At 63.8% G+C, this 57,671-nt stretch carries 50 protein-coding genes and 1 tRNA gene (1 of these 51 running past the window's edge); 38 read left to right on the top strand and 13 right to left on the bottom strand.

Annotated elements, in window-relative coordinates:
- The first annotated feature begins 338 nt into the window (after positions 1 to 338).
- The 11 genes from B0G38_RS11885 to B0G38_RS11935 all read left to right on the top strand — a co-directional run bounded on the left by B0G38_RS11885 (position 339) and on the right by B0G38_RS11935 (position 11,244).
- Positions 339 to 1,430, top strand: coding sequence for a hypothetical protein (locus B0G38_RS11885; protein WP_264669659.1), 1,092 nt, complete (start codon positions 339 to 341; stop codon positions 1,428 to 1,430).
- 158 nt (positions 1,431 to 1,588) lie between these two features.
- Positions 1,589 to 2,386 (top strand): tetratricopeptide repeat protein, encoded by a 798-nt coding sequence (locus B0G38_RS11890; RefSeq protein ID WP_264669660.1) that lies wholly within the window; start codon positions 1,589 to 1,591, stop codon positions 2,384 to 2,386.
- A 4-nt stretch (positions 2,387 to 2,390) separates the two neighbouring features.
- Positions 2,391 to 3,374 carry an HAD-IIA family hydrolase gene (locus B0G38_RS11895; RefSeq protein WP_264669661.1) on the top strand — a complete coding sequence of 328 codons (984 nt, stop codon included), beginning with the start codon at positions 2,391 to 2,393 and terminating at the stop codon, positions 3,372 to 3,374.
- Between the two features lie 44 nt (positions 3,375 to 3,418).
- Entirely contained in the window at positions 3,419 to 3,640 is a 222-nt protein-coding gene (locus B0G38_RS11900) for a hypothetical protein (RefSeq protein WP_264669662.1), read from the top strand.
- A 7-nt stretch (positions 3,641 to 3,647) separates the two neighbouring features.
- A complete protein-coding gene (locus B0G38_RS11905) occupies positions 3,648 to 4,502 on the top strand; it encodes a TlyA family RNA methyltransferase (protein WP_264669663.1) in 855 nt (284 codons plus the stop codon).
- Entirely contained in the window at positions 4,499 to 5,491 is a 993-nt protein-coding gene (locus B0G38_RS11910; protein ID WP_169994472.1) for an NAD kinase, read from the top strand. Before B0G38_RS11905 ends, B0G38_RS11910 begins: the two co-directional genes overlap by 4 nt.
- On the top strand, positions 5,488 to 7,212 hold the full coding sequence (gene recN / locus B0G38_RS11915) for a DNA repair protein RecN (protein WP_264669664.1): 1,725 nt from the start codon (positions 5,488 to 5,490) through the stop codon (positions 7,210 to 7,212). The genes B0G38_RS11910 and recN overlap by 4 nt, the downstream gene beginning before the upstream one ends.
- 124 nt (positions 7,213 to 7,336) lie before the next feature.
- A complete protein-coding gene (locus B0G38_RS11920) occupies positions 7,337 to 9,043 on the top strand; it encodes a CTP synthase (RefSeq protein WP_319801244.1) in 1,707 nt (568 codons plus the stop codon).
- Positions 9,044 to 9,045: 2 nt separating this feature from the next.
- Entirely contained in the window at positions 9,046 to 9,729 is a 684-nt protein-coding gene (locus B0G38_RS11925; protein WP_264669666.1) for an NUDIX domain-containing protein, read from the top strand.
- A 6-nt stretch (positions 9,730 to 9,735) separates the two neighbouring features.
- On the top strand, positions 9,736 to 10,716 hold the full coding sequence (gene xerD, locus B0G38_RS11930) for a site-specific tyrosine recombinase XerD (protein WP_264669667.1): 981 nt from the start codon (positions 9,736 to 9,738) through the stop codon (positions 10,714 to 10,716).
- Between the two features lie 39 nt (positions 10,717 to 10,755).
- On the top strand, positions 10,756 to 11,244 hold the full coding sequence (locus B0G38_RS11935; RefSeq protein WP_264669668.1) for an 8-oxo-dGTP diphosphatase: 489 nt from the start codon (positions 10,756 to 10,758) through the stop codon (positions 11,242 to 11,244).
- Positions 11,245 to 11,338: 94 nt separating this feature from the next.
- On the opposite strand, the gene B0G38_RS11940 is transcribed toward B0G38_RS11935, so the two are convergent.
- Genes B0G38_RS11940 through B0G38_RS11955 form a run of 4 tightly spaced genes read right to left on the bottom strand, consistent with a single transcriptional unit; the run spans position 11,339 to position 15,606 of the window.
- Positions 11,339 to 12,481 (bottom strand): bifunctional 2-methylcitrate synthase/citrate synthase, encoded by a 1,143-nt coding sequence (locus B0G38_RS11940; RefSeq protein WP_169994484.1) that lies wholly within the window; start codon positions 12,479 to 12,481, stop codon positions 11,339 to 11,341.
- A 30-nt stretch (positions 12,482 to 12,511) separates the two neighbouring features.
- Positions 12,512 to 13,417, bottom strand: coding sequence for a methylisocitrate lyase (gene prpB / locus B0G38_RS11945; RefSeq protein ID WP_264669669.1), 906 nt, complete (start codon positions 13,415 to 13,417; stop codon positions 12,512 to 12,514).
- A complete protein-coding gene (locus tag B0G38_RS11950) occupies positions 13,418 to 14,953 on the bottom strand; it encodes an MmgE/PrpD family protein (RefSeq protein WP_264669670.1) in 1,536 nt (511 codons plus the stop codon).
- The gene (locus B0G38_RS11955; protein ID WP_264669671.1) at positions 14,950 to 15,606 is read right to left on the bottom strand and encodes a GntR family transcriptional regulator; all 657 of its coding nucleotides are present in this window, start codon (positions 15,604 to 15,606) and stop codon (positions 14,950 to 14,952) included. Before B0G38_RS11955 ends, B0G38_RS11950 begins: the two co-directional genes overlap by 4 nt.
- A gap of 209 nt (positions 15,607 to 15,815) precedes the next feature.
- On the opposite strand from B0G38_RS11955, the gene B0G38_RS11960 reads away from it, so the two are divergent.
- The gene (locus B0G38_RS11960) at positions 15,816 to 17,690 is read left to right on the top strand and encodes an acetate--CoA ligase (protein ID WP_413542063.1); all 1,875 of its coding nucleotides are present in this window, start codon (positions 15,816 to 15,818) and stop codon (positions 17,688 to 17,690) included.
- A gap of 16 nt (positions 17,691 to 17,706) precedes the next feature.
- On the opposite strand, the gene B0G38_RS11965 is transcribed toward B0G38_RS11960, so the two are convergent.
- A complete protein-coding gene (locus B0G38_RS11965; RefSeq protein WP_264669672.1) occupies positions 17,707 to 18,420 on the bottom strand; it encodes a response regulator in 714 nt (237 codons plus the stop codon).
- Positions 18,413 to 20,107: a sensor histidine kinase gene (locus B0G38_RS11970; RefSeq protein ID WP_264669673.1), complete on the bottom strand. Its 1,695-nt coding sequence runs from the start codon at positions 20,105 to 20,107 to the stop codon at positions 18,413 to 18,415. Before B0G38_RS11970 ends, B0G38_RS11965 begins: the two co-directional genes overlap by 8 nt.
- Before the next feature lie 124 nt (positions 20,108 to 20,231).
- On the opposite strand from B0G38_RS11970, the gene B0G38_RS11975 reads away from it, so the two are divergent.
- From B0G38_RS11975 to B0G38_RS12040, 14 genes are all read left to right on the top strand, one after another.
- Complete coding sequence (locus B0G38_RS11975; RefSeq protein WP_264669674.1) at positions 20,232 to 21,632, top strand: cation:dicarboxylate symporter family transporter; 1,401 nt, start codon at positions 20,232 to 20,234, stop codon at positions 21,630 to 21,632.
- Positions 21,633 to 21,896: 264 nt separating this feature from the next.
- Complete coding sequence (locus tag B0G38_RS11980; protein WP_264669675.1) at positions 21,897 to 22,784, top strand: ParA family protein; 888 nt, start codon at positions 21,897 to 21,899, stop codon at positions 22,782 to 22,784.
- On the top strand, positions 22,784 to 23,704 hold the full coding sequence (locus B0G38_RS11985; RefSeq protein ID WP_264669676.1) for a segregation and condensation protein A: 921 nt from the start codon (positions 22,784 to 22,786) through the stop codon (positions 23,702 to 23,704). The genes B0G38_RS11980 and B0G38_RS11985 overlap by 1 nt, the downstream gene beginning before the upstream one ends.
- The gene (gene scpB / locus B0G38_RS11990; protein ID WP_264669677.1) at positions 23,697 to 24,329 is read left to right on the top strand and encodes an SMC-Scp complex subunit ScpB; all 633 of its coding nucleotides are present in this window, start codon (positions 23,697 to 23,699) and stop codon (positions 24,327 to 24,329) included. Before B0G38_RS11985 ends, scpB begins: the two co-directional genes overlap by 8 nt.
- Before the next feature lie 31 nt (positions 24,330 to 24,360).
- Positions 24,361 to 25,449, top strand: a complete 1,089-nt coding sequence (locus B0G38_RS11995) for a pseudouridine synthase (RefSeq protein WP_264669678.1) — start codon at positions 24,361 to 24,363, stop codon at positions 25,447 to 25,449.
- A 3-nt stretch (positions 25,450 to 25,452) separates the two neighbouring features.
- Complete coding sequence (locus B0G38_RS12000) at positions 25,453 to 26,571, top strand: prephenate dehydrogenase (protein WP_264669679.1); 1,119 nt, start codon at positions 25,453 to 25,455, stop codon at positions 26,569 to 26,571.
- On the top strand, positions 26,568 to 27,272 hold the full coding sequence (cmk, locus tag B0G38_RS12005; RefSeq protein WP_264669680.1) for a (d)CMP kinase: 705 nt from the start codon (positions 26,568 to 26,570) through the stop codon (positions 27,270 to 27,272). Before B0G38_RS12000 ends, cmk begins: the two co-directional genes overlap by 4 nt.
- A 126-nt stretch (positions 27,273 to 27,398) precedes the next feature.
- A complete protein-coding gene (gene der, locus B0G38_RS12010; RefSeq protein WP_264669681.1) occupies positions 27,399 to 28,955 on the top strand; it encodes a ribosome biogenesis GTPase Der in 1,557 nt (518 codons plus the stop codon).
- 88 nt (positions 28,956 to 29,043) lie between these two features.
- A tRNA-Pro gene (locus B0G38_RS12015) sits at positions 29,044 to 29,117 on the top strand.
- A 205-nt stretch (positions 29,118 to 29,322) separates the two neighbouring features.
- A complete protein-coding gene (gene gcvH, locus B0G38_RS12020; protein ID WP_264669682.1) occupies positions 29,323 to 29,709 on the top strand; it encodes a glycine cleavage system protein GcvH in 387 nt (128 codons plus the stop codon).
- An 80-nt stretch (positions 29,710 to 29,789) separates the two neighbouring features.
- On the top strand, positions 29,790 to 30,272 hold the full coding sequence (locus B0G38_RS12025) for an FHA domain-containing protein (protein WP_264669683.1): 483 nt from the start codon (positions 29,790 to 29,792) through the stop codon (positions 30,270 to 30,272).
- A gap of 21 nt (positions 30,273 to 30,293) precedes the next feature.
- Entirely contained in the window at positions 30,294 to 31,025 is a 732-nt protein-coding gene (ftsR, locus tag B0G38_RS12030) for a transcriptional regulator FtsR (protein WP_264669780.1), read from the top strand.
- Positions 31,026 to 31,036: 11 nt separating this feature from the next.
- On the top strand, positions 31,037 to 31,543 hold the full coding sequence (locus tag B0G38_RS12035; RefSeq protein WP_169994510.1) for a bifunctional nuclease family protein: 507 nt from the start codon (positions 31,037 to 31,039) through the stop codon (positions 31,541 to 31,543).
- 221 nt (positions 31,544 to 31,764) lie between these two features.
- Positions 31,765 to 32,355 (top strand): MerR family transcriptional regulator, encoded by a 591-nt coding sequence (locus B0G38_RS12040; protein WP_074702627.1) that lies wholly within the window; start codon positions 31,765 to 31,767, stop codon positions 32,353 to 32,355.
- A gap of 101 nt (positions 32,356 to 32,456) precedes the next feature.
- On the opposite strand, the gene B0G38_RS12045 is transcribed toward B0G38_RS12040, so the two are convergent.
- Positions 32,457 to 33,296: a ParA family protein gene (locus tag B0G38_RS12045; RefSeq protein ID WP_264669684.1), complete on the bottom strand. Its 840-nt coding sequence runs from the start codon at positions 33,294 to 33,296 to the stop codon at positions 32,457 to 32,459.
- 305 nt (positions 33,297 to 33,601) lie between these two features.
- On the opposite strand from B0G38_RS12045, the gene B0G38_RS12050 reads away from it, so the two are divergent.
- The gene (locus B0G38_RS12050) at positions 33,602 to 37,027 is read left to right on the top strand and encodes a pyruvate carboxylase (protein WP_264669685.1); all 3,426 of its coding nucleotides are present in this window, start codon (positions 33,602 to 33,604) and stop codon (positions 37,025 to 37,027) included.
- A gap of 18 nt (positions 37,028 to 37,045) precedes the next feature.
- Positions 37,046 to 38,461, top strand: coding sequence for a mycothione reductase (locus B0G38_RS12055; RefSeq protein WP_264669686.1), 1,416 nt, complete (start codon positions 37,046 to 37,048; stop codon positions 38,459 to 38,461).
- A gap of 26 nt (positions 38,462 to 38,487) precedes the next feature.
- On the opposite strand, the gene B0G38_RS12060 is transcribed toward B0G38_RS12055, so the two are convergent.
- The 3 genes from B0G38_RS12060 to B0G38_RS12070 form a co-directional block, all read right to left on the bottom strand.
- Positions 38,488 to 40,302, bottom strand: a complete 1,815-nt coding sequence (locus B0G38_RS12060) for an AMP-dependent synthetase/ligase (RefSeq protein WP_264669687.1) — start codon at positions 40,300 to 40,302, stop codon at positions 38,488 to 38,490.
- 174 nt (positions 40,303 to 40,476) lie between these two features.
- Positions 40,477 to 40,962, bottom strand: a complete 486-nt coding sequence (locus tag B0G38_RS12065) for a hypothetical protein (protein ID WP_264669688.1) — start codon at positions 40,960 to 40,962, stop codon at positions 40,477 to 40,479.
- Positions 40,955 to 41,728: an alpha/beta hydrolase gene (locus tag B0G38_RS12070; RefSeq protein WP_264669689.1), complete on the bottom strand. Its 774-nt coding sequence runs from the start codon at positions 41,726 to 41,728 to the stop codon at positions 40,955 to 40,957. Before B0G38_RS12070 ends, B0G38_RS12065 begins: the two co-directional genes overlap by 8 nt.
- Before the next feature lie 157 nt (positions 41,729 to 41,885).
- Here B0G38_RS12070 and B0G38_RS12075 point away from each other — a divergent pair, with 157 nt between their 5' ends.
- Complete coding sequence (locus B0G38_RS12075; RefSeq protein WP_264669690.1) at positions 41,886 to 42,842, top strand: lysophospholipid acyltransferase family protein; 957 nt, start codon at positions 41,886 to 41,888, stop codon at positions 42,840 to 42,842.
- 102 nt (positions 42,843 to 42,944) lie between these two features.
- Positions 42,945 to 44,330, top strand: coding sequence for a class II 3-deoxy-7-phosphoheptulonate synthase (locus B0G38_RS12080; RefSeq protein WP_264669691.1), 1,386 nt, complete (start codon positions 42,945 to 42,947; stop codon positions 44,328 to 44,330).
- A 31-nt stretch (positions 44,331 to 44,361) separates the two neighbouring features.
- Here the strand turns inward: B0G38_RS12080 and pknB are convergent, their stop codons facing one another.
- Entirely contained in the window at positions 44,362 to 46,416 is a 2,055-nt protein-coding gene (gene pknB, locus B0G38_RS12085) for a Stk1 family PASTA domain-containing Ser/Thr kinase (RefSeq protein ID WP_264669692.1), read from the bottom strand.
- 99 nt (positions 46,417 to 46,515) lie between these two features.
- Positions 46,516 to 48,072 (bottom strand): LysM peptidoglycan-binding domain-containing protein, encoded by a 1,557-nt coding sequence (locus tag B0G38_RS12090; protein WP_264669693.1) that lies wholly within the window; start codon positions 48,070 to 48,072, stop codon positions 46,516 to 46,518.
- Between the two features lie 218 nt (positions 48,073 to 48,290).
- Between B0G38_RS12090 and B0G38_RS12095 the strand changes: the two genes are divergently transcribed.
- A complete protein-coding gene (locus B0G38_RS12095; protein WP_169994529.1) occupies positions 48,291 to 48,644 on the top strand; it encodes an Rv2175c family DNA-binding protein in 354 nt (117 codons plus the stop codon).
- A gap of 69 nt (positions 48,645 to 48,713) precedes the next feature.
- Here B0G38_RS12095 and B0G38_RS12100 read toward each other — a convergent pair whose 3' ends face one another.
- Positions 48,714 to 49,817: a polyprenyl synthetase family protein gene (locus B0G38_RS12100; RefSeq protein ID WP_264669694.1), complete on the bottom strand. Its 1,104-nt coding sequence runs from the start codon at positions 49,815 to 49,817 to the stop codon at positions 48,714 to 48,716.
- 173 nt (positions 49,818 to 49,990) lie between these two features.
- Here B0G38_RS12100 and dinB point away from each other — a divergent pair, with 173 nt between their 5' ends.
- The 7 genes from dinB to B0G38_RS12135 form a co-directional block, all read left to right on the top strand.
- Positions 49,991 to 51,259: a DNA polymerase IV gene (gene dinB / locus B0G38_RS12105; protein ID WP_413542064.1), complete on the top strand. Its 1,269-nt coding sequence runs from the start codon at positions 49,991 to 49,993 to the stop codon at positions 51,257 to 51,259.
- A gap of 179 nt (positions 51,260 to 51,438) precedes the next feature.
- Complete coding sequence (locus tag B0G38_RS12110) at positions 51,439 to 51,819, top strand: DUF3040 domain-containing protein (RefSeq protein WP_264669696.1); 381 nt, start codon at positions 51,439 to 51,441, stop codon at positions 51,817 to 51,819.
- 335 nt (positions 51,820 to 52,154) lie between these two features.
- Positions 52,155 to 52,586 (top strand): division/cell wall cluster transcriptional repressor MraZ, encoded by a 432-nt coding sequence (gene mraZ / locus B0G38_RS12115; RefSeq protein ID WP_264669781.1) that lies wholly within the window; start codon positions 52,155 to 52,157, stop codon positions 52,584 to 52,586.
- Between the two features lie 200 nt (positions 52,587 to 52,786).
- Positions 52,787 to 53,776 carry a 16S rRNA (cytosine(1402)-N(4))-methyltransferase RsmH gene (gene rsmH, locus B0G38_RS12120; protein WP_264669697.1) on the top strand — a complete coding sequence of 330 codons (990 nt, stop codon included), beginning with the start codon at positions 52,787 to 52,789 and terminating at the stop codon, positions 53,774 to 53,776.
- Positions 53,773 to 54,501: a hypothetical protein gene (locus B0G38_RS12125; RefSeq protein ID WP_264669698.1), complete on the top strand. Its 729-nt coding sequence runs from the start codon at positions 53,773 to 53,775 to the stop codon at positions 54,499 to 54,501. The genes rsmH and B0G38_RS12125 overlap by 4 nt, the downstream gene beginning before the upstream one ends.
- A gap of 36 nt (positions 54,502 to 54,537) precedes the next feature.
- On the top strand, positions 54,538 to 56,316 hold the full coding sequence (locus B0G38_RS12130) for a peptidoglycan D,D-transpeptidase FtsI family protein (RefSeq protein ID WP_264669699.1): 1,779 nt from the start codon (positions 54,538 to 54,540) through the stop codon (positions 56,314 to 56,316).
- A protein-coding gene (locus tag B0G38_RS12135; RefSeq protein ID WP_264669700.1) for a UDP-N-acetylmuramoyl-L-alanyl-D-glutamate--2,6-diaminopimelate ligase crosses the window boundary here: on the top strand, positions 56,316 to 57,671 show its 5' portion. It continues 291 nt past the right edge of the window; the window shows 1,356 of its 1,647 coding nt (coding positions 1–1,356); it begins with the start codon at positions 56,316 to 56,318; its stop codon lies off the right edge, out of view. The genes B0G38_RS12130 and B0G38_RS12135 overlap by 1 nt, the downstream gene beginning before the upstream one ends.

Here is a 57,671-nt window from a genome sequence, read left to right on the forward strand (position 1 = left end):
TGCACCCGGGAGGGTGTGGGAGAGTAGGTCACCGCCGGACATCTTTTGAAAGTGAAGGGCTCCACCATGACGGTGGAGCCCTTCACCCATTTAAGCGGCGAACGAGGTAGGTCGACCCCGTCCGATGGCCGGAGCGGTGATCCGCCGTCGTTAGTGGTATCACAGCCCAGTCAGCCGGCGGCGTTGGCGGTCTGCACTAGACTGGTCTGGTGGCACATGACGTGTTGCATCCTGATCAATAGATCAACAAACCACCAGATAAATAGAGATGGCGGCTGAAGGCTCCTTTGAGGGGTGCCAGGCCCGCACTGAGAGGAGCTCCGGCATGGCTGATTTCCGTGGTCGTGGGGAACGAGACGACAAGGGCGGTGCCGGACGAGGCAACTTCGGCGGCCGCTCAGGATCCGACAAACCTGCTGGACGTGGCGAGGGCCCACGCCGGGACAGCGAAGCACGCCGCCAAAGCGGCGCCCATCGCGGCACAAGCAACTCCGGTGGCGACCCGCGCGGCTTCCGGGCACGCGACGATCGCCGTGGCAGCAGCGGTGAAGGCGCAGCAGGCCGGGATCGATCCGGTTCTCGTCGTGAGTACACGGATCGTCCGCGTGAGGATCGCACTGATGGTCCTCGTCGCGAGTACGGTGATCGTCCTCGTCAGGACCGCACCGACGGACCGCGCCGGGAGTACACGGATCGTCCTCGTCAGGACCGCACTGACGGCCCCCGTCGTGAGTACACGGATCGTCCTCGTCAGGACCGCACTGACGGCCCCCGTCGTGAGTACACGGATCGTCCTCGTCAGGACCGCACTGACGGCCCCCGTCGTGAGTACACGGATCGTCCACGTCAGGACCGCGATGGCTCTCGTGGGGCTGAAGGTTATAAGCCGCGCCGCGAGTACGGTGACCGTCCGCGTCAGGACCGTACTGATGGTCCGCGTCGTGAGTACACGGATCGTCCACGTCAGGACCGCGATGGCTCTCGTGGGGCTGAAGGTTATAAGCCGCGCCGCGAGTACGGTGACCGTCCGCGTCAGGACCGTACTGATGGTCCTCGTCGTGAGTACACGGATCGTCCACGTCAGGACCGCGATGGCTCTCGTGGGGCTGAAGGTTATAAGCCGCGCCGCGAGTACGGTGACCGTCCGCGTCAGGACCGTACTGATGGTCCTCGTCGTGAGTACACGGATCGTCCACGTCAGGACCGCGATGGCTCTCGTGGGGCTGAAGGTTATAAGCCGCGCCGCGAGTACGGTGACCGTCCGCGTCAGGACCGCACTGATGGTCCTCGTCGTGAGTACACGGATCGTCCACGCCAAGACCGTGGCGGTTCCCGCGGCGCTGAGGGGTTCAAGCCGCGCGGCGATGGGGAAGAGCGCTTCGGCGAACGGAAGTATGGTTCTGACCGAGGCGATGGCCAGCCTCCGCTGAAGAATGCGCAGGATCTGCGCAGCTCTAACAGGGCTGATCGTCCCCGCTCACCCCAGATCGACGAGGACGTTACCGGACAGGAACTGGACCGCGTCATCCGTGCACAGCTGCGAACGCTGGAATCAAAGAGCGCAGAGTGGGTTGCCAAGCACCTGGTGATGGCCGCGCGGCTGATGGACGAGGATCCCGAGCTTGCATTCCAGCACGCCCTGGCTGCCAGCCGCCGTGGCGGCCGGATGGCGCCGGTCCGCGAAGCTGTTGGATTGACTGCCTATGCTGCCGGCCATTACGGTGAGGCCCTGCGGGAGTTCCGTACCTACCGGCGCATCAGCGGCTCCAATGCGCACCTGCCCGTGATGGCGGACTGTGAGCGCGGGCTTGGCCGCCCTGACCGCGCCCTCGAGATGATCCGTTCCGAGGACGCCACGGACCTGGACGCTGCCGGCAAGGTGGAACTGGCGATCGTGGCGTCGGGCGCACGGATGGATCTGGAGCAGCATGACGCTGCTGTAGCCGCGCTCGAGATTCCGCAGCTCGACAAGAACCGGGCATTCTCATACAGCCCCAGATTGTTCCGGGCCTACGCCGACGCACTTGAGTCCGTGGACCGTGCCGAAGAAGCCGAGCAGTGGCGTCGCCAGGCGCGACTGGCGGAGAGCGCGTTGGGTGTAGGGGAGTTTGCCGAGCCTGAAATCTTTGATCTCGTTGATGAAGATGAGGAGCCGGAAGCCCGGCGTCCGCGCGACGTGTCCGACGGATACGAAGCGGTTCCGAACGAGGCAACAGGCGTCGCCGGACCAGCTGAAGAGGCTTCAGGCCTTGTGGAAGCCGATACTGCGGGCAGCGACGTAGGACAGCGGGTTTCCGAGGCAGCGCTTGAGGACGAAGACCTCCATGAAATCGAGGACCCGGCTACAGCGGAACAGGACGTCAAGCACCCCGGAGACGAAGACTGAACCGATGTTGATTGACGGTTATGACGCTCTGCTCTGCGACTTGGACGGGGTGGTTTACGCTGGTGCCGGTGCCATAGAAGGAGCGACTGAGGCTCTCGACAGGTTGCCGGCTGCCGGCGTCAAACTGGGCTACATCACCAACAACGCGTCCCGTTCCTCCGAACAGGTCGCGGCCCACCTTCGCGAACTGGGCGCGCCGGCGCGGGCCGACCAAGTATTTGGCTCCGCGCGTGCCGGCGCCGCTCTGCTGGCAAAGCATGTGCCGCCGGGAGCCAAGGTTCTGGTGACCGGGAGCCGTACATTGGTCCAGGAAGTCGAAGCTCTGGGTTTTGTCCTGGTGGACTCTGCCGACCAGCGGCCCGACGCTGTCATCCAGGGGTTTGATCCTGCGGTGAGCTGGCTGGATCTGGCCGAGGCATCGTACGCGATAGCAGCTGGTGCCTTCTGGGTAGCCACCAATACGGACCTGACGATTCCCCGCGCCGAGGGGATAGCACCGGGAAACGGTTCGTTGGTGGCTGCTGTCCAAACAGCCACTGGGGCGACGCCGCTGGTGGCAGGTAAGCCTGAGGCGGCTCTCTTTACGACGGCGGCGCAAAGCCTCCAGGCGGAGACACCGCTTGTCGTCGGAGACCGTCTGGACACCGACATCCTTGGCGGCAACAACGCAGGCATGGATACGGCCGCGGTACTGACCGGCGTCGATACCCTGGAAACGATCCTCGCCGCACGGACAGCCGAAAGGCCGCGGTACCTGCTGGCCAACCTGGGCGATCTGTACCAGCCGTATCCGCAGGTAACTTCTGCCGATGGAATTTTCACCTGCGGCAGCTCGAGCGCTACGGTCGAGAACGGCGTTGTCCGCTATAGCGGTGACCGCAACGACCTCGACACTTGGCGGGCCGCCTGCTCCGCATGGTGGAACGCCCACCCCGAAGCGGCAGTCCCGTTCATGCCGGAGCTGGCCGCGCACGCGTCGATAGACTGAAGCAGGCCCGGCGAACAACCCTTGATGGTGGAAGGAACTGACCGATGGATCCGATGACTGACCCGATCACTTCCGCTGGACAGCCGTCGCAGGGATCAGCCGTTACACAGTGGCCGGTCTCCGTTGCGTCCACCGAGGACGAGAGCGTGGATGAAATCATCGAGCCGTTGACTTCGCTGCCGCAAGTTCCGGTAACCGAACATGCTGCCGTCTTTACCTACATGCATGACGGCCTGCTGGCTGATCTGGATGCTGGAGCGGACTGAGGCAGGAATGAAGAGACTGGATCAGGAGCTGGTAGCCCGCGGACTGGCAAGGTCCCGGACCCATGCCGCAAAGCTGATCTCCGCCGGCTTGGTGAGCCGCGAGGGGACTGTTGTACGGAAGGTCTCCGCCGCTGTGGGAGCCGATGACAAGCTGGAGGTGGAGACCGGGGGCGAACCCGAATACGTCAGCCGGGCCGGACATAAACTGGCCGGCGCGCTCCGTGCCTTCCCGACGATAGACCCCGAAGGCCGCCGCTGCCTGGACGCCGGGGCGTCCACCGGCGGCTTCACCCAAGTGCTCCTTGAAGCCGGCGCGCGGGAGGTAGCCGCTGTCGACGTCGGCCATGGCCAGATGGTGCCACAACTGAGCGCCGATGAGCGGGTTCATCTCTTCGAGGGTGTGAACGCCCGGTATCTGGACAGTGCCGATATCGGCGGGCCGGCCTCACTGACGGTTGCGGATCTGTCCTTTATCTCGCTGAGCTTGGTGATGGCGGCCCTTAGCGCGGCCACTGAGCCCGACGGCGACATGGTCCTGATGGTGAAGCCCCAATTCGAGGTGGGACGTGAGTCGTTGGCGAGCACCGGCGTCGTCAGTTCGGAAGCCGAACGGCGGCGGGCCGTGGCAAAGGTGGTGCGCAGCGGGCTGGAGCACGGACTGCACTTCAAGGGGCTGGCCCGCAGTCCGCTGCCCGGCCAGGACGGTAATGTTGAATTCTTCCTGTGGATGAAGGTGCCCGCTATGCGCGCCCCGGCTAGGATCGGAACGGAGCTTGATGCCGCCGTCCGCAACGCGATGGAACAGTATCCGGAACCGCCGGATGCGGAACAGCCCAACGAACTACCGGGAGTAAACGCATGAGCAGACGGATTCTGGTTTTGGCCCACACCGGGCGCCACGACGCTCTGGCCGCCGCCCAGGAAACGTGTGCCCAGCTCCACGCCTCCGGGCTGGTTCCGGTGATGCGGCGCAAAGAGGCGGAGCACATCCGCCAGGTCTATTCCCACCTGGCGGCTCCCCTCGAGATCCTGGACGAGGACGTGAAGCTCAAGGACGTGGACCTTGGCATGGTGCTCGGTGGGGACGGTACCATCCTCCGCTCCGCCGAACTGGTCCGGGACTCGGATGTGCCCCTGCTGGGCGTCAACCTGGGCCACGTGGGCTTCCTGGCTGAAAGCGAACGCGCGGACCTTGCCCAGACCGTCCATTGGGTGGTGGAGCGCCAGTACACCGTTGAAGAACGGATGACCATCGACGTGCAGGTCTGGCTGGACAAGCGCAAGATCGGCCACACCTGGGCGCTGAACGAGGCCACCGTGGAAAAGGGGGACCGCCAGCGGATGGTTGAGGTCGTCGTCGAAGTCGACGCGCTGCCCATCAGCTCCTTCGGCTGTGACGGGGTGGTGATGGCCACGCCCACCGGTTCGACGGCGTATGCTTTCTCGGCCGGGGGACCGGTGGTCTGGCCCGAGGTGGAGGCCCTGCTGATGGTCCCGATCAGTGCGCATGCACTGTTTGCCAAGCCGCTGGTGGTGGCCCCGGACTCGGTCATGGCCGTGGAATTGCTGAACCGCACGGATGCCAATGGCGTGCTCTGGTGCGACGGCAGGCGCAGCCTCGATCTGCCGCCCGGTTCACGCGTCGAGGTTACCCGCTCGGACAAGCCGGTCCGGTTGGCCCGGACCAGGCGCACGCCCTTTGCCGAACGGCTGGTGCGCAAGTTCGAGTTGCCGACCAAGGGCTGGCGCGGTCCGATCAGCGCGGACGAGGCGCAGCCGCAGACGACGCCGCTGGATACCATCCGGACGGTCGAACCGCACCACACCCCGCCCGAGGAGGAGCGTCGATGATTGAGGAAATCAGAATCAGCAACCTCGGTGTCATTACCGATGCCGTGCTGCCGCTGGGCCCTGGGCTTTCCGTGGTCACGGGTGAAACCGGCGCCGGAAAGACCATGGTGGTGACCGCGCTGGGGTTGCTGCTGGGTGCACGTTCGGACGCCGGGGCGGTGCGCACCGGTGCTTCCTCCGCAGTCGCCGAAGCGGTGGTCCGGCTTGCCCCGGACAGTCCCGCCATCGCCCGCGCGCAGGATGCCGGTGCGGATATTGAAGAGTACGACGGCGAAGCAGAACTGATGCTGGCCCGTACCGTTAACGCTGACGGCCGCAGCCGGGCGCACGTCGGCGGCCGTTCGGCTCCGGTGGGTACCCTGGCTGAAATCGGTGAACAGCTGGTGGCGGTCCACGGCCAGTCGGAACAGCTGCGGCTGAAGAGCCAGAGCGCCCAGCGGGAAGCCCTGGACAAGTTCGGCGGGCCCAAGCTGGCCAAGGCGCTGGCGGCGTTCCGCCAGTCCTATGACCGTTGGCGGCAGGCGGCCGGGGAACTGCAGTCGCTGCGGACCGAGACCCGTGAACGGCTGCGCGAAGCGGAATCATTGCAGCTGGCCTTGGAAGAGATCGACGGCGTCGACCCTCAGCCCGGTGAAGACCTGGCGCTCAAGGCGGAGGCCACCAAGCTGGCCAACGTAGAGCAACTGCGCGCTGCGGCGCAGCTGGCGCACCAAGCGTTGATCGCGGAGGAATTCGCGGACGCCGGCGATGCCACATCGCTGGTGGACGCGGCCAAACGCTCGCTGGAGCAGGTCCAGGCGGATGACCCGGAACTGGGCAAGGCCGCGGGCCGGCTCGCAGAAGTCGGCTACATCCTGGCCGACGTTGCTGCCGATCTGGCCAGCTACTCCGCATCACTGGACAACGAAGGCCCCGAACGGCTGGCGGAGCTTGAGGCGCGCCGGGCCAGCCTCGCCGGACTCGTGCGCAAGTATGCGCCAAGCATCGACGAGGTGTTGGACTGGAGCGCAACCGCCCGCCAGCGCCTGGACGAGCTGACTGATGATTCCAGCCGCATAGAGGCGCTGGAAACGGAAATTGCGGCGCTCGAAACGGAACTCGCCGAAACCGCCGGCAAGATCACCGCCATGCGCGGCAAGGCCGGCGGCGAGCTCGGCCGCAAGGTGGGCAAGGAGCTGGCGGCACTGGCCATGCCGGACGCCGAACTGCACATCCAGCTCGAACCTGCCGAGGAGCTGGGACCACACGGGGCAGACAACATCGCCTTCCTGCTGAAACCGCACCCCGGAGCACCGCCGCGGCCGCTGGGCAAGGGTGCCTCCGGCGGCGAGCTCTCCCGGGTCATGCTTGCCATCGAAGTGGTGCTGGCCGCGGTTGATCCGGTACCGACGTTTGTCTTCGACGAAGTCGATTCCGGCGTCGGCGGCAAGGCGGCGGTGGAGATCGGGCGCCGGCTTGCGATGCTGGCCAAGTACGTCCAGGTCATTGTGGTTACGCACCTGCCGCAGGTTGCGGCCTTCGCCGACCAGCACATCCGCGTCTACAAAACCTCGGCCGCCGCGGCCAAGAATTCCGAAGGCGTTACGGCCAGCGACGTCACCTTGCTCACGGATGAAGAACGGGTGACGGAGTTGGCCCGGATGCTGGCCGGCCAGGAAGAATCCGAACTCGCCCGTGCCCATGCACAGGAACTGATCGAAGGGGCCAAAGGAAGCCGCTAAGCTGTACGATCGGCTGGAGGAAAAGACTCCCGGCGCCGCGGTATTGGCGGCGGGAAGCTGAGGCTGTGTCATCCAACACGAAAGGGTGGCCGTAACGGTTCTGGCAGTCGGAGCCGTTGGAAAGGTGATAGGCTCGAATTCCGTGGTGCAGCGAACTAATTCCCGGTTTTCCAAGTCGTCCAAGACGACCAAACATATCTTCGTCACCGGTGGCGTGGCGTCTTCTCTCGGGAAGGGTCTGACAGCTTCCAGCCTCGGACACCTGCTCCGGGCGCGTGGACTCTCCGTGACCATGCAGAAGCTGGATCCCTATCTGAACGTGGATCCAGGCACGATGAACCCATTCCAGCACGGCGAAGTCTTCGTGACCGACGACGGCGCCGAAACGGACCTGGACATCGGACACTACGAGCGCTTCCTGGACGAGAACCTGGACGGGCTGGCCAACGTGACAACAGGCCAGATCTACTCCACGGTCATCGCGAAGGAACGCCGCGGCGAGTACCTCGGGGACACCGTACAGGTCATTCCCCACATCACCGATGAAATCAAACGCCGGATGCGTCTGCCCGCCGAGGGCAAGAAGGCGCCGGACGTCATCATCACCGAAATCGGCGGCACCGTCGGCGACATCGAGTCCCAACCGTTCCTCGAATCCGCGCGCCAGGTCCGGCAGGACGTTGGGCGCAACAACGTCTTCTTCCTGCACGTCTCACTGGTGCCCTATATCGGCCCGTCCCAGGAACTGAAGACCAAGCCGACGCAGCACTCCGTGGCGGCGTTGCGCTCCATCGGCATCCAGCCGGATGCCATCGTGATCCGTTCGGACCGTGAAGTACCGGAGGCCATGCGGGAGAAGATCGGCCGCATGTGCGATGTTGACGTGGACGCCGTGATCGGCTGCCCGGACGCCCCGAGCATTTACGATATCCCGAAAACCCTGCATGCCCAGATGCTGGACGCATACATCGTCCAGCACCTGGACCTGAAGTTCAAGGACGTGAACTGGACCAAGTGGGACCGGTTGCTGGAGGCCGTCCACCATCCCAAGCACGAGATCGAGATCGCGCTGGTCGGGAAGTACATCGACCTGCCGGACGCCTACCTCTCCGTGACGGAGGCGCTGCGTGCCGGCGGCTTCGCCAACCAAACCAAGGTCAAGATCCGCTGGGTTCCCTCGGATGACTGTGCCACTGCGGAAGGTGCGGCCAGGTCGTTGGCCGGCGTCCACGCCATCTGCGTTCCCGGAGGCTTCGGCATCCGCGGCCTGGAGGGGAAACTGGGCGCGCTGAAATACGCCCGCGAACGCAAGCTGCCGACGCTGGGCCTGTGCCTGGGCCTGCAGTCCATGGTGATGGAATACGCCCGTAACGTGGTCGGGCTGGAGGACGCCTCGTCCACCGAATTCGACCCCGATACCAAGCATCCGGTGATCGCGACCATGGAAGAACAGCTGGACATCGTCGAGGGCAAGGGCGATCTTGGCGGCACCATGCGGCTGGGACTTTACGAGGCCGCGCTCAAGAGCGGCTCCGTGGTTGCCGAAACCTACGGCTCAACCAAGGTCAGCGAACGCCACCGCCACCGCTATGAGGTGAACAACAAGTACCGGGAGCAGCTGGAAGCGGCGGGCCTCGTGTTCTCCGGAACGTCGCCGGACGGCAAGCTGGTGGAATTCGTCGAGCTGCCCAAGAAGGTGCACCCGTACTACGTGTCGACCCAGGCGCACCCGGAACTGAGCTCCCGTCCGACCCGGCCGCATCCGCTGTTCGCCGGCCTGGTTGCCGCGGCGCTCAACCACGGCAAGCCGGTCCCGAAAGCCGGAGCATAGCCATGTCCGCTGCCGGTCCGAAGGTGTTTGCCGACCAGCCTGATCCTCGCACGCTTGTTGCTTCCGAGACGCTGTACGAGGGCCGGATCTGGAATGTCGTCAGCGATACCTTCAGCCTCACCGGCGATGCCGAGGATGTCCTGGTCCGCGACTACATTGCCCACCCGGGTGCGGTAGCCGTTGTGGCCATGGACAACCGCGGCCGCATCCTGCTTCTGAAGCAGTACCGGCAGCCGGTCCGGATGTCCCTGTGGGAGATCCCGGCCGGCCTGCTGGACGTCGAGGGCGAGGACTTTGTGGTTGCGGCTGCCCGGGAGCTGGCTGAGGAAGCGGATCTCGCTGCCGGACGTTGGGACGTGCTGGTGGATTTCTTCAACTCGCCGGGCTCGTCAAGCGAAGCCATCCGCATCTACCTGGCCAGAAACCTGACGGAAGTTCCCGAAGCGGATCTGCACACGCGGACGGACGAAGAAGCAGAAATCGAGCACCTGTGGGTGGACCTTGACGAGGCCGTCCAGGCTGTCATGGCAGGCCGTCTGCACAACCCATCGGCCGTGGCCGGCGTGCTGGCCGCCGCCGAAGCGTCCCGGCACGGGTTTGAAGGACTGCGTCCGGCCGACGCACCTTGGCCGGAACATCCCTCACAGCGGAACCACCCGGCGCCGGCCGCCGGAACGGGGCAGTGAGCTTGCATGGCCGGAAGCGTGCAGGCCGCCACCACGGCCGGTGATCTAGGGGCGACGGCGCTGGGCAGGGCTATATCGGACTACCTGCAGCACATGGCTGTCGAACGCGGGATGGCGGCCAATACCGTGGCAGCCTACCGTCGGGACCTGAAGCGGTACCAGCACTTCCTGGAACAGCGGCTGGTCGATGACCCGGCGAAAATCACCCGGCATGACGTCACCGCGTTCGCGCAGGTTCTCTCCGACGGATCGGATGGTGCGTCGGCACTGAGCGTCCGTTCCGCGGCACGGACCATCGTCGCGGTGCGTGGCCTGCACAAGTTCTGGAGCCTGGAGGGGATCAGCGCCACGGACCCGGCCACCGACGTCCACCCGCCAATGCCGGGCAAACGCCTCCCCAAAGCCATCTCGGTCGGCGAAGTCACCCGGATCCTGGAAGCGGTCAGCACCGAAACCCCCACCGGCCAGCGAGACCGCGCGCTGCTCGAATTCCTCTACTCAACCGGGGCTCGGATCAGCGAGGCCGTCGGGCTCGACGTCGATGACGTGAGTGTCGAAACCATCGACGAGGGACCCGCCGTCGTACGTCTGCTGGGCAAGGGGTCGAAGGAGCGGCTGGTCCCGCTGGGGTCCTTCGCTGCCAAAGCCATTGACGACTATCTGGTCCGCGCCCGGCCGGGCATTGCCGCCAAAGGCCGCGGCACGCCTGCGCTCTTCCTGAACGCCCGTGGCGGACGGCTGAGCCGCCAGAGCGCCTGGACCATCCTGAAGACGGCGGCCGAGAAGGCCGCCATTGGCCGGGACGTCTCACCGCACACGCTGCGGCATTCGTTTGCGACCCACCTGCTTGAAGGCGGCGCGGACGTGCGCGTGGTGCAGGAGCTGCTGGGGCATGCTTCGGTCACCACCACACAGGTGTACACCCTGGTCAGTGCAGACACATTGCGCGAAGTCTATGCTGCGGCCCATCCCCGCGCCCTGGGCTAGCAAGTTCGGGCTGCACTGGAGGGAGGATAGACTCGGCTCATGACTGAAGTGGCCGTGGCTCTGTGCTTCCTAGTGCAGGAAAAGGACGGCGGACTTGCGGTCCTGCTGGGCCACAAGAAGTCCGGCTTCGGTACCGGAAAGGTCGTCGGTGTCGGCGGAAAACTCGAGCCGGGGGAGACAGCACCGGAGGCTGCCTGCCGCGAAGTCATGGAAGAGACGGGCGTGACGGTCCGGCAGGAGGACCTGGAACCTGCAGGACGGATCCTGTTCGACTTTCCGTCACAGCCGCTCTGGAACATGGATGCAGCGCTTTTTGTCGCGCGCCGCTGGTCCGGCGAACCGGCAGAGTCCGAGGAGATAGCGCCGGAATGGTTCGGGCTGGACGCGCTGCCGCTGGGACTCATGTGGCACGACGCCGGCACGTGGCTGCCCATGGCACTCACTGGCGGGATGCCCAACTTCCGCATCGTGCTCAACGACGACAATGAAACCGCGGCCAGATTCGACCCCCTGGAACCCCTTCCTTAAAGCTCAGCGCTCTGCCGTAGACGCCGCTCAGAGGCCCGCAACGCAGGATGCCCGCCGGAAGTACGGCGGGCATCCTCCTTGCGGGTGTTATCGGTCAGAGCGAACGCTGGTCCGGTCCGTTGTACTCGCTCAGCGGACGGATCAGTGAGTTTGCTTCGCGCTGTTCCATGATGTGTGCTGTCCAGCCGGTGATGCGGGCGGCGACGAACAGCGGAGTGAACGTCTGCGTGTCGAAGCCCATCAGGTGGTACGTCGGTCCGGCCGGATAGTCCAGGTTCGGCTTGATGTTCTTCTTCTCGGCCATGGCCGATTCCAGCGCCGTGTACAGTTCGGCCAGGTCCGGCCGGTCGTAGTAGGCGATCATCTTGTCCAGGGCGGCCTTCATGGTCGGGACGCGGGAATCGCCCTTCTTGTAGACACGGTGTCCGAACCCCATGATCTTCTTCTTGGTGGCCAGGGCATCCTCCAGCCACGCCTGCGCGCGCCGGGTGATGTCGCCGCCTTCGGTGCCGATCTCTTCAAAGGTGTCCATGACGGCCTCATTGGCGCCGCCGTGGAGCGGGCCCTTGAGGGCCCCGATGGCCCCGGTAACCGCGGAATGAAGATCAGCCAGGGTCGAGGTGATGACGCGCGCCGTGAAGGTCGAGGCGTTGAACGAGTGCTCGGCGTAGAGAATCATCGAGACGTTGAAGGCTTCGATCACCTCGGGGGCGGCTTCCTCGCCGAAGGTCATGTAGAGGAAGTTGGCCGAGTAGTCCAGATCCTCGCGGGGCTCGACGACGTCCTGGCCGCGCCGGCGGCGCTGGTCGTAGGCGACAACGGCGGGGAACGCGGCGAAGAGGTCCTTGGCCTTGGCCAGGTTCGCTTCCGGCGACGAGTCCTCCGAGCGCGGATGCCTTGCCCCGATGACGCTCGCCGCAGTCCGGCACACGTCCATGGGGTGGGACGATGTCGGCAGCGTATCGATGACGGACTTGACCACCGGGTCCAGCGCCCGCCCGGAGCGCTCGTGGGCGGTAAATTCAGCCAGCTCCGCGTTGGTAGGAAGTTCGCCGTGCCAGAGCAGATAGGCAACCTGCTCGAAACTGCACTGGGCTGCCAGATCCTGGACCGGGTAACCGCGGTAGAGGAGGGAATTTGTGTCCGCGTTGACTTTGGAAATGCGGGTGGTGTCGGCGACCACGCCGGCAAGTCCCTTATGTATCTGCGGTGCTTCTGTGGTTGCTTCGCTGGTCATAGCGACTCCTTTATCAAGACAGCGATGCCGTCAGTGTTGTCCGGGTACCTGGAAGTTGAAGACCGAGGTGTCGAAGTGGTTATAAGCTTCATAATCCACCAATTCGTACAAACGTGCACGGGTCAGCATGTTTTCCACGTCGGTTTGCTGCGAACCCTTGGCCTTGATGGTGTCCAAAGTACGTTCCGCGGCACCCATGGCGCTGCGCAGCAGCGTTACCGGATAGATGACAATGTTGACGCCGGCAGAGGCCAGTTGCTCGGTGGTGAACAGCTCGCTCTTGCCGAACTCGGTCATATTTGCCAGCACCGGTACGTCCACCGCGTCGCGGATAGCCTGGAACTCCTCCAGGCTGCGCATTGCTTCCGGGAAGATGGCGTCGGCACCCGCATCCACCAGCGCCTTGGCACGATCCTGCGCTGCCTCGATGCCGTCCACGGCCCGGATATCGGTCCGGGCCATGATCAGGAAGTTGGGATCGCGGCGGGCATCGGCGGCGGCCCGGATGCGCTTGGTGGCCGTGTCCAGATCCACCACGTTCTTGCCGTCCAGGTGGCCGCAGCGCTTCGGATTGAACTGGTCCTCGATATGGCAGCCGGCCAGCCCGGCGTTTTCGAGTTCCTGGATGCTGCGGGCCACGTTCATGGGCTCGCCGAAGCCGGTGTCGGCGTCGACGATGGCAGGCAACTCGGTCATCCGCGCGATCTGACCTGCCCGGGTAGCCACTTCGGTCAGCGTGGTCAGCCCGATGTCCGGCAGGCCCAGGTCATTGGCCAGCACGGCGCCCGAAATATAGACACCGTTGAAGCCCTTCTCTTCGATCAGGCGAGCCGACAGCGGGTTGAAGGCACCCGGAAACTGCTGGATGGTGCCTGAGGCCAGGCCTTCGCGCAGCGCTACGCGCTTCTGCTCGGGGGTGGTTTTGGCGTAGAGCATTTAGAAAATCCCCTTCGGTCCGGCGCTCAGGTCGATCACGCCGTCGGCCGCAGCAATGTTGAGCTGGTCCAGCTCGCCCGCGCCAAGTTCAGGCAGACGTTCGACGGCGGCGAGGAACCTATCGATCTCGGCCTCCTCGACCAGGCGGTTGCCGTTCTGACCGGCAGCCAGTGTGCGCAGTTTATTGATGTACTGCTCGCGGGCGAACGGGCGGGCACCCAACGGGTGGGCGTCGGCAACGGCAATCTCATCCACAATGGTGCTGCCGTCCTTGAGCGTGATCTCCACGCGGCCACCGAAGGCCTTTTCGCTGATGTCCAGCGAATGGTAGCGGCGGGTCCATTCCTGGTCTTCTTCCGTAGTCACCTTGTGCCAGAGGTCCACGGTGTCGGAACGGCCGGCGCGTTCCGGGCTGTAGGAATCGACGTGATGCCAATTTCCGTCCTGCAGGGCGACGGTGAAGATGTACGGGATGGAGTGGTCCAGCGTTTCCCGCGAGGCGCTCGGATCGTACTTCTGCGGGTCGTTCGCACCGGAGCCAATGACATAGTGCGTGTGGTGCGAGGTGTGGATGACGATCTTGTCCACGTTCGCCGGGTCCGTGGCTTCCGGGTGCTCAGTGTGCAGCTTGCGGGCCAGGTCGATCAAGGCCTGCGCCTGGTATTCGGCCGAGTGCTCCTTGGTGTAGGTATCGAGGATGGCTCGCTTGGCTTCCCCGTCGGCGGGCAGCGGCACCTCGTAGGCGGCCTCCGGACCGTCGAGCATCCAGGCAATCACACCGTCTTCGCCTTCGTAGATCGGCACCGGCGAGGTCTGCCCGCGCATGGCCCGGTCAACGGCTTCCACTGCCATCTTGCCGGCGAAGGCCGGTGCGTGGGCCTTCCACGTGGAAATCTCGCCCTTGCGGGACTGGCGGGTCGCCGTCGTCGTATGCAGTGCCTGGCCCACAGCCTGGAAGATGGTTTCGACGTCGAGACCCAGCAGGGTGCCGATGCCGGCTGCGGCGGACGGGCCGAGATGGGCGACGTGGTCTATCTTGTGCTTGTGCAGGCAGATGGCCTTCACCAGATCCACCTGGATTTCGTAGCCGGTGGCGATCCCGCGCACGAGGTCGCGTCCGTTGGCACCGGTGTGCTGTGCGACGGCGAGAATGGGCGGAATGTTATCGCCCGGGTGGGAGTACTCGGCGGCGAGGAAGGTGTCGTGGTAGTCCAGTTCGCGCACGGCGACGCCGTTGGCCCAGGCTGCCCACTCCGGCGAGGTCTTGCCGGCCACGCCGTAGATCCCTGCTCCGTTGCCGTTCACCGAGACCGGATGGCTCAGGGCCTGGGAACGGGCAGCAACGATCGGGCCGCGGTTCAGCGAGGCAACAGCCACGGAGGCGTTGTCGATGATGCGGTTGATGACCATATCGGTCACGTCGTCGCTGACTTCCACCGGATCGACGGCGACCTTGGCGATCTTGTAGGCAAGCTGGTCTTGCCGCGGAAGGTTCTCTTCACTGCGGTGGACACGGACTTTATGGTTGACGGTCATGAGGCTGTCCTCTCGGCTGACGGTTGGGTGGTTTTGAGATGTTCAAGGCTTTGGTACAGATGTACTGCGGTGGCCGCGGCAGCGAGCTGCCCGTCCCCGGCGGCGATGGCCCCGGCGATGTTGGCGTGCTCAGTGGCTGCTGCCAGCAGGCGTTCGGGATTGTCCTTGGCCAGCCGGCGGATCCGAACCAGATGCACCCGCAGGTTTTTCAGGGCCTGCAGCAGGTAGGCGTTGCCGATGGCTTCGTCAATGGCCCGGTCCAGCCGGCCCACGAGTGCGTAGTAGTCATGGCGGGCCGGATCATCCCCGCGCAGCAGCTGGGCCGCCGAGGCGAACTCCTGCTGCAGGCGATTGAAGACGGCAGGATCCCCACGCCGTGCCGCCAGGGACGCGGCCTGGCACTCCAGTGCGGTGCGGAGTTCGAAGAGTTCGGCAGCGGTATCCAGCGAGATGGCTGTGACGACGACGCCGCGGCCGCTGTGCGGGGCAGCCAGGCCTTCGGCAGTCAGCCGTCCCAGCGCTTCACGCAGGGGAGTGCGGGAGACCCCGAGCCGCTCGGCCTGTTCCACTTCGCCGAGGACAGTGCCCGGCGGCAGCCGCCACTCCACGATGTCTTCGCGCAAGGCCCAATAGGCACGTTCGCTGGCACGCATTGGCACCTCCCGTTCTGCAGGTCGTGGTGAATTCGACTACAGCACCAGTGTATACACAGCAGGGCGGGAATCAAGGGATGATGGGGATTTCTTGGTGAATCAACGCAAAAATGTATACAGAGGTCTTGTTTGCCGCCGGTTTAGGCCGATAGTATGGCGAGCATCACAACGAAGCTTCGAAAGGGATCAGCGTGGACAGTTACCGCACTATGTACGAGGCCAGTTGCGATGAGCCGGAGAAGTTCTGGCTGGATGCAGCCTCGGCCATCCAGTGGGACCAGGCCCCTGCCCAAGCTCTCGACGACGGCAACCCGCCGATCTACCGCTGGTTTCCGGACGGCGAGCTCAACACCAGCGTCAACGCCCTGGACCGCCATGTTGCCGCCGGCCGCGGCGGGGATACCGCCCTGATCTATGATTCGGCGATGCTGGGGCTGCAGCGCAGCTACACCTACCAGGAAATGCTGTCCGAGGTAGAGCGCTTTGCGGGGGTGCTGCGCGGCCGGGGAGTGGGGCGCGGTGACCGGGTCATCATCTACATGCCCATGATTCCCGAGGCCGCCGTGGCCATGCTGGCGGTAGCCCGGCTCGGTGCGATCCATTCAGTGGTGTTCGGCGGATTTGCGGCACAGGAACTCGCCGCCCGGATTGATGATGCACGCCCCTCGGCCATTGTGACCACCAGCGGCGGAATCGAACCGTCGCGCCGGATCGAGTACCTGCCGGCGGTCGCCGAGGCCATCGCGTTGGCAGATCACACCGTTGCCGATGTGATCGTCAAGGCACGGGAAGGTTTCCAACACGGCGTCGAGGACTTCATGGCCGCCGGCACCGTATGGCATGACTGGGATGCGCTGGCGGCAACAGCCGAGCCGGCCGGGCCGGTATCCGTCAAGGCGACCGATCCGCTCTACATTCTCTATACCTCCGGCACCACCGGGGCACCAAAGGGCGTGGTGCGGGACAACGGCTCCCATGCGGTGGCCATGGCGTGGTCGATGAAGAACATCTACAACGTTGGCCCAGGCGACGTCATGTGGACCGCTTCCGACGTCGGGTGGGTGGTGGGGCACTCCTACATCGTTTATGGACCCCTGATCGCCGGGGCCACCACAGTGCTGTACGAAGGCAAGCCGGTAGGTACCCCGGATGCCGGCGCATTCTGGCGCGTGGTCCAGGACCATCGTGTGGATGTTCTCTTTACCGCCCCCACTGCGCTGCGGGCCATCCGGAAGGCCGATCCGGCCGCGGAGCGGGTCAAGGACTATGACATCTCCTCCCTGCGGACGCTGTTTGCGGCGGGGGAGCGGTTGGATCCGGAGACCTACGAGTGGATTTCGGCTGCCCTGCAGGTGCCGGTGATCGACCACTGGTGGCAGACGGAGACCGGCTGGGCGATCGCCGCGAATCCGCTCGGCGTGGAGCAGCTCCCGGTCAAGGCGGGATCGCCCACCGTGCCGGTGCCGGGGTACCGGCTGGAAATCGTCGACGCCGGCGGGCAGCCGGTGCCGCCCGGCACTGAAGGCAACATCGTGCTGCGGCTGCCGCTGCCGCCGGGAACCCTGACAACGCTGTGGGGCAACGACGAGCGGTACATCCGGTCCTACCTGGACATCTTCGACGGGTACTACACGACGGGGGACTCAGGCTATCTGGACGAGGATGGCTATCTGTTCGTGATGGGCCGCACCGACGACGTCATCAACGTCTCCGGCCACCGGCTTTCCACCGGGGCCATGGAACAGGCCGTGGCGCGGCACCCGGTGGTGGCCGAATGCGCCGTTGTCGGTATCGCGGATGACCTCAAGGGGCAGCGTCCCAGCGGGTTTGTGGTGCTCAAAGCCGGCAGCGAGATGGAGCAGGACCAGCTTCAACGGGAACTGGTGGACCTGGTGCGCTCGCAGATCGGGCCGGTGGCGGACTTCAAGGAGGTACGGATCGTGGCCGCACTTCCGAAGACGCGGTCAGGCAAGATCCTGCGCAAAACCATGCGGCAGATCGCCGACGGCGAGGCGTACACGGTGCCCTCCACCATCGAGGATCCGCTGGTGATTGACGACCTGGTGCGCCTGCTGCGTTCCTAGCCCCGGCTCGCCGGCATCACGCCCGGCGCCAGGTGTATTCGAATTCCGGCCGCCCCCGCGTGCCGTAGCGGGGGGACCGGAGGGCAGCGTTCTGCTCCGCAAGGTGTTCCAGATAGCGGCGTGCGGTCACCCGCGACATACCCAGCTGTTCGGTAACCTCAACCGCCGAGATGGGGGACTGGCTGCTTTTCAGCAGCGTGATAACGCTTTGCAGGGTCTCTTCGGAAAAGCCTTTGGGCAGCGTGGCCGCGGCCGGGGTGCGCAACGCGGCGAACGCACGGTCCACAGCCTCCTGGGTCGTGGCGCTGCCGTGCTGGGCTAGGCTGTCCCGGAACTGCCGGTAGTGATGGAGTTTGTCGCTGAAAGCCGCGAAGGTGAACGGCTTGATCAGGTACTGCGCAATGCCGGATGAAATCGCCTTGCGGACAATCGGCAGCTCCCGGACCGCGGTCACGGCGATGATTTCCACGGGCAGGCCGGAACCGCGGATTCTGCGCAGGATGTCCAGTCCGTGTATATCCGGCAGGTTCATGTCCAGCAGCACCAGATCGACGGCGACGGCGGACTCCTTCTGCCGTCCGGGGGACAGCCCGAGGAACGCCAGGGCCTCCGAACCCGTGCGCGCCACACCGGCGAGCTGGAAGCCATCGATCCGCCGGACGTACTCCGCGTGGGCTGCGGCTGCCACGGATTCGTCTTCGACCACGAGGACGCGGATCGGATCAGGCATTCGTGCCTCCTGTTTCCTCGCCCGTGGCCGGCCGGGCCGGATGCAGCGGCAGCGACACGGTGAATACGGCGCCTTCCTCATTGTCCACGGTCAGTTGCCCGCCCAATCTCTTTACGGCTTGGTGCACCAGGGCCAGGCCCACGCCGCGGCGCCTGCCGCCGTCGGCCTTGGAGCTGAAGCCAAGGCTGAAAATGTTTTCCAGTTCTGATTCCGGGATCCCCGGCCCGCTGTCGTGAACCTCGATCCATAATTCTTCGGAGGTGCTGAGGAAGTCTATCGAGACTTCCCGGTGCTCCGACCCGGAGACGGCGTCAAAGGCGTTATCGAGCAGGTTTCCAACAATGGTGACAAGCGCGGCCGGATCGAGGCCGGCGCGGGCACCGGCGGGCACCGTCTCTGCGCCGAAGGCCGTGTCCGCCGTGATGTTGAGCTCGATGCCGCGCTCATTGGCCTGCGCTGCCTTGCCCACCAGCAACGCAGAGATGAAGGGTTCGTCGACGGCTGAGACCACCTTGTCGGTCAGCTGCTGCGACTGCTGCAGGTCGCGGGCCGCGAATTCGATCGCATCGGTGTCCTGGCCCAATTCGATCAGCGACACGATGGTGTGCAGCCGGTTGGAATGCTCGTGCGTCTGGGCCCGGAGCGCGTCGGTGAGGGTGCGCATGGACTCCAGCTCGCCGGCCAGGGACTGGACCTCGGTCCGGTCGCGCAAGGTCGCCACCGTCCCCAGCGGCGCGGCCGGCTTTGCTGCACGGCTTCCTGCCGCGGCACCGGCGGTCCGCGTCCGCTGCGGCGGCCGCACGGCAGGGTCCTGGCTGACCACCAGCACCTGGTCGTCGGTCACAAGCACCTCTTCCCGCGCAACGCGGCCGCTGAGCAGCAGCCCTTTCAAGGGCTCCGGGATCTTCAGGACGGCGATGTCCAGGGCGGGGCCGCCCGGCGGTCTGGGCGGCAGGTTCAGCAGCCGGGCTGCCTGGTCGTTGTAGAGCACCAGCTGTCCGCCGGGATCGACCAGTACCACGCCCTCACGGACCGAATGCAGGACCGAATCGTAGAAGATGAAAATTCTGGACAGCTGCTCCGGGCCCCAGCCCAAGGTGGCCCGGTTCAGGTAGCGGCTGAGGAGCCACGAGGCCACCGACGACGCCGCCATGACGGCCACGGCAGTGAGGATCACGAAGGGAAGCCGGGCAGCAATGGCCACCGAGACATTGGTGACCGTGACACCGGTGGCCACCATGCCATGGACCGTGCCGTCCTCGTCCTGGATCGGCACAATCGCCCGGACCGACGGGCCCAGCGTGCCGGCAACAGTTTCGGTCCAGATCTCGCCTCTGAGCGCCTGCTCGGTGCTGCCGATGTACGTTCTGCCTATCTCGGCGGGATCCGGATGGGTGAAGCGGGTGCCGTCGGGGGCCATGATCGTGATGAAGTCCACCGACGCATCGAGCATGATGTCGCGCGCATACGGCTGCAGGGCCGAGGTCGGATCGGGCGACTGGACCGTTTCGAGGACAAAGGGGCTGGCTGCGATGGTCACGGCGACGGAGCGCATGCGCTGCTCGGCGCGGCTGTAATTCTGGTCCCGCGCGTCGAGGAACAAAACCGTGGCCACCACTGCCGTCAGCACCGTCAGGAAAATGAGCTGGCCGGCGAATATCCGCGCCGCGAGGCTCCAGCTCTTCATGCGTTTTCCTTTCGGTCTGCGAACAGTATGAACGTAATGGTGATGACAGTCACTGTGACCGGCAACATGGTTTCGAACGCTCCGCCAGCCCCGGCGGCACCTCATCTTCCAAAAGGAGCAACCCATGGCATCGACGCTGAAGGTTCCCCAGACTAAGCCAAAGCCCAAGAAGGACAAGACGCACTTTCTCTACATCGCGGTTATCGTAGCCGTTGTGCTCGGTGCCGTGATCGGGTTGGTTGCACCTGACTTCGCCCAGTCGCTCAAACCCATCGGCGCCGCGTTCATCGGACTGATCAAGATGATGATCGCCCCGGTCATCTTCTGCACCATTGTGCTGGGCGTCGGTTCCATCGCCAAAGCCGCTACGGTCGGCAAGGTCGGCGGCATGGCCCTGGGCTACTTCATGATCATGTCCACCTTTGCCCTCGGGCTCGGCCTGGTCGTCGGCAACCTTATCCACCCGGGCGAGGGCCTGGATATCTCGGGCACCGGCTACGAGGTGGAAGCCACCGAGAGCCACGGCACCGTGGACTTCCTGCTGGGGATCATCCCCACGACCCTGCTGTCCTCGCTGACGGCAGGCAACATCCTGCAGACCCTGTTTGTCGCGTTGATCGTCGGCTTCGCACTGCAGAAGATGGGCCCTGCAGGCAAGCCGATCCTGCGCGGCATCGGGCACATCCAGACGCTGGTATTCCGCATCCTCATCATGGTGATGTGGCTGGCCCCGATCGGTGCTTTCGGCGCCATTGCAGCAGTGGTCGGCGCCACCGGGGTCCAGGCCATCATTAGCATGGCCACCCTCATGATCGGTTTCTACATCACCTGTATCCTCTTCATTGCCGTGGTGCTGGGCCTGATCCTGAAGCTGTGCACCGGAGTCAATATCTTCAAGCTGATGAAGTACCTCGGCCGCGAGTACCTGCTGATCTTCTCCACTTCGTCTTCCGAGGCCGCGCTGCCCCGCCTGATCGCAAAGATGGAACACCTGGGCGTTTCCAAGCCCGTGGTCGGCGTGACGGTTCCTACCGGCTACTCCTTCAACCTGGACGGCACCGCAATCTACCTGACCATGGCAGCGCTCTTTGTGGCCACAGCGATGGGCAAGCCGCTTGAGCTCGGGGAGCAGATCTCGCTGCTGGTCTTCATGATCATCGCTTCCAAGGGTGCTGCCGGTGTTACCGGTGCCGGCCTGGCGACCCTTGCCGGCGGCCTGCAGAGCCACCGGCCGGACCTGGTCGACGGCGTGGGTCTCATCGTCGGCATCGACCGCTTCATGTCCGAAGCCCGCGCCCTGACCAACTTCACCGGCAACGCCGTGGCCACCGTGCTGATCGGCACCTGGACGAAGGAAATCGACCGCCCCCGAGTGGACGAGGTCCTGGCCGGACGGATTCCCTTCGACGAAGAGACGATGAACGCCGACCACGCGTCGGAGGAAATCGCCGAGGACGTTCCGGAGCCCGTCCGCGAGATCGTTGCACCGGCACGCGACTCAGAGCTGGCGGCCTCCCGCCAGTAGTTCTGCCTCACAGAGCCCGCGACCTGGGTTTCGTCCACGACGGCGGTACGTGCCTTCCCGGCGCGTGCCGCCGTAGGTGTTTCGCCGTCGGGTCCAGGCAATCCGGCCGTTCCCACAAGGGTTGGAGGGTGTAAACCTTAGACCTCTACTTGAAGCTAAAGGCTCGCCGGTGACGCATGGCATATTCGGGAAATGACAGCATCGTGACTGTAACCTTGTCTGGAAGAAGAACAGCCGCGAAACGATGGAAGCTGGGATAGATACGTGAGTAGCGAACAGGGTTCGACGACTCTGCAGGAAGCGGAAGACGCGGTCATGGGCCCCACCGGCCGGCCGCTCACTGAATTTCCCGAGCCACCCGTGCTGACTTCACACGGACCTGCCCGGATCATCGCCATGGTCAACCAGAAGGGCGGCGTGGGCAAGACCACGTCGACCATCAATCTGGGCGCCGCGCTGGCCGAGGCCGGACGGCGTGTCCTGCTGGTGGATTTCGATCCCCAGGGAGCCCTTTCCGCCGGGCTGGGCACCAATCCGCACGAACTGGACCTCACCGTTTACAACGTGCTCATGGACCGCAAGGCGGACATCCAGGAAGCCATCCAGAGCACCGACTTCGAAAACATCGATCTCCTGCCGGCCAACATCGACCTCTCCGCGGCGGAAGTCCAGTTGGTCAACGAGGTCGCCCGTGAACAGGTACTGGACCGGGCGCTGCGCAAGGTCGAAGACGATTACGACGTCATCCTGATCGACTGCCAGCCCTCGCTGGGCCTCCTCACCGTCAATGCCCTCACCGCCGCCCACGGCGTGATCATTCCGCTGATCTGTGAGTTCTTCGCCCTGCGGGCCGTGGCACTGCTGGTGGAGACCATCGAGAAGGTCCAGGACCGGCTGAACCCGCGCCTGCAGATCGACGGCGTGCTCGCCACCATGTATGACGCCCGCACCCTGCATAGCCGCGAAGTCATCGGCCGGCTGCTGGAGGCCTTCGGCGACAAAGTCTTCGAGACCGTCATCAAGCGCACCATCAAATTTGCCGACGCCACGGTGGCCGCGGAGCCGATCACTACCTATGCCGGCAACCACGCGGGGGCCGGGGCCTACCGCCAGCTGGCCAAGGAGCTGATCGCCCGCGGCGGCGCACCCTGATGACTGACGCGGGACCGGCGGCGGAAGCGCCGACGGAACCGCAGGCCGAAGGCCGCCCCGGTTTCGAAGTCCGGCTGGACAATTTCACCGGCCCCTTCGACCTGCTGTTGGGCCTCATCTCCAAGCATGAGATGGATATCACCGAGGTCGCACTGGCCCGGGTCACGGACGAGTTCATTTCCTACATTCGGCGCCTGCGTGAGTCCGGCCAGGACTGGGTGCTGGACGAAGCCAGCGAATTCCTGGTCATCGCTGCGACCCTGCTGGATCTCAAGGCAGCACGGTTGCTGCCTACCGGCGAAGTGGAAGACGACGAAGACATCGCCCTGCTCGAAGCCAGGGACCTGCTCTTTGCCCGACTGCTGCAGTACAAGGCGTTCAAACAGATCGCGGCGCTCATGGGCCGCCGGCTTGAAGAGGAAGCCGCCCGCTACCCGCGCCAGGTCAGCCTGGAGCCGCAGTTCGCCGCGCTGCTTCCTGAGTTAATCTGGCGGACGTCCCTGGCGGACTTCGCCAAACTGGCGGCCAAGGCGTTGGAGCCGAAAGCGCCAAAGCCCATGGAGGTGGGGCTGGCGCACCTGCATGCTCCTGCCGTCAGCGTGAAGGAGCAGGCCGCGATCATCGCGGAGCGGCTCCAAGACGGCGGGCCGCTGTCCTTCGGGGCGTTGACGGCGGATGCTGCCGACACAACAGTGGTGGTAGCCCGCTTCCTGGCCCTGCTGGAAATGTTCCGCGACGCAGTCATCGCCTTTGACCAGGCGTCGCCGCTGGGGGATCTGACAGTGCGCTGGACGGGCCCCGAACGGGACTGGAGCACCGAACGGCTCAGCGAGGAATACGAAGACGTGCCGGTGCCCGCGGCCGTCCCCGGGGACGGGCCCGAGCCCGCCGAGGCCGGAGAGGAGGGGCACGATGACTGACGGAGCCGACGCCGCGCCGCTGCCCGCAGACGAATCCGGCGCGGATCTGCACTCCCTCCCCGGCGGGCCTCGTGCTGCCCTTGAAGCGGTACTGATGGTCATCGACGAGCCGGCCACCGACGTCGAACTTGCCACCGCCCTGGACCTGCCGGTAGCCGCAGTCCGGACGCTGCTGGAGGAGCTCCAAAGGGATTACGACGGCGGGAGCTCACCTGACGACGCACCCCGGGGCTTCGAACTGCGCAGCATTGCCGGCGGCTGGCGGATCTTCTCACGCAGTGATTTTGCCGACATCGTATCCGGCTTCATTCTGGAGGGGCAGACTGCCCGTTTGACCCAAGCTGCGTTGGAGACGCTGGCCGTGATTGCCTACCGCCAGCCAGTGTCCAGGGCGCGGGTTTCGGCCATCCGCGGAGTGAATGTGGATTCGGTGGTGCGGACCCTCGTCCAGCGTGGTCTGATTGAGGATGCGGGCACGGATCCGGAGACAGGAGGCCTCCTGTACCGGACCACCTCGTATTTTCTGGAAAGATTGGGTATAGGAAATGTTTCCGAGCTGCCCAAACTGGCCCCGCACCTGCCGGGCCTGGAAAATTTGGCAGACATCGACGATTCCGATATTTAAGACTGACTATCGCTAGTTCTAAGGACAGACCATGACACAGGCGCCCCGATCCGGTTCCGGCCGCAACAATCCACGCGGCGGCGGCAAGGGCCCCCGGCAGTCAGGCAAACCCGGCGGCGGTTTCTCCGGCGGCGCCGGCAAGGGCCGCCCCGGGAAGTCCTTCGGCAAGCCGCAGGACGGACCCCAGGCAGGCAAGCCGCGTCCCGGACAGTCGGCCGGCGCTAAGCCGGGCGCAGCCGCAGGCCGCAAGCCGGGCCCCAACACCGCGTCCGGCGGGCCGCGTCCCTACGGCAAGGAGCGTTTCGGCCAGAACCTCGGTCCGGTGAACAGCCGCCCGAAGAAGGCCAAGACGCCCAGGACCGGACACGGCGAGACTTCCGATCTGCATGATCCGCAGGGCGTGCGGCTGCAGAAGGTGCTCGCCGGTGCCGGCGTTGCCTCGCGCCGCGTGTGCGAAGACATGATCGAGGCCGGCCGCGTGGAGGTCGACGGCGTTGTCGTCACCGAGCTCGGCGTCCGGGTAGACCCCGCCACGGCAGTTATCCACGTGGACGGGATGCGGATCCAGACCGACGAGTCGCTGGTGTACTACGTCTTCAACAAGCCCAAGGGTGTCGTCTCGACCATGGAGGATCCGGAAGGCCGCCCCTGCGTCAGCGATTACCTGAAGAAGAACAAGGACCAGCGCCTGTTCCATGTGGGCCGGCTGGACCAGGCCACCGAGGGTCTGCTGCTGCTGACCAACGACGGCGAACTTTCCAACCGCCTGACCCACCCGTCCTACGAGGTACCCAAGACCTATCTGGTCCAGGTGCGCGGCCCGATGGCCCACGGCATCGGCGCCCAGATGAAGAACGGCATCGAGCTCGAGGACGGCGTGGCCAAGGTGGATTCCTTCCGGCTGGTGGATTCGACACCGGGCCACGTTCTGGTGGAAGTTGTGCTGCACTCGGGCAAGAACAGGATTGTGCGCCGGCTTTTCGACGCCGTCGGACATCCGGTGGTGCGGCTGGTCCGCACCCAGGTGGGCCCGATCAGGCTGAACGACCAGCGGCAGGGCACCATCCGCGCCCTGGGCAGGACGGAAATCGGTCACCTGCTGGCAACGGTAGGGATGTAGAGCTTGAACCCTGCACACCTACAGGCCACCCATCTCTCGGGTCCGGTTCTGGTTATCGGCACCGGTCTGCTCGGCGCCAGCATCGGACTCGGTCTGCGCGCCCGCGCCGTCGACGTCGTCCTTTCGGATCCCTCGCCCTCGGCACAGGCCGTGGCCCAGGACATCGGCGCCGGACGGGCACTGGAGCCGGGGGAGGAGCTGTCCCCGCAGCTTGTCGTCGTCGCGTCCCCTCCGGACGTGACCGCGCGGGTGGTCTCGCAGGCGTTGCGGGACTACCCGTCCGCCGTCGTCGTTGATATTGCCAGCGTCAAGGCCTCCGTACTGACCGAGCTGCAGCAGGACCAGGCGCTGGAACCCGCGGATCTTGCGCGTTATATCGGCACGCATCCGATGGCGGGACGGGAGAAGTCGGGGCCGGTGGCGGCCCGCGGCGAGCTCTTCACGTCCATGCCGTGGGTACTGTGCCCCAACGAACAGACCAACGCCGTCGCCGTGAAGACGGCGCAGGCGCTGGCCATTGATCTTGGCGCGGTGGTCTCGAAGATGTCCGTGGATGAACATGATGCCTCGGTGGCACTGATCTCGCACCTGCCGCAGGTGATGTCCTCGCTGCTGGCCAGCCGGCTGCAGGACACCGAACCGCATGCCCTGTCCCTTGCCGGGCAGGGGCTGCGTGATGTCACCCGCATCGCCGCGAGCGACCCTGCCCTCTGGGTGCAGATCCTGGGCGCCAACGCCGCGAAGCTGGTCAAGATCCTCTACGGCGTGCGTGAGGACCTGAACCGGCTGATCGGCACTCTGGAGCATCCGGAGGCTACCGGTGCGCGGCTGGACTTGGCGCAGCTGATCAGCGAAGGCAACGCAGGCCAGGCCCGGATACCGGGCAAGCACGGCGCGCCGCCGCAGTCATTCGCCTGGCTGACAGTGCTGGTTGATGACCGGCCCGGGCAGATTGCACAGCTGCTGACGGAAATCGGCGCGGTGGGCATCAACCTGGAGGATCTGCGGCTGGACCACTCTTCCGGGCAGGATGTGGGCATGGTGGAGATTTCCGTTCTGCCCAGCAGGCGGCAGGAACTGATCGACTACTTGGATTCGCACGGATGGAAGGTACTGCAATGAGCTCGGCAGCTACGGATATGAGGCACTACCGGCTGGGGAAACCACTGGTGGTGGCCATCGACGGGCCGTCCGGTTCGGGCAAATCCAGCGTCAGCCGGGAAACTGCCCGCCGGTTGCATGCCGCGTACTTGGACACGGGCGCCATGTACCGTGCGGTGACCTGGCATTGCCTCGATACCGGTGTGGACCTGCAGGAAGCCGCCTCCGTCGAGAAGGCCAGCCGTGAAGTGGACCTGAAGATTAGTACCGATCCGGACCATGAACTCGTCAGCGTGGGCGGCACGGATGTGACCTTGGCCATCCGTGAGCCCAGCATCTCCTCGGCGGTCAGCGCCGTGGCCACCACGCTGGGTGCCAGGGCCGAGCTCATCCGCCGCCAGCAGCAGATCATCGCGGATTCAGGGCGGCGGATCGTTGCCGAAGGCCGTGACATAACCACCGTGGTAGCCCCGGACGCCGAGGCCCGCATCCTGCTCACCGCCAGCGAGGAAGCCCGGCTGCGCCGCCGCGGTATCCAGCTCGGCGGAACCCAGAGCGAATCGCAGCTGCAGGAACAGGTACTGAACCGGGACGCGAAGGACTCGACCGTGGTGAACTTCCATGAAGCCGCCGACGGCGTGTTCACGGTGGATTCCTCCGACCTGGACTTCGAGGAAACCGTCGAGGCTGTCCTTGCCGCGGTCCGCAGCGCCGCGCACTGACCTACCCTAAAACCGGTCCTAACGGCAGCCCTGCGGACATATACCGTCACGGTTGAATCTGCCAGCGTGTTTCAATGGACACTGCGGCAGAACCGATCTACATGCATTAACAGAAGGACAGCGACCATGAGCGCCACACAATCCGGCACCGGGCCCACCGAAGACGGATACACCGGCAGCGAGTACGAGCCCGCCGGCGAAGACAACATCGCCGAGCGTCTCGAGGAAATCGACGACGCCGAGGCCGAGCAGCGCGCGCAGTCGTTGCGTGCCGGGTTGGCGGACTATGAGCTGGACGAAGAGGACGCCGCCCTGCTGGCCGGAATGGACCAGGACTTCGACGAGGATGCGCCAAAACGCGTAGATCCCGTCCTCGCCATCCTCGGCCGCCCCAATGTGGGCAAGTCCACCCTGGTCAACCGCATCCTGGGCCGCCGCGAGGCCGTCGTGGAGGACACCCCCGGGGTTACCCGCGACCGCGTGACCTACGCCGCGCATTGGGGCGGGCGCAATTTCACCCTCGTCGACACCGGCGGCTGGGAGCACGATGCCAAGGGCATCCACGCCCGGGTGGCCGAGCAGGCGGAGGTCGCCGCAGACATGGCCGACGCCGTGCTGCTGGTCGTGGATGCCAACGTTGGCGCAACGGCCACGGATGAGTCCGTGGTCCGCATGCTCCGGCGCAAGAAGAAGCCGGTCATCCTGGTCGCCAACAAGGTTGACGACATGGCCCAGGAAGCCGACGCCACCACCCTGTGGGGACTGGGCTTCGGAGAGCCGTACCCGGTGTCGGCACTGCACGGCCGTGGCACCGCCGACATGCTCGATGCCGTCATGGATGTCCTGCCTGAGTTTTCCGCATATGGGGGACTGGAACGTACCGGAGGGCCGCGGCGGGTGGCCCTGATCGGCCGGCCGAACGTGGGCAAGTCCTCCCTGCTGAACAAGCTGGCCGGCAGCGAACGCGTTGTGGTGGATCCGCAGGCCGGCACCACCCGCGACCCGGTGGACGAGATGATCGAGCTCGGCGGACGAACCTGGCGGTTCGTGGACACCGCAGGTATCCGGCGCCGCGTCCACATGCAGCAAGGTGCGGACTTCTACGCCTCCCTGCGGACGCAGTCCGCGTTGGAGAAGGCGGAGGTCGCCGTCGTTCTTCTGGCGGTGGATGAGGTGCTCAGCGAGCAGGACGTACGCATCCTGCAACTGGCCATCGACTCAGGCCGGGCCTTGGTGCTGGCGTTCAACAAGTGGGATCTGCTCGACGACGAACGACGCCGCTACCTGGAACGCGAAATCGAGCAGGACCTGGCACACGTGGACTGGGCGCCGCGCGTCAATATCTCCGCCAAGACCGGATGGCACAAAGACCGCTTGGTTCCAGCCCTCGACACGGCCCTGGAGTCATGGGACAGGCGCATCCCGACCGGACGGCTGAATGCGTTCCTCGGCGAATTGGTGGCCGCCCATCCGCACCCTGTGCGCGGCGGCAAGCAGCCCCGGATCCTCTTCGGCACCCAGGCCTCGAGCCGGCCGCCGAAGTTTGTGCTGTTCACCACAGGGTTCCTGGATCCCGGATACCGCCGCTTCATCACCCGCCGCCTCCGCGAGACGTTTGGCTTCGAGGGCACGCCCATCGACGTCGCCATGCGTGTGCGCGAAAAGCGCAGCCGCCAGCGTTAAGTAACGCCGCGCACGGGTGGTAATCGCAGGCCAAAAAATGCTGTAAGGTATTTGAGGTAGTTCAGCCGGGCAGGCCCCGGAGGGACAACGGGTTGTGGCGCAGCTTGGTAGCGCACTTGACTGGGGGTCAAGGGGTCGCAGGTTCAAATCCTGTCAACCCGACAGTAAGTAAGAAGTCCCGGTGATCGATGATCACCGGGACTTTTTTCATGCCGATGGGAGCGTGCACGGTGAGCGGCGGCGCCTGCCGACATGTGTCGCCTCTGGCTGTCGGCGGGCGAATTTCTGTGCCTATACTTTCAGCTGTGGCCCGTTGCCGTCGGCAGCACCGGCCCAGAGGATCCAGCGGCGCAAGAGAGGCATTTACATGAGCAACGTTCCAACAGACCTTCACTACACCGCCGAACACGAGTGGGTGACCGCTGCCGGCACCGAGGGAGTTGTCCGTATCGGCATCACGGATTTTGCCCAGGACGCACTGGGTGACGTCGTCTACGTTCAGATCCCGGAAACCGGAACCACGATCACCGCCAACGACGTCGTGGGCGAGGTCGAGTCCACGAAGAGCGTCAGCGACATCTATGCACCGGTCACCGGCGAAGTAGTGGCTTCCAATGATGCGCTCGAATCGGATCCGGCCCTGATCAACTCCGATCCCTACGGTGAAGGTTGGCTGATGGAAATACGGCTCGCTGATGCCTCGGCAACCGAATCGTTGCTCAGTGCTTCGGAGTACGAACAGCAGGTAGGCTAGAGCTACCGGTACCGTAGTTTTTTGAACGGTCAACCGGTCACTGACCGGTTGACCGCTATTTTTGCAGGGGAGGACGTTTAATGGTGGGCGAAGAGCACAACGCAAGAGGCACCGGACATGACCATGGTGCTTCGGAGGCTTCTGCCGAGACCACTTCCATCAGTCTGCCCCCGCAGGCAAAGACTTACCTGCCGAAGCCGCAGCTGACCACGGAAGAGGAAGCTGCGGTATTGGCGCTGCCGGCCGGTTCGGCCCTGCTGATCGCTCATAGCGGCCCCAACCACGGCGCCCGCTTCCTGCTCGATCAGGATGTGACTACCGCTGGCCGGCACCCGGAAGCGGACATCTTTCTCGACGACGTGACCGTATCCCGCAAGCATGTCGAGTTCCGCCGCACGGATGAAGGATTCACGGTGGTGGACTCCGGCAGCCTGAACGGCACGTACGTCAACAACGACCGCGTCGACAGCTTGGCGCTGCGGACCGGTAACGAGGTGCAGATCGGAAAGTTCCGGTTGACCTACTATGCCGGCAGCGGGGCCGCTGGGAAGGTCCAGGACTAGGCGGTGCCCGCATCGCAACCCATACGGCGTCCGCTCGGCACCGGCAGGGACACGTTCCGCAGCAGCGTCCTCAACATCGGGGAAGTGCTGCAGGAACTGAATGCGGAATTTCCCCAGATCAGCGCCTCCAAAATCAGGTTCCTGGAAGAAAAGGGCCTCATTTCCCCGCAACGGACGCCGGCGGGATACCGCAAGTACACGAGCCAGGACGTGGAGCGTCTACGCTTCGTGCTGGCTCTGCAGCGGGACCAGTACCTCCCGCTCAAGGTCATCAAAGACTATGTTGACGCGATCGACCGGGGGGAGCGGCCCGAGGCACTGCCTGGCGGCATGTCGCTGACCCCGCGCATGGTTTCCGGCCGGCTGGCCGAAGAGCTCCACGGGCGGGCGCGGTCCCTGACCCTGGCCGAGTTGCGGGATGCGGCCGGTGCCTCGACGGCATTGGTCCAGGAGCTGGTCAGCTTCGGACTCATCCAAGCGACGGATTCCCGCTATGACGAGCACGCACTTAAAGTCGTCAAGGCCTGCGTTCAGCTCGAAGCCCACGGCATCGAGCCGCGGCACCTGAGGCCCTTTCGGACTGCCGCGGACCGCGAACTCGGTCTCGTGGAGCGTGCCGTGGCTCCCATCTCGTCGCGGCGGGATGTGGCTTCCAAAGCTCGTGCGGCCGAAACCGCCAAGGAAATCAGCGATCTTTGCCTGAACCTGCACAGCGCTTTGGTCAATGGCCATATCGCGCGAATGGACCGCTGATCGGAGGAGCCATGCTCGAAGTCGAGGTTGTCGGGGTGCGGATTGAACTGCCCTCCAACCAGCCGCTGGTCCTGCTCAAGGAAACCGAGGGCGAACGCCACATTCCGATCTGGATCGGTGCTCCCGAGGCCAGCGCCATAGCTTTTGCCCAGCAGGGCATCAAGCCTCCGCGCCCCATGACGCACGATCTGCTGTGCAGCGTTGTCCAGGAGCTCGACAGGACGATCACCGAGGTACGGCTCGTTTCCGTTCAGGACACCGTCTTCTACGCCGAGCTTGTGTTCGACGGCGGCAAAACCGTCAGTTCCAGGGCGTCGGACGCCATCGCTGTGGCTCTGCGCGTTCCCTGCCCGATCTACTGTGCGGAAGAAGTCATGGAAGAAGCCGGCGTACAAATTGCCGAAGCCTCCGAGGAGGAAGAAGGCGAAGCCGGACCCGCAGAGGAAAATGCTGAATCGCAACTGCGCGAGTTCCGTGAGTTCCTGGCCGACGTCGAGCCGGAGGATTTCGAGAAATAGTGCCGAGGGTCCAACGGCAACGACGCGGAATTGCGCGATCCCAGCCGACACGCCGAAGCCTAAAAAGCCAGCGTCTTTGACCGGAGCGTCCAGCCGTTCTAACGTCGAAGCATACAGTTCCCATTGCATGGCCGGATAACTCAGGGCAGACTTAGAGCAAACCCTGAGAGTGTCGGCGGTGCCGACTTCCCCCTAGGGAACTTTCGACAAGGAGGGTTCACGTGAGTCCTAAAGGTGATGCGGGCGAGTTGTCGCACGCCGTAACGCCGGGTGCCGCGATTCCCGCTAGTGCACAAGGTTTGCTGTTCACCGAGGACCTGCCGGTTCTGGATGAAGACGCCGGCTACCGTGGACCCACGGCCTGCAAAGCCGCAGGAATCACTTACCGGCAGCTGGACTACTGGGCCCGCACCGGCTTGGTGGAGCCGGCGGTACGCGGGGCTTCAGGCTCCGGCTCGCAGCGGCTCTACAGCTTCCGGGACATTCTGGTCCTGAAGGTAGTCAAGCGTCTGCTGGACACCGGCGTTTCTTTGCAGCAGATCCGTACCGCAGTGGAACACCTGCGGGAGCGCGGGGTGGAGGATCTGGCCCAAATCACGCTGATGAGTGATGGCGCGAGCGTGTACGAATGCACGTCTGCGGACGAGGTTATAGATCTGGTGCAGGGCGGCCAGGGTGTGTTCGGCATTGCGGTCGGACGTGTGTGGCGCGAAGTCGAGGGCAGCCTTGCCGCACTGCCCAGTGAACACGTTACTGAACAAGATTTCCCCGAGGACGAACTGAGCCGACGCCGGGTCCGCAAGATCAGTTAGCGCCGGCAAGCCGGGCGGCAAGCGAACGCCGTGCTCGGAAGACTACGAAAGAAGGGCACCCCTCCGGGTGCCCTTCTTTCGTAGTCTTCGGGAGGAGCCGGTCAGCTGGGAGTCCGGCGCAGGACGCGGTTGCGCATGCGGCCGGAGTCCGTCAGGTTCTTCAGCAGCTCGTCGAAGAGGCCTGCTGCCTGACGCGCCGATTCCCCGGGCCAGTGGTGGATGGCGTGTGCAGCACCTTGGATCTGCTGCCAGTTGGCCTGCTCGGCGATGGTAGGAGCCAGGAGCAGCTCGCCGAACATGGACTTCATCTCGGCCAGACGGAACGTGTGTTCGTTGGAACCGGAGCGTACGCGGTTGGCGACGACTCCCGCCGCTGTGAGGTTGGGCGCGTATTCGTCGCGGAACAATTCAATGGCCCGCATGGTACGTTCCGTTCCGGCAACCGAGAAGAGGCTCGGTTCGGCAACCAGCAGTACGCGGTTGCTTGCCGTCCACGCCATGCGGGTGAGGCCGTTGAGGGAGGGCGGGCAGTCGATGAGGACCAGCGAGTAACCTTCAACCCGGGAGAGGACCGTGGAGAGCCGGCGCAGGTCCCGGCGGCCAAGGTCGGGCCGGTCATAAATTCCGGTAAATGCAGAGCCGACGGCGACGTCCAGGACACGCCGGCCCACAGAATTCTCCCCGTTGGCAGCAGCGGTGGCGACCCAGCCGCTGGGGGCAACGTTCGCCGCCAGATCCGCCCGGCGCGCGTTTTTCAGCAGGCGGCCGATATCCGTCTGGCGCGAAGGCCGGACGCCGAGACCCGTGGTCGCGTCGGCGTGCGGATCCAGATCTACGACCAGTGTGGGAATTCCTGCCGCCAGTGCCGCGGATGCCAGGCCCAAAGTAACCGACGTTTTTCCGACGCCGCCCTTGAGACTACTGATGCTCACTACTTGCACGTGTTAAACCAATACCTAACATGTCTTGTCATGACGGCTGCCCGCTGCTGGTGAACCAGTCGGGACCGGCCGAGAACCAAAAATCCCTCCACCATCATATGTTGCCTGCCCGTCGATAAATGATTCCGACCGCTGTCCCGCCTGTCGGCCCCGTCGGCGGTGGTCCGGGTACGCTGACTTCCCGCTATCATTACGTTCCAAGTGGATGCATTTCGTGATGTACACAACACTGGCTTGCCATGCGCAATAGCAGTACTTGAGACTTGCACCACAACCCCAACCGATTGCAATGACGCAGGAGCGACATGTTCTCAAAAATCCTGGTGGCCAACCGTGGTGAAATCGCCATCCGTGCCTTCCGCGCTGCCTATGAGCTGGGCGCAAAGACCGTGGCTGTTTTCCCCCACGAGGACCGGAATTCGATCCACCGCCAGAAGGCCGATGAGGCATATCTGATCGGCCAGCAAGGACACCCGGTACGGGCGTACCTCGACGTCAACGAGATTATCCGTGTTGCTAAGGAATCCGGCTGCGACGCCATCTACCCCGGTTACGGCTTCCTGTCCGAGAACCCGGATCTGGCGCGTGCAGCGGCCGGGGCTGGAATTACCTTCGTCGGCCCGCAGGCTAACGTCCTTGAGCTTGCCGGCCACAAGGTGCACGCCCTGGACGCTGCCCGCAAGGCCGGAATTCCGGTGTTGAATTCCTCTGCTCCGACTGCCGACAAAGATCAGCTGCTGGCGGCGGCCGATGAAATCGGCTTCCCCATCTTCGTCAAGGCGGTCGCCGGCGGCGGCGGCCGTGGCATGCGCCGTGTGGACACCCGTGAGGCGCTGCCTGAGGCTCTCTCGGCCGCCATGCGCGAGGCTCACACGGCCTTCGGCGATGCGACGATGTTCCTGGAACAGGCTGTGCTGCGCCCCCGGCACATTGAGGTCCAGATCCTCGCCGACGGCGAGGGCAACGTCATGCACTTGTTCGAGCGGGACTGCTCGCTGCAGCGCCGCCACCAGAAGGTTGTGGAGATCGCTCCGGCGCCGAACCTGGACGAGAACATACGCCAGGCTCTCTACCGGGATGCGGTGAAGTTCGCGGAGGCGCTGAACTACACCAATGCAGGTACGGTCGAGTTCCTCGTGGACACGGTGGGCGAGCGTGCGGGCCAGCATGTGTTTATCGAGATGAACCCGCGCATCCAGGTTGAGCACACCGTTACGGAAGAAATCACGGATGTGGACCTGGTCCAGGCACAGCTGCGCATTGCCTCCGGCGAGACGCTCGCGGACATCGGTCTGAGCCAGGATACGGTGACGATCAAGGGGGCAGCGCTGCAGTCCCGCATCACCACGGAAGACCCCTCGAACGGTTTCAGGCCCGACGTCGGAAAAATCACCGGTTACCGCTCTGCGGGTGGCGCCGGTGTACGGCTCGATGGCGGCACTGTCTATGCGGGTGCCGAAATCAGTCCACACTTCGACTCCATGCTGGTCAAGCTGACTTGCCGCGGCCGCGACTACCCTTCGGCTGTCGCCCGCGCGCGCCGGGCACTGGCAGAGTTCCGCATCCGCGGCGTCTCCACGAACATTCCGTTCCTGCAGGCCGTCCTCAATGACCCGGAGTTCATTGCCGGGAATGTTGCCACTTCCTTTATCGACGAACGTCCGGAGCTGCTCCAGGCGCGTGTCTCCGCCGACCGCGGAACAAAGCTGCTGACCTGGCTGGCTGATGTGACGGTCAACCAGCCCAATGGTGCTCTGACGGCGAAGACCGCCCCGGTGGACAAGCTTCCCCAGGTCGCCCGCGAAGCGCTCGAATCCACCGCCGCCCTGCCGGTGATTCCGGCCAAGGGAACCCGGCAGTCGCTCCAAGAACTCGGACCGGAGAAGTTCGCCGCGGCGCTACGCGCGCAGCAGGCCGTCGCGGTCACCGACACCACCTTCCGCGACGCCCACCAATCGCTGCTGGCTACCCGCGTGCGCACCAGGGACCTGGTCACAGCAGGTCCGGCCATTTCCACCCTGACTCCACAGCTGTTCTCCGTGGAGGCCTGGGGTGGCGCGACGTACGACGTGGCCCTGCGCTTCCTCGGCGAGGACCCGTGGGAACGGCTGGCCGCACTCCGCCAGGCTATCCCGAACATCTGCCTGCAGATGCTGCTACGCGGACGCAACACCGTGGGCTACACGCCTTACCCGGAGGAAGTCACCACTGCCTTCGTGAAAGAAGCAGCAGCAACGGGCATCGACATTTTCAGGATCTTCGATGCCCTGAACGATGTCTCGCAAATGGAACCGGCTATCCGCGCTGTACGAGAGACGGGGACCGCTGTGGCTGAGGTGGCCCTCTGCTACACCGGAGACCTGATGGACCCGGCGGAGGACCTCTACACCCTTGATTACTACCTGGAGCTGGCTCAGCGCATTGTTGACGCCGGCGCGCACATCCTCGCCATTAAGGACATGGCCGGTTTGCTGCGTCCTGCGGCAGCCAGGAAACTGGTGACTGCACTGCGCGAGCGTTTTGATCTGCCTGTTCACCTGCACACGCACGATACGGCAGGCGGTCAACTGGCAACCCTGCTTGCGGCGGTGGATGCGGGCGTGGACGCCGTCGATGTTGCCAGCGCAGCCATGGCCGGCACCACCAGCCAGCCCTCGGCTTCCGCACTGGTCGCCGCCCTGGCGCATACGGAGCGCGACACAGGTCTGGACCTTGCAGCCGTAGGCTCGCTCGAGCCGTACTGGGAAGCGGTCCGACGCGTGTACGCCCCCTTCGAGTCCGGGCTGCCCGGCCCCACCGGCCGGGTTTACCAGCACGAGATTCCGGGCGGACAGCTCTCCAATCTGCGCCAGCAGGCAATCGCTCTTGGACTGGGCGAGCAGTTCGAAGACATTGAGGACATGTACTCGGCGGCAGACCGGATCCTCGGCCGCCTGGTCAAGGTCACTCCGTCTTCGAAAGTCGTGGGTGACCTGGCTCTCCAGCTCGTAGGCTCCGGTGTGGACCCGGCCGATTTCGCCGAGAATCCGCAGAATTACGACATCCCGGACTCCGTCATCGGGTTCCTCTCCGGAGAGCTTGGCGATCCTCCCGGTGGCTGGCCTGAACCCTTCCGGACGAAGGCACTGCAGGGCCGGAAGGTCAAGGTCCGCGACGTCGAAATCAGTGCCGAGGACTCGGCCGCGCTCCAGGCCGATGCCGCCACCCGGCGCAGCACTTTGAACCGGCTGCTCTTCGCCGGTCCCACAAAGGACTTCGAAACGACCCGCGAGACATACGGTGACGTGTCTGTGCTCGATACCCGCGACTATCTCTACGGACTGCAACGCGGCACCGAGCATGTTATGGAATTGGAGAAGGGCGTCCGGCTCATCGCTACGCTCGGTGCAATTTCCGAGCCCGACGAGAAGGGCATGCGGACGGTTCACTGCACGCTCAATGGCCAGCAGCGCAACGTGGCCGTGCGGGACAGAAGCGTTGAATCCCAGGCCAAGGTTGCTGAAAAGGCGGATCCGAACGTTCCTGGCCAAGTCGCGGCCCCCTTCGCCGGCGCCGTGACGGTGACAGCCAAGGTCGGCGACACCATCGCAGCAGGCGATACCATTGCCACCATTGAAGCCATGAAGATGGAAGCAGGCATCACCAGCCCTGTTGGCGGAACGGTGAAGCGGTTGGCTATCTCCTCCGTGGAGCAGGTCCAGGGCGGTGACCTGCTGCTCGTCATTGAGTAGCGGCTAAACTGGTTGTCCGTGACTTACTTCGATTTGGCCATCATCGGCTCCGGTTCCGGCAACTCCCTGATAACTCCGTACTGGGACGACAAAAAGGTGGCCATAATCGACGGCGGGACGTTCGGCGGAACGTGCCTGAATGTCGGTTGCATTCCGACCAAGATGTTCGTCTACCCGGCGCAGCTGGCTTCCGCAGCCAAGGAAGCCGCTGCGCTGGGGGTGGACATGGCGGTCAAGGACGTGCGTTGGCAAGAGGTCCGGGACCGTGTCTTCGGCCGGATCGATGCCATCTCCAAGGGCGGGCGACGCTATCGTGACGAGGAACTGGACAATGTCACGCTATATCCCGAATACGCGAAGTTCACCGGCTCGAAAACCTTGGTGACGGCAAACGGCCAAAGCATCGAGGCCGAGCGGATCGTTATCGCGGCCGGTTCGCGTGCCCACCTGCCGGACGTTCCCGGAATCGATCTGCCGCAAGTGCACACCTCCGACACGGTCATGCGGATCGATGAGCTGCCAGGACGGGTGCTCATCGTCGGCGGCGGTTTCATCGCTGCCGAGTTCGCGGCAGTTTTCTCCGGCTTTGGTTGCGAAGTAACGCAAATTAACCGGTCGGCTCCCTTGCTGAAGTCCGAGGACAGGATCGTTTCGGAGCGCTTCACCGCCGCGGCTGCTGCCCAATGGAATTTGAAACTCGGCTGGACGCTTTCGCGAATCGAAGAGACTGGTACAGGCGTACGGGCCACCCTCGCCGGCACCGACGGCGGCGAAGCTGTTGTGGACGCTGACATCGTCCTGGTGGCGACCGGAAGGCTGACGAATGCCGATTCTCTGGATGTTCAGGCTGCCGGTTTCGACTTGGAACAAGACGGTCGGCTTGCTGTTGATGAATTCCAGCGCGTGCTCGCCGGCGGCAGTCCAGCCGAGGGCATCTGGGCCTTGGGGGATGTCAGCAGCCCCTACCAACTCAAGCACGTGGCCAACCATGAAGCACGGGTGGTTACGCACAACCTTGAGCACCCCGATGACCTGCGCCGCAGCGACCACCGGTTTGTGCCGTCTGCGGTCTTTACCCGTCCGCAGATTGCCAGCGTAGGCCTAACTGAGGAACAGGCGAGGCATGATGCCGAGGTGAGCGGCGCCCAGATTGTTACGGTCATTCAGGAGTACGGAACCACGGCTTACGGGTGGGCGATGGAAGACTCAACCGGGTTTGTAAAGCTCATTGCCGACAAGGCCACAGGGCACCTGCTCGGCGCCCACATCATGGGCCACGAGGCCTCTATCCTGATTCAGCCCCTGATACAGGCGATGTCCTTCGGCTTGGACACGTACACCATGGCTAGCGGGCAGTACTGGATCCACCCGGCCTTGACCGAAGTTGTTGAAAATGCCCTGCTGGCGCTAGGAACGGACGCACCGTCCACCTAGCGCCAGCAGGCCGTTCCCGGCCCAAACTAGCGCCGGGAACCGGCTGTTGAATAGATTTCCTCCACTATCGGGGCGTAGTCCTGCATGACCTGCGCGCGCTTGATCTTCAGTGACGGTGTCAGGTGCCCCGAAGCTTCGGTGAAGTCCGTTGGAACTATCCTGAAGGCTTTGATGGCTTCGGCCTGTGACACCGACTGATTGGCATGGTCAATGAGTGACTGGATTTCAGCCCGGACCTTTTCGTGTTCAGCCGCTTCGGCGACCGTAGTGCCGGCTGGCATCCCGTGGCGTTCCAACCAGCCGGGGAGAGCCTCTTCATCCAAAGTGATGAGCGCTGAAATGAACGGCCTCTGGTCGCCGACCACCACGCACTGGGACACCAAGGCGTCGGCACGGATCTGGTCTTCCAGCAAGGCCGGGATGACGTTCTTCCCGCCTGCGGTAACGATGATTTCTTTTTTGCGGCCGGTGATTTTCAAGAAGCCGTCGTCGTCCAGTTCGCCGATATCACCGGTGCGGAGCCAGCCGTCGGTGAAGGTTTCCTCGGTCAGGTCGGGACGGTTGAAGTAGCCGCGCATGACGCAAATACCCTTGGTGAGGATCTCGCCGTCGTCGGCAATCTTGACCGCATTGCCCGGCAGGGGAGCGCCTACCGTGCCGATCTTCACGAGGCTGGGGGTGTTGACGGATATGGGCGCCGTGGTTTCGGTCAAACCATAACCTTCCAGGACCAGCAGCCCGATGCCATGGAAAAAGTGGCCGAGCCGTTCACCCAGTGGACCGCCGCCGGAAACTGCATACTGGACGCGTCCGCCCATGGCCTCGCGGATTTTGTGGAAGACGAGCTTGTCGAAGAGCTTGTGCTTCAGGTTCAGCAGTAAGGGGACTTTGCCGGCCTGCTCCGCTTTGGACCAGGCGATCGCTGTGTCCGCGGCTGCGTGAAAAATCTTGCCCTTGCCACCGTCCTCGGCCTTGAGCATGGAGCTGTTGTAAACCTTTTCGAAGACCCTGGGTACCGCGAGGATGAAGCTGGGACGGTAGCTCTGCAGATCCGGCAGCAGGTTCTTGACGTCCGGGGTATGGGCTACGGTGGCACCGCAGGCAACGCACAGGACCGAGATGAAGCGTGCGAAGACGTGGGCCAGCGGCAGGAACATGATAGTCCGGGCCCCCTCATGGGCAACGGCCGGCAGCGCTGCGGCGCCGCTTGCCGAAAGCTCCACGAAGTTGCCATGGGTCAGTTCGCATCCCTTGGGCCGGCCTGTGGTGCCGGAGGTATAGATGATGGTCGCCAGGTCATCCAGTCCAGCGATGCCGCGGCGTTCCTCGATGACGGCATCGTCAAGGTCCGCACCGGCAGCGCGGAGCGCATCCAGGCCCGTGCCATCCAGTTGCCAGACGTGCTTGACTGCATCCAGCGACTCATTCGAAACCGCTTGACGCACCACGTTCTCGTGCGAAGCGCTTTCGACAAAGGCACCGACGGCACCGGAATCGCCCAGAATCCAAGCAACCTGGCTGGGAGAGGACGTTTCGTAGATGGGCACGGAAACGCAGCCGGCGAACCAGATGGCAAAGTCCACCAAGGACCATTCATAGCGGGTACGCGCCATAATCCCGATGCGGTCCCCGGGAGCAATCCCGATGGCAGCCATGCCCTTTGCGAGTAATAGAACGTCGGCAAGGAATTCGGTGGCGTGGATGTCCTGCCATGTCCCGGAAGCATCCTTGAGGGAAAATAATGCGGGGTTGGAGGCTTTGGCAGCCTGCTTGACCACCAGATCAGTGATGTTCGAGTTCCGGGGAACATCCACCATGGCAGGGACGCTGTATTCGCGCACGTAGACTCCTTTGATATCAGGCAAACCACCCCAACGGGTTTCCCCTTAGCCTATAACCTAAATCACATTGCTGTACTCACCGGTAACCTACGAATCGATAACGGAGTGCCGCCCGGCTGATCGCTGCAACGATTCCAGCCCCTTCGGGCGCCCTGCCGGCTGCACTTGCGGTTTTCAGACCTGCGCACCGTCGTCGCCGCTGTCCCTTTCGCCGGGCAGCCTCGAGACGAGGTACGCGCCGGCCGCAATGATCATGACGATTAAACCGACGACGGCGGCAAAGGGCGCGCTGCGCCAGAACATGGCCATGAGCAGCAAGGCTATGGGGCCGCCGACGGCTCCGCACCATGCCAGCACCAGCAGAGGTTCACCCGTGCCCAGCGGCGCAGGCTCCGGCGGTACGAACTCGTCGTCCTCAGGCTCGGCCGCAAAGTAATCCCTGGGGCCCGCGACGGGCAAGGCGTCTTTCGGCGGGCTTTCCGCCGCGAAGTTGGCGCCAGGCAGGCCGCTCGAAGGTGGATTGCCGGCGTCAGCAGGCCTGGGTTTGTCCTGACCTGGAGTGTCCTTGTCCTGCGGATCCGGCGCTGCTTCGGCCGACTCGAGCCGGGCGACAAGATCCTGCCAGACAGCATCGTCCTGCGACGGCTCACGCTCAGACATTCGTGGCGTTCCTTTCGCCGGCATTTTCCAGGATGAACCGGACCGAGTGATCAAAGATCTGTTCAGCATCATTATCCATGGTGGCGACATGGTAGCTGTTGCCGAGTTCTACGACCGTCAGATGCCGGGAGCCGATCTGCCTGCGTATCAGTGCCGTGCTGGACTCTGGGACGACATGGTCTACGGTAGAGCGGAAAATCAGCGCCGGAGCGCCCACTCGTGGCAGCGAGGCCGTGGTATCGGCGAAGAGCCGGTTCAACTGGTGCACAGCGGCCACCGGGGTGCGGGCATACGCCTGTTCATCCTGCCCTGGCTTGCTGATGTCGTTTGCGATGGCGGGGGTGGACCTGACGATGTACTTGAGCACGCCGGCAAACCGGGCAACAGGGTTGGCAAAAGTAAGTCCCGGGTTGACCGCAACGACGCCGGCCACCGGACGGTACGCCGCCAACCTCAGGGACAGTGCACCACCCATGGAAAGACCGGCGGCGAAGACCGTGCTGCGTTCGCGCGCGAGTTCGTCATAGGCCTGCTCGATCGCGCCGTACCAGCGCTCCCATGGGGTCTTGGCCAATTCCTGCCACGTCGTGCCGTGGCCGGGCAGGAGCGGCAACCTCACGGCGAACCCCGCTCCAGCCAGATATTCGGCCCAGTTTTGCAGACTGTGGGGAGAGCCGGTGAACCCGTGGCTGAGCACCACGCCGATCCGTGAATTAGGGCCGTTGCCATTGCTCGCAAAGGGCCGGGGCGGCTCCAAGGTGGTCATGACACTATGTTGTCATCTGGTACCTATAATCTTCTATCCGTCCTGCCGTTGCCGTCGAGACGGGGGAGTCTGTGCGGGCTGCGGATTACCTAGAGTAGAGTCACAAACGGAAATCGAAGAGACCGGCGCTGCGCTCGGCTCAACTGGAAGGGCTCACGTGTTCTATTGGGTGATGAAGACGATCTTCATTGGACCGGTGGTCCGGCTCCTGTTCCGCCCATGGATCAAGGGCCTCGATAACATTCCAGACGGTCCTGCGATCCTGGCCAGCAACCACATGTCCTTTTCCGACTCGATCTTCCTGCCGCTGGCCGTGCCCAGGCCGGTCGTGTTCCTGGCGAAATCCGAGTACTTCAACGGCCGTGGACTAAAAGGCAGGATGACGGCTGCCTTCTTCCGGCTTACCAACCAGTTGCCGATGGACCGCTCCGGCGGGGCCGCGTCTGCGTCGTCGTTGTCCGGGGGAGCAGATGTCCTGAACGCGGGCGGGCTGCTCGGCATTTACCCGGAGGGCACACGCAGTCCGGATGGCCGGCTCTACCGGGGTAAAACCGGTGTCGCCAAACTGGTTCTGAGTACCGGAGTGCCGGTCGTCCCGGTTGCCATGATCGGTACGGACAAGGTTCAGCCCATTGGCCGTCGCATCCCGAACATCCGGCGGGTCGGAACGATTATTGGCAAGCCGCTGGACTTTTCAAGGTACAAGGGCCTGGAGAACGACCGCTTCATTCAGCGTTCCGTCACGGACGAAATCATGTACGAGATCATGCGGCTCTCCGGCCAGGAGTACGTTGACGTGTACGCCAACACGGTGAAGGCGCAGCAGGCAGCACGCAAGTCCGCCAAGGCCGGGCAGGACCAGCGTAAGGCTGAAGCCGTGGGCGCGGTCGGCGAGGCCCTGCAGAAGCCGGGCACTGTCAAGGCACCGGGAGCCATCACGATCATCGGTAACCCGGAATCGCTTCCCACAGCACCCGGCGCGGGGCACACAGAGCATGCGCCAAGCGCGCACCCAGTTGCCGGTGCCTCATCATTTGGCGCAACGGACAGTGCTGGCGATGACGACTCCGGGCAGCCGGGCGGGGGCCGGAAACCGCACAAGCCCGGCGCCTGAGCCGGGCCGAGCCAAGGGGAACAACGCGGTCTATGTGACTCATTCGGCCGCACGCATTACGGTGGGGCAGAAACGAGAGTTCAAGGGGTCTAGCATTGATGTGTGACTGAACTTAGTGCATCTGCCCCTGTATCCACTCCGCAGCCCGGTGCCGCCGAATATCCTGGCCTGGATGCTTGGCGCGATCTGCCTGTTGTCCAGCAGCCGACCTGGCAGGACAGCAAGGTGTACGAGTCTTCCCTAGCGGAACTGTCCGCCCTTCCGCCGCTGGTATTTGCCGGGGAAGTCGATGTACTGCGCGGACGGCTGGCCGAAGCCGCCGAAGGCAGGGCGTTCCTCTTGCAGGGCGGCGACTGTGCCGAAACATTCGAAGGCGCTACTGCGGATAAGATCAGTGCCCGAGTGCGCACCATCCTGCAGATGGCAGTGGTCCTGACCTACGGTGCTTCCCTGCCCGTGATCAAAATGGGTCGGATGGCAGGACAGTTCGCAAAGCCGCGCTCGTCCAACGATGAAACCCGGGACGGTGTCACGCTGCCCGCCTACCGTGGCGACATGGTCAACGGGTTTGACTTTACCCCCGAGACCCGCGGCCATGACGCGTCGCGGCTGGTTCGCGCCTACCACACGTCCGCCTCCACCCTGAACCTGATCCGTGCCTTCACCCAGGGCGGCTTTGCCGACCTTCGGCTGGTGCACCACTGGAATAAGGGCTTCACCGCCAACCCTGCGCATTCGCGGTATGAATCCCTGGCCCGCGAAATCGACCGCGCCGTGCGGTTCATGGATGCCTGCGGTGCGGATTTCGAGGCGCTCAAGCGGGTGGAGTTCTTTGCCAGCCATGAAGCCCTCGTGCTCGATTATGAACGTGCCCTAACCCGGATTGATTCCCGTACCGGGCTGCCGTACGACACCTCCGGCCACTTCCTCTGGATCGGCGAGAGGACCCGTCAGATCGACGGCGCACACGTGGACTTCCTGTCCCGGGTCCGCAACCCCATCGGAGTGAAGCTTGGCCCCACCTCCACGGCGGATGACGCCCTGCGGTTGATCGACAAACTGGATCCGAAGCGTGAACCGGGCCGGCTGACCTTTATCACCAGAATGGGCGCCGGTAATATCCGGGAGAAGCTTCCCCCGCTGGTGGAAAAGGTTACGGCCAGCGGAGCCAAAGTGCTGTGGGTGACCGATCCCATGCATGGCAACACCGTGACCTCGCCGAACGGTTACAAGACCCGCAACTTCGACGATGTCATCGATGAGGTCCGCGGCTTCTTCGAGGTGCACAAGGGTCTGGGTACTTTCCCGGGCGGCATGCACATGGAGATGACCGGCGACGACGTTGCCGAATGCCTAGGCGGTGCGGACCCGATCGATCAGGACGCGTTTCTGGACCGGTACGAATCGGTGTGTGATCCGCGCCTGAACCACATGCAGTCCCTGGAAATGGCGTTCCTGGTAGCGGGAGCGTTGTCCAAGCGCTCCTGATTCCTGCCGTAAGGCTGGCTCCGCCGTCCGCTTAGACTACGGTCAGCGTGATGACGGAGCCTTCGGGTACGGACTCGTCAACGGGATCCTGCACTCGGACGGTGCCAAAGAAACCGCCCAGAATCTCGTTAATCTCGACCTCGAAACCCAGCTCCTCGAGCTGACGCCGGGCATCGTCCGCCTGCTGGCCAACGAGATTCGGAACGTGAACCATGCGCGGGCCCTTTGATAGCGTAAGCGTCACCGTATCGCCACGGATGACATTGCCTTGTGCCGGGTTCTGCGCGGCAACGTTCCCCTCGGGAATGTCCCGATGGAATTGAGCCTCGGGAGCAAATTCGACAGTCAGGCCAGCATCCTCCAGAGCAGCGGTAGCTTCGTCCCGGGACAATCCAGTGACATCGGGTACCTCAAACGGCTCTGGTCCCTTGGACACCGTCAGATCCACCGGGGTGTTTCGGCGCAGCTGCTCCTCGGCCGCAGGCTGCTGTCCGATGACCTCACCGGACGGAACCTCTTCGTCGAAAGCTTCGGTGACATCGCCGGCGGCCAGATTCGCTCTGGCCAGTTCGGCCTGGGCCTGTTCGACGGTCATTCCGGTGACGGAGGGTACGGGGAATAGCTGGGGACCTTTGGAGACGAGCAGAGTCAGCGTCTCAAACCGCCGGATCCGCTCCGGCGCCGGCGGATCGGTTCCGATCGTAACGCCGGCTTCGAGGTCCTCGTTGAAGGCTTCCTCAATCCGGAAGTTCAAACCGTGATCCTGCAGTATGGACTGGGCCTCGCCGGCAGGCTTGCCTGAGACTCCCGGAATTTCCACCGGTGCTCCCGGACCCAGGCCGAAGAACCAACCAGCGGTCGCGACAAGTACCGCGAGGATTCCCAGCACGATGGCCCAGAGCAGGCCCCGCCTGCGGGGATGCCTGCGCAGGGATTGCTCGGGTCGGTGTGCCTGCTTGGACAGCTCCTTCGAGCGCGCTTTGGCCTCGCGTTTCGTCAGCGGCGTTGCCGTATCGGACACATCGGAAGAATCCGTCGCTTGCCTGTGGCCGTTTCCGGCATTCACCGCACCCTGTGGCCGGGTCAAGGCCTGCGTGTGCTGGTACGAGGGGGCAATCACTGTGGTCCGGTTTTCGTCCTGGCCGATGACTTCGGTCGGCGGGCCTGCCGGGTTGGGCAGGCTCTGTTCATCCGGCGTGGCCGCCATGCCGGACGTACCCGCCTTCCGCAAGTCGAGATCGGCGTCGCTCAGCGTGGTGCGGATATGTCGCAGCTCGCCGAGGAGGGCGCCGGCATCGACCGGACGTTGTTCGGGGTCGGACGAAGTACACCACAGCACCAGTTCATCAAGATCCGTGGCCAGGCCGGGCACCAGCGTGGACGGTGCGGGCACGCTGGAGTTCACATGCTGGAAGGCGACATGAATGGGAACCTCGCCGGTAAAGGGCTGCCGGCCGGTGAGCATCTCGAAGAGCATGATGCCTGCCGAGTAGATATCGCTTCGTGCATCCGCGGGCGCCCCCGTCACCAGTTCCGGCGCCAGGTACGCTACGGTTCCGATCAGGGTCCCCGTGTTCGAGGTGGTGGATACCGCACGGGCGAGCCCGAAGTCACCGATCTTGATCCGGCCATCGGAGGCCATCAGCACGTTCTCGGGCTTCACATCCCGATGGACAAGGTCCGCTTCATGCGCGGCCGCCAGCCCCTCGATGACCGGATCCAGCAATGCCAGGGCCAGCCGCGGAACCAATGCGCCCTTGTCATTGAGGACATCGCGCAACGTATGTCCCGGGACATATTCCATCGCCAGGTAGGCAACGTGACCGTCGAACCCTTGGTCCAGGACACCAACCACGTGGGGGTGCGAGAGCTTTGCGGCGGACTTGGCTTCACGGACGAAGCGTTCCAGGAAACTGGCGTCCTCGGACAGATGCGGATACATGATTTTCAGCGCCACATGCCGGTCCAGCCGGGTGTCGGTGGCCAGGTAGACAGTGGACATGCCTCCGCGCGCGAGGCGCGAAAGAATCAGGTATCGCCCGTCCACTGTTGCGCCGACCATTGCATCCGTAACCCGTTCCTGCACTCTTCGATCCTAAGTCCTAACGCGGCGAGGGTCCGGATCAACACAGATCCGGACCCTCGCCGCTGCCGCTGACGCCCTTGGCGCACCCGCGTACTGCTGCTAGAAATTCTTCATATGCGCCTTGATGGCCTTCACATACGTCTTGGTGTCGTCGAACATGCCGTGGGTCTTGACCGAGTACTGGCCCTGGTAATACGACGCAATCGCGTCGTCGAGATCGTCGCTGGTGCGCACGAGCGAGCGGATGATGGCTACGCCGGCAGTGGCGTTGTCGTAGGGATCCAGCAGGTTCAGTTTCCGGCCAACCAGATCCGAAGCCCAATCGCCCGAGGTCGGGATCACCTGCATGGCGCCAATGGCGTTGGCAGGGGAGACCGCGGTCTGCTGGAAGCCGGATTCCTGATAGGCATGGGCCAACGCAAGAGCCGGATCAACGCCCATGCTGCTTGCCGTGTCCGCAATGATGGCCTTCATCTGCGACTGGCTGGGCTGCGGGGTCGACAGCAGCAACCGCTTGTTCTCGTTGGCCTTCGCGACCACTGCCTGCGGGTACGAGTAATGGAGGAAGGTGCTCGGCACCAAGGGTTCTGCCGTTGCCGCGTTTACCTCCGGTTGGCTGCTGCCGGAAGCGGATACCTTGATCTTCTGGCCCGGATAGATGACCGACGTCGATTTCAGCCCGCTCGACTGAAGAAGCTTGCTCAGCGTGATGTTGTGCTTGATCGCAATGCCGTAGAGCGTATCGCCGGCCTTGACGGTGTAGGAGGAGCCGGAGCCCGAGGCCGCTGTCGATGAGGTCTTGGCGGGCTGCACTGAGGCAGCTGAACCGGCGACCTTGATCTTCTGGCCCGGATAGATCGTGGAAGTGGCCTTGAGCCCGTTGAGCGAGAGGATCTTGCTTAGGCCCATGCTGTGGCGGGCGGCAATCCCGGACAGGGTGTCGCCTGATTTGACGGTGTAGGACCCGCCGGAGTTCGACGACGTCTTTGTCGATGAGGTCGTCGCTGTCGGCGTCGAGGATGCAGCCGAGCCGCTGACCTTGATCTTCTGGCCCGGGTAAATGATGGAGCTGGCCTTGAGCCCGTTGAGCGAGAGGATCTTGCTCAGGCCCATGCTGTGGCGGACGGCAATCCCGGACAGAGTGTCGCCTGATTTGACAGTGTAGGACCCGCCGGAGGACGAGGAGGAGCCCGATGATGACGTGGTGGCCGAGCCGGAGGAAGCGCTGCCCGAGAGCTTGATCTTCTGGCCCGGGTAGATGGTCGAACTGGGCTTCAAGCCGTTGAGGCTGAGGACTTTCGAAGTTCCCAGTCCGTAGCGAGCAGCGATGCCACTGATCGTCTCGCCCGACTTGACCGTGTGGGCTGACGGAGTCGGCTTCAGCGCCGGACGCAGGGTGGACGGAAGCTGGAGGGCGACATCTGAAGCCGGAACCAATTTGGACGGCAGCACCGGGAGGTCCGGGCCGGCCAGCTTGGGCTGCAGTGCCATGCGGGGAGCCTGCTCCGCTGCTTGGGCCGGAAGCGCAAAAGCAGCGGAGGAAAGTACGACGGCGGGAATCGCCGCGGTGGCCGCGGCGGTCAGCAGCTTGCGGGAAGGCTGGGCTGCAGTCCGTCCCTGGGCGCGGCTGCTGGAGAACGGGCGCTGGTCAGTCATGGACATTCCTCATCAGTGGTCAGCGGCATATGCCGTAGGCCCGTAGGCTGTTGAACGAGTTGCGAGTGTTTCAGTTGTTATCAAAGTGAAACTTGTGACTTGAGTGAATCTACACTAATTCCGCATAACACAAAAGCGAAATTTGGAGCATGGATATCCGGGGCGGCGTGTCGAGTTCGGAAGTGGTTTGAAAGGCCCGCTCATGGCACGCTTATTACGTGAGTGAACTCGAAGAATTAATTACCGAATGGTTGCCGTTGCCCGATGTGGCCGAACGTCTCGACGTGTCAATCAAGAAGGTCCACAGCCTTATTGATGAAGGAGCCGTGATTGCTGTTCGGGTCGGGGAGCGGAATATCCGGTCCGTTCCAGCCGCATTCATTGTTGAAGACCAGATCCTTGACAGCCTTAAGGGAACAATTGCTGTTCTTGGGGATTCAGGCTTTGGCGACGAGGAAATACTGCGCTGGCTCTTTACCGCCGATGAAACACTCCCGGGCCGCCCGATCGACGCGCTCCGGGAGGGCCGCAAGACCGAGATCCGGCGCCGCGCCCAGGCCCTCGCCTGGTAGGGCTCTCTTGGGCGCGCACCGGCCGGCCTCGTAGCTGGGCCGGCACCCTCTAACAGACGTAATTTTGAACTAGGCGGTCCGCCGCACCGCGCGGTCGGCGAGGTGTTGCAGGGCCTCGCCGACAACGGAGTCCACAGCCAGCAGTTCCAAGGCCTCAAAAGCAGCAGCGCTGCGTTCGGCAATCATCGCTTCAACTGCTCCGAGGGCTCCCGACTGTTCGATGATCCCGCGGAGCCCGTCGATTTCCGCTCCCGTGAGAGCCGGTGAACCCAGATGCTTTTCGAGATAGGCACGCTCCGAAGCGCTGCAGTTGTTGAGCGTCAATCCGATCAATACGGTCCGCTTGCCTTCGCGCAGATCGTCGCCGGCGGGCTTGCCTGTTGTTTCAGGGTCTCCGAAGACGCCAAGGACGTCATCGCGGATCTGGAACGCTTCTCCCAACGGGAGTCCGAATGCGGAATAACGGCTGATCAGTTCCGAGTCGCCTCCGGCTAAGGCGCCACCCAGGCAGAGCGGATGCTCCGTTGAATACTTGGCGGACTTATAACGAAGAATCTTCAGCGCCCGGTCAACCGCCTGCTCCGGTGGCCGGCCGGGGCCGGCTACTTCTTCAAGTACATCCAGGTACTGTCCGGCCATCACCTCGGCACGCATTCTATTGAAGATCTTCCGGGCCTTTGTTCCGGAGGCGCCCTCCGAACCGATCCCGGCGAAGACTTCTTCGCTGAAGGACAAACAGAGGTCGCCCGCGAGGATAGCGGCGGCCTCGCCGTAGCGTTCGGCGTCCAGGGACCACCCGCGTTGACGATGCCGGAGTTCAAAGCCACGGTGTACGCTCGGTTTTCCCCTCCTGGTATCCGAACGGTCAATGATGTCGTCATGGATCAGTGCCGCAGCCTGGAAAAGTTCAATGGCGATACCCGCTTGAACAGCCTGTCCGGCCAACTCGGCGCCGCCGGCTCCGCGCCATCCCCAGTAGGCGAGCAAAGCACGCAACCGTTTTCCGCCGTCAGCCAGAGCCGCCACGGCATCTATCAGCTCAGCGGCGTCCTCGGAGATCTCCTGTAACTGCGCGCGTTGTTCACCGAGGAACTCCTGTAACCCGGAGACGAGGCTGATCTGGAATTTCTCCTGCTCCGCTGTCGAACGGTTTCTGTTGACAGATGTCTCCATGTTCACCGGCTTTCCACAGAAAGGGGTGATCCGGGCCGGTGATATTGCAGCAAGACATACTCCTCGACGGGCAGGCGGGTACCTGACCAGTCTAGCCACGGTGGAACGCCGTCAGGCCCAGCGGAACTTACCATTGAGAGGTGAGCGAGGCACGGCAGCAGAACTGCACCATCATGCATGTCGACATGGACGCGTTTTTCGTCGCTGTCGAACTCCTTGAGCGTCCGGATCTGGTCGGCCGGCCGGTGATTGTCGGATCGCCATCGGGAAGGTCGGTTGTACTCTCAGCTTCGTATGAAGCCAGGGAACACGGCGTTCGGTCCGCAATGCCGATGTCGCGTGCCCAGCGCTTGAGCCCACATGCCGTCATTATCGAACCGCATCAGTACAAGTACCACCGGATGTCCGAAAAGGTCATGGAAATCTTCCGGAACATCACCCCCGAAGTTGAGCAACTGAGTGTGGACGAAGCATTTCTTGACGTCAGTGGTTCGATTCGCAGACTGGGCCAACCACTGGAGATCGGCGCGCTCATCCGGCAGACCATCCGGTCGGAGTTGGGAATCACCGCCACGGTTGGGATTGCCTCGAGCAAGTTTGTGGCGAAGATCGCCTCCACTCATGCCAAGCCTGATGGTTTGCTGCTGATTCCGCAGGAACGCACGGTCGAGTTTCTGCACACGCTACCCGTGGGGGCACTGTGGGGAGTGGGGGCGAAAACCGGCGACATTCTGGCCAGGCTCGGCATCCATACGGTCGCGGACCTGGCCCACACACCCCAACAGACACTGCGTCGGATTCTTGGCACGACCGGTGACCACGTGTACCGGCTGGCCTGGGGGATCGACGACCGGAAAGTGACGCCGGAAAGGCTGGAGAAGAGTGTCGGTGCCGAGGAGACTTTTGCCACCGATGTCTCGGACACTGTGCAGCTGCAGCGCGAACTGCTGCGTCTTGCGCACCGTACCGCTGTACGGCTCAGGGCGTCCGGAATGCAATGCAGGGGAGTGGCGCTGAAACTTCGCTACGCGGACTTCACTACCTTGAGCAGGTCCCGGCGCCTTGCGGAGCCCGCCGACAGCGCCCACCAGCTGTATGCGGCGGCTGTGGCACAGCTCGCAGGCCTGGGTGAGCGGCCGATGCCTGTTCGGCTGATAGGCCTGCGTGCAGAACAGCTGGAGCCATCGGCCGGCGCGGGGCAGCAGCTGACCATTGACGGCACCGAGGATAACTGGCGGACCGCTGAGGAGGCCCTGGACAAAGTGAATTTGAAGTTCGGCCGTGGCGGAGTCATGCCGGCCGCCCTGTTGCCACCAGCCCAAAGGGGCGCCAGCCCTGGCAGGAATCAAGTTTCGACGGGCGGTACGAGCGGCGAAGCGGGGCTTGCAGAGGGCGGCCGGCCGCACGCGGAGACGGGCCGGAAGGACGACAGGACCGGATAAACCGTCATGAGCGCTGGATGAGCCGTCAATAAGGACATGCAGCTTTCGAATGGGCCGTTTGCAATCTATCCTTAGTAGTAAGGAAATGAAGTTTTTACGGGAAGTTCGAGGAACTCTTTTCCCAGCACGTCCGTTTCATAGGTACGCGGACTACGGGGGACAGGAAGAAGGAGGTTCAGATGCCACTCTCAGAGCATGAACAGCGGCTGCTGGATCAGCTGGAGCAGCAACTGCATGCTGATGACCCCAAATTTGCCAGCCACATGGAGTCGGCCTCGGGCCGGTCGCTGTCAACGAGGCACATTGTTGTCGGCTCGTTGATCGCGGTGGTGGGCATTCTGGTGCTGTTGATTGGTATCTCCAACCAAATCATTGCCTTGGGTGTTCTGGGATTCATTGTGATGGGGGCCGGGGTTTACTGGGCTACCAGCAAACGGTCAGGAGGAGGCAAAGATGCTTCGTCCGCAGCCGGCAAGTCTTCTCCGCCATCCAAGGGAGGGTTTATGTCCAACCTGGAGAATCGGTGGGACGAACGCCGCCAGGGTGAGGACCGCCAATGACCACATCGCTATGAGGACCACTTAGCCAGCCAGCCTCCTCGCTCCACTTTCCTCCACGCGGCGGAAACCAGAGCTAAAAGAAAGACCCGTCCAGGACGGGTCTTTTCTTATTTAACGGCTTCTGGCCGCTCCCGCGTACTAACCTGGGCCAATTCCCTCCACCTTCCGCCACCTACTCCATTTCCTGATCTGGCGCGGAATACAGTCGACGTGAAATACCCTTATCCCCGCTTTATGTGTTGACTGTGGTGAATTGTGGAGTAAAGTGGAGGACATCAGAGGGTAGTGGTGAACGTAGGAGGTTGACTAACTCCTTTATCGGCAAGGCGGTGGCGATGTTCCTCGGAACACATACGCCGCGGCTGGACGAAAAGGGGCGGTTGATTCTCCCGGCCAAGTTCCGTGAGGAACTGTCCGACGGACTCGTGCTCACACGGGGACAAGAGCGTTGCATCTACGTCTTCAGTCAGCGGGAATTCGAACGGGTGCATGAAGAAATGCGCAAGGCACCCATATCGTCACGGCAAGCCCGTGACTACGCTCGGGTTTTCCTGTCCGGAGCCTCTGACGAGGTACCTGATAAGCAAGGCCGGGTTACGATTCCGTCCGCGCTTCGTGCTTATGCAGGCCTGGACCGGGAACTCGCCGTTATCGGCGCCGGAGCGCGTGCAGAAATCTGGGACGCGCAGGCTTGGAACGAGTACCTGACGGAGAAGGAAGCCGCCTTCTCCGAAACAGATGAAGATGCAATACCTGGAATCTTCTGACCTAGGTCGGAAACAGCACTACCGCCGGATTCTTGAATGAGATCTCCAGCCGCCCAGCACGACCACCTGAATCACCTTCCCCGGAATCAGGCGGAGAGGCTAGGCGCGGATGGGGATCTGGTCCAAGAATCAATCGGTTTAAAGGACTTGCAGGAAACAGAAGAACCCAAGCAACAAAAACAATCGGAGGAGCAGGCTGGATGAGCGAGGATCGCCCGACAGAGGACCGTCACGTCCCCGTGCTGCGCGACCGCTGCATCAACCTCCTGGCTCCGGCAATCGAGAAGGCCATTGAAGCCACCGGACGTGCCGTTGTCGTTGACGCCACCTTGGGCATGGGCGGCCATTCCGAGGCTCTGCTCCGGCGGTATGAGCAGCTGCACCTGATTGGCATAGACCGGGACGAGCAGGCTCTGGGCCTCGCGGGCAAGCGGCTGGCTGAATTCGGCAGCAGGACAGACTTGGTGCACGCGGTCTATGACGAGATTGCCGACGTGGTCCGTGATCTTGGCATAGACACCGTGGACGGAGTGCTCTTTGACCTGGGCGTCTCATCGATGCAGCTCGACGAACGGGACCGTGGCTTCGCCTATTCCTACGACGCGCCGCTGGACATGCGTATGGACACCAGCCGGGGACAGACCGCGGCAGACGTAGTAAACACCTACAGCCAGGATGAGCTGGTCCGTATTATCCGCAAGTGGGGCGAAGAGAAGTTCGCCGGCAGGATAGCATCCGCCATTGTGGCAGCCCGCGATGAAGCTCCGCTCGAAACGACGGGGCAGCTGGTGGACGCAATTCGCAAAGTGGTCCCGGCATCAGCGGCACGCACCGGTGGGCACCCGGCGAAGAGGACCTTCCAGGCGCTGCGGATCGAAGTCAATGAAGAGCTGGAGGTGCTTGAACGCGCCATCCCGGCTGCATTGGAGGTCCTGGGGATGGGCGGCCGGGTAGTGGTCATGTCCTACCACTCCCTGGAGGACAAAATCGTCAAGGGCTTCTTCGCCGCCGGCTCGCGGTCATCGGCGCCCGTCGGGTTCCCCGTGGAGCTGGAGGAGCACAAGGCCCACTTGAAAACTTTGACCAAGGGCACCGAGGTGCCGACTGAAGCAGAGATCGCAGAAAACCCGCGGGCGGCTTCGGCCAGACTCCGGGCGGTAGAACGGATTCGGAACAGGAGCTCCTCATGAGTGCAACAGCTCGGAACACCAGGCCGGCAGTTCAACCAATGGTGGAGGGCAGCACCGCCCGGGACGCCCGGTATGCCCGCGCGCTGCCCGAACGGAGCGCAGCGCCCCGCACACCGCTGTCGCTAGTACCATCCGGGCCGGCGCGCAAGCGCGTGCCTTTTGCCGTGTTCTGCTTCGCCGTGCTCGTTGCCGCCCTCGGATGCGTGCTGGTACTCAATATCTCCGTGTCCGGAGGACAATACGACATCGTGAAGCTGCGCGGCGAACAGGTCGCCTTGGCCCAGCAGAACGAAAAACTGACACAGCAGCTGGAAAACCGCCAGGCTCCACAGAATCTGGCCGCGGAGGCTGCACAATTGGGAATGGTGGTTTCGCCTTCGGTCGGTTCCATTGATTTGGAGACGATGAAGGTCAGCGGGGAACCGCAGGCGGCAAAGGAAGGCTCTGCGCCGTCACAGTTGGTGGATCGTCCGGAACTCCCGGCGCAGGCACTGACGCCCGCTGAGGCCGCTGAAGCCGAGTCTGGCGCTGAAACCGGAGCCGAGGCTCCGGTTGAGGCCGAAGCTCCGGCAGCAGCGGAAAAGGCAGTTGAGGCAGACCAACCGCCGGCAAAACCGAAGCGGGCAGCCGAACAGGCGTCAGCCGGGGGCAGTGAGAAGGCATTCAGCCCCGAGGAGCTGAACGGCGGAACCATCCCGGCACCGAAGCAAAAAACAGGGCAGTAACAACCAATTGCCCGGTGAGACGAACGAGGATCCCTAGTGGCAAGAACCAAGGCCCAAGTCCAAAGCAACCGGCGGGCCGAAGTGACGGCTCGAAGGCTCCGCGCAGGACTCGCCGTGGTGCTGGTCCTGCTGGTCATCCTGGGCGGACGTCTTTTCCAGCTACAGGGCCTCGATACCGCCGGGATGGCTCAAGCCGCGATCGACAAGCGCCTGCGGACCTCGGAAATGCCCGCCCTGCGAGGCGAAATCCTTGACGCCGAAGGGACCGTGCTGGCCCGAAGCGTGCAACGTTTCGACATCGTCGTGGACCAGCGCCTGGTCGAGGATTTCCAGCGCTTCAACCCGGAAACCCGCCAGGTGGACGACGTGCAGATCGAGGGCGAAATCGAGAAGCTCGCGTCCATCCTGGGCCAGGATGTGGCCACGGTGCGGGACGCCGTCGTCGGTGATAAGCCGTTCAACTACGTAGCGAAATCGGTCACGCCCGAAATCCAGGAGAAAGTCGAGAACCTGGCCTTTCCCGGCCTGCAGTCGCGCGAGACCACTACCAGGACCTACCCGGTGGGTGAGGTAGCTGGCTCGGTAGTCGGCTTCCTGGGGTCCGACGGCACGCCCCTCGAAGGCATTGAAGCCACGCAACAGGAAGTGCTGGCCGGCACTCCCGGTGAGCGCACCTTCGAAATCGGCGCGGACGGAATCCGCATTCCGGTGGCAACCAACGAAGAGGTGCCTGCCCAGGACGGCCAGAGCGTGAGGCTCACCCTGAACTCGGACCTGCAGTGGTATGCCCAGGAGGCGATCGCTGCAGAGGTCAAGGAATACGACGCCGAATACGGCACCATTGTGGTGATGAACGCCAAGACCGGTGACATTATCGCCCTGGCGGATTCCACCACGCTGGATCCCAACGATCCCGGAGCCACGCCTGACGGAAAGCGGCAGTCCTTCGCCGCGACGAAAGCCTTCGAGCCCGGCTCGACGACGAAGATGATCACCATGGCTGCGGCCATCGAAGAGGGCATCACTACGCCGAGCACCAAATACACAATTCCGCCCGAGTATACGGTCAACGGCCAGACGTTCATCGATGCCCGGCCGCACGGTACCAAGACGCTGACCACGGCGGGCATCCTGGCGAATTCCTGGAACACGGGCACCGTGATGATCGGCGAACAGCTGACCAGGCAGCAACGCTACGACTACCTTCGCAGGTTCGGCACCGGCCACAAGTTCGACATCGGGCTCCACGGGACCACCGCGGGCCTGCTGGCACCGCCGGAGACCTGGGACGGCCGGCAGGAGTTCACGGTCCTCTTCGGCCAGGGCCTGGCTCAGACCGCCCTGCACACCGCCGTCGCCTTTGCCACCATTGCCAACGACGGCGTCAGGATGGAGCCGCGGCTGATCGATGCCTATATCGACCCCGACGGTACCGAGCATCCGGTGGCCAAGGAGGAAGTCGGGCGTGCAGTCTCCTCCAAGACCGCGAACCAGGTCCAGGACATGCTGGAGACCGACTCGCACGTTGCCAGTGGACTGCCGGGTAATATCGAGGACTACCGCATCGGTGTGAAGACGGGTACGGCCGAGGCGCCGTCCGACGACGGCGGGTTCAGCGGCTATACGATTTCCTACGCAGGCATCGCCCCCATGGAGGACCCTGAGTATGTTGTCGTGGCGACCATTCAGCAACCGGAGGGCGGCGTGTTCTCGCTGACCGCCGGCCCGGTTTTCAAGAAGGTCATGAGCCAAGTGCTCAACACCTACAATGTGCCGCCGTCCACCACCAAGCCGGTTAAACTTCCGCTCGAGTAATGATTCTGGAGAACTTTGTGAGCACCACCCCCCGACAGCCGCACAGGTCTGCCTCGCCGATGCGGCCGGAACTTGTCGAGCCCGTCACCCTGCAGGAACTTCAGCAGGTCCTGGCAGACGCCGGCTTGCCGGCCATGGCGTCGGCTGCAGGAACGGACTGGGACATTGCCGTGACCGGCCTTACGATCGACTCGCGCGCCGTGGAGCCGGGGGACTTCTACATCGCTTTGCCGGGAGCCAACCGGCACGGGGCCGAGTTCGCTGGGCAGGTCGCCGCAGCAGGTGCAGCGGCAATTCTTACGGACGACGCCGGAACCCAGTTGCTTGCGAGGGAAGACTTGGGCACGGTGCCGGTGCTGGCCGCCCCGGACCTGCGGGCTCTCGTTGGACCGCTCTCGGCCAGGGTCTACAACAGCCAACCCGCAGGGACCCGGCCAAGTCTCTTCGCCGTCACCGGTACCAACGGAAAAACCACCACCACCTACTTCGTGAACTCCCTGCTGAAGGCACTGGGCCAATCCACCGGCCTGATCGGGACGATCGAAATCACCGCGGGCAGCGATCCGATTCCCAGTGCGCTCACCACGCCCGAGTCTCCGGAAGTCCACGGCGTCCTCGGCCTGATGCGCGAACGCGGTCTGGATGCGGCGGCGATGGAAGTGTCCTCTCACGCCATCTCCTACCGGCGGGTGGATGGAGTCCGCTTTGACGTGGCAGGATTCACCAATCTCACGCAGGACCATCTCGATCTGCACGGCAGCATGGACGAGTACTTCCAGACGAAGGCCGAGCTTTTCACACCCCGGAGGGTCCGCCGCGCCGTAGTCTGCGTAGATGATCCCTGGGGACGCCGGCTGGCTGAAAGTTCCGACGTACCGACCATCTCGCTCAGTGCCACCGGCGCCCCTGCGGACTGGCGGGTTGAGTCCATTCAGCGCGCAGGACTGGGTCACACGTTCGAGCTGCACGGTCCGGGCGGAGTGCTGCGGCTGCATACCGGCCTGCCGGGGGACTTCAACGTATCCAACGCCGCCCTGGCAGCAGTCATGGTGCTCGCCTCCGGTGTGGACGTCCACCGACTCCAGGCGGCGCTGGATGCGAGGGACCCGTTCACGGTGGATGTTCCCGGACGGATGCAGCTGATCAGCGAGCAGCCTGCTGGAATTGTTGATTTTGCCCACAATCCCGACGCGCTGGAGCGCACTCTCGCGTCCGTGCGCCGGCCCGAAGCCGGCTCCCGCGTCATTATCGTCTTTGGTGCGACAGGGGACCGCGACCAGACCAAACGCCCGCTGATGGGAGCCATCGCAGCCCGGGGTGCCGACGTCGTTATTGTCACCGACGATGATCCGCAC

Origin of the sequence: Crystallibacter permensis, assembly GCF_025960875.1 — a bacterium.
Lineage (GTDB): Bacteria > Actinomycetota > Actinomycetes > Actinomycetales > Micrococcaceae > Crystallibacter > Crystallibacter permensis.

What these genes read in the sequence shown, in the direction of transcription:
- cmk (WP_264669680.1), top strand. Translation starts at nt 26,568, where the DNA reads ATGAGCTCGGCAGCTACGGATATGAGGCACTACCGGCTGGGGAAACCA.
- B0G38_RS12025 (WP_264669683.1), top strand. Translation starts at nt 29,790, where the DNA reads ATGGTGGGCGAAGAGCACAACGCAAGAGGCACCGGACATGACCATGGT.
- prpB (WP_264669669.1), bottom strand. Translation starts at nt 13,417, where the DNA reads ATGCTCTACGCCAAAACCACCCCCGAGCAGAAGCGCGTAGCGCTGCGC.
- scpB (WP_264669677.1), top strand. Translation starts at nt 23,697, where the DNA reads ATGACTGACGGAGCCGACGCCGCGCCGCTGCCCGCAGACGAATCCGGC.
- B0G38_RS11975 (WP_264669674.1), top strand. Translation starts at nt 20,232, where the DNA reads ATGGCATCGACGCTGAAGGTTCCCCAGACTAAGCCAAAGCCCAAGAAG.
- B0G38_RS12050 (WP_264669685.1), top strand. Translation starts at nt 33,602, where the DNA reads ATGTTCTCAAAAATCCTGGTGGCCAACCGTGGTGAAATCGCCATCCGT.
- B0G38_RS11970 (WP_264669673.1), bottom strand. Translation starts at nt 20,107, where the DNA reads ATGAAGAGCTGGAGCCTCGCGGCGCGGATATTCGCCGGCCAGCTCATT.
- B0G38_RS11905 (WP_264669663.1), top strand. Translation starts at nt 3,648, where the DNA reads ATGAAGAGACTGGATCAGGAGCTGGTAGCCCGCGGACTGGCAAGGTCC.
- B0G38_RS12110 (WP_264669696.1), top strand. Translation starts at nt 51,439, where the DNA reads ATGCCACTCTCAGAGCATGAACAGCGGCTGCTGGATCAGCTGGAGCAG.
- B0G38_RS11995 (WP_264669678.1), top strand. Translation starts at nt 24,361, where the DNA reads ATGACACAGGCGCCCCGATCCGGTTCCGGCCGCAACAATCCACGCGGC.
- recN (WP_264669664.1), top strand. Translation starts at nt 5,488, where the DNA reads ATGATTGAGGAAATCAGAATCAGCAACCTCGGTGTCATTACCGATGCC.
- dinB (WP_413542064.1), top strand. Translation starts at nt 49,991, where the DNA reads ATGCATGTCGACATGGACGCGTTTTTCGTCGCTGTCGAACTCCTTGAG.
- xerD (WP_264669667.1), top strand. Translation starts at nt 9,736, where the DNA reads ATGGCCGGAAGCGTGCAGGCCGCCACCACGGCCGGTGATCTAGGGGCG.
- mraZ (WP_264669781.1), top strand. Translation starts at nt 52,155, where the DNA reads ATGTTCCTCGGAACACATACGCCGCGGCTGGACGAAAAGGGGCGGTTG.
- B0G38_RS11985 (WP_264669676.1), top strand. Translation starts at nt 22,784, where the DNA reads ATGACTGACGCGGGACCGGCGGCGGAAGCGCCGACGGAACCGCAGGCC.
- B0G38_RS12035 (WP_169994510.1), top strand. Translation starts at nt 31,037, where the DNA reads ATGCTCGAAGTCGAGGTTGTCGGGGTGCGGATTGAACTGCCCTCCAAC.
- B0G38_RS11950 (WP_264669670.1), bottom strand. Translation starts at nt 14,953, where the DNA reads ATGACCGTCAACCATAAAGTCCGTGTCCACCGCAGTGAAGAGAACCTT.
- B0G38_RS11925 (WP_264669666.1), top strand. Translation starts at nt 9,046, where the DNA reads ATGTCCGCTGCCGGTCCGAAGGTGTTTGCCGACCAGCCTGATCCTCGC.
- B0G38_RS11900 (WP_264669662.1), top strand. Translation starts at nt 3,419, where the DNA reads ATGGATCCGATGACTGACCCGATCACTTCCGCTGGACAGCCGTCGCAG.
- rsmH (WP_264669697.1), top strand. Translation starts at nt 52,787, where the DNA reads ATGAGCGAGGATCGCCCGACAGAGGACCGTCACGTCCCCGTGCTGCGC.
- B0G38_RS11895 (WP_264669661.1), top strand. Translation starts at nt 2,391, where the DNA reads ATGTTGATTGACGGTTATGACGCTCTGCTCTGCGACTTGGACGGGGTG.
- B0G38_RS11965 (WP_264669672.1), bottom strand. Translation starts at nt 18,420, where the DNA reads ATGCCTGATCCGATCCGCGTCCTCGTGGTCGAAGACGAATCCGTGGCA.
- B0G38_RS12125 (WP_264669698.1), top strand. Translation starts at nt 53,773, where the DNA reads ATGAGTGCAACAGCTCGGAACACCAGGCCGGCAGTTCAACCAATGGTG.
- B0G38_RS12065 (WP_264669688.1), bottom strand. Translation starts at nt 40,962, where the DNA reads ATGTCTGAGCGTGAGCCGTCGCAGGACGATGCTGTCTGGCAGGATCTT.
- B0G38_RS12100 (WP_264669694.1), bottom strand. Translation starts at nt 49,817, where the DNA reads ATGGAGACATCTGTCAACAGAAACCGTTCGACAGCGGAGCAGGAGAAA.
- B0G38_RS12070 (WP_264669689.1), bottom strand. Translation starts at nt 41,728, where the DNA reads ATGACCACCTTGGAGCCGCCCCGGCCCTTTGCGAGCAATGGCAACGGC.
- B0G38_RS11940 (WP_169994484.1), bottom strand. Translation starts at nt 12,481, where the DNA reads ATGACCAGCGAAGCAACCACAGAAGCACCGCAGATACATAAGGGACTT.
- B0G38_RS12090 (WP_264669693.1), bottom strand. Translation starts at nt 48,072, where the DNA reads ATGACTGACCAGCGCCCGTTCTCCAGCAGCCGCGCCCAGGGACGGACT.
- B0G38_RS11955 (WP_264669671.1), bottom strand. Translation starts at nt 15,606, where the DNA reads ATGCGTGCCAGCGAACGTGCCTATTGGGCCTTGCGCGAAGACATCGTG.
- B0G38_RS11890 (WP_264669660.1), top strand. Translation starts at nt 1,589, where the DNA reads ATGGCCGCGCGGCTGATGGACGAGGATCCCGAGCTTGCATTCCAGCAC.
- gcvH (WP_264669682.1), top strand. Translation starts at nt 29,323, where the DNA reads ATGAGCAACGTTCCAACAGACCTTCACTACACCGCCGAACACGAGTGG.
- B0G38_RS11960 (WP_413542063.1), top strand. Translation starts at nt 15,816, where the DNA reads ATGTACGAGGCCAGTTGCGATGAGCCGGAGAAGTTCTGGCTGGATGCA.
- der (WP_264669681.1), top strand. Translation starts at nt 27,399, where the DNA reads ATGAGCGCCACACAATCCGGCACCGGGCCCACCGAAGACGGATACACC.
- B0G38_RS11935 (WP_264669668.1), top strand. Translation starts at nt 10,756, where the DNA reads ATGACTGAAGTGGCCGTGGCTCTGTGCTTCCTAGTGCAGGAAAAGGAC.
- B0G38_RS11910 (WP_169994472.1), top strand. Translation starts at nt 4,499, where the DNA reads ATGAGCAGACGGATTCTGGTTTTGGCCCACACCGGGCGCCACGACGCT.